The sequence below is a fragment of the Mesorhizobium sp. M0664 genome (assembly GCF_040320565.1).
GTDB lineage: Bacteria > Pseudomonadota > Alphaproteobacteria > Rhizobiales > Rhizobiaceae > Mesorhizobium.
Map to the genome: position 1 here is coordinate 1 of NZ_JAMYPW010000032.1, position 57671 is coordinate 57671.

The following is a 57671-nucleotide window of genomic DNA, read 5'->3' on the forward strand; positions in this document are numbered from 1 at the left end:
TGCAGACCATCGACAACCCGTTCGGCACGAGGTTGTCACCCATGTCTTAAGTACAATCTGTTACCCATGTCTCCGGGTTGGACAGGATTGCGATGGCTGGGGCGCCAGGATTCGAACCTGGGAATGTCGGTACCAAAAACCGATGCCTTACCACTTGGCGACGCCCCAACAGCCGGAGCGTGCCCGCTGTGCGCGCGGCCTTATAGGACGAGCCGGGAGAAAGCTCAATGCCGACATATCGACTATGCGCGACCGACCCACCGTTTTTGCAATCGTCACTTTGACCGGACCTATTCACTCAACATCGCCATTTCATTGCCGGCCGGATCGACGAAATGGAACCGCCTGCCGCTGCGGAATGAAAAGATCGGCTTGACGATTGTGCCGCCGGCATTCTCGACGGCGGTCAATGTTTCCTCCAGCCTTTCGGAATAGAGCACGGGCAGCGGCTTGGCCGGCGCATCTTGGCCATCCGCCTGAAAACCGCCGTCCAGCCCTTCGGCAAAAGCTGAATAGGTCGGCCCGTAATCAGAATGAGCATGAGAAGGCTGCGCTGTAGAAAGCTTTCACGCCGTCCAGCGTTCCGCTTGTCGCTGGCAGTTCCATATAATCTAGCTTTCCGGCCATTCTCATCGTTCTGCCATTCGTTCTCGTTATGTTCTACGGCAAAACTTTCCAAAAAGCAAGTCTTTTCGGCGCCGCTTTTCCTTAATCGATTGTAGGGGCCGGCCAGCTTGGCCGATGCCTTGCCTTTCGCACTGCAGCATCATATCGCTCGATTTGGCAAACCTTTCCAATCTCCTGCAAACCGGGGAGCAAGCATGACCAAATGGGTCTACACCTTTGGCGACGGTGCGGCGGAAGGCCGTGCCGGCGATCGCAATCTGCTCGGCGGCAAGGGCGCCAACCTTGCCGAAATGTGCAGCCTGGGCCTGCCGGTGCCGCCGGGCTTCACCATTACTACCGAGGTCTGCAACGCCTACTACGCCAACGGCCACGCGTATCCGGCCTCGCTGGAAGCGGACGTTGTGATCGCCCTCGACCATATCGGCCGGCTGACCGGGCGCCGTTTCGGCGATCCGTCGAAACTGCTTTTGGTGTCGGTTCGCTCCGGTGCCCGCGCCTCCATGCCCGGCATGATGGACACGGTGCTCAATCTCGGCCTCAACGATGAGACCGTCGAGGCACTTGCCGCCGATTCAGGCGATGCGCGGTTCGCCTATGACAGCTACCGCCGTTTCATCCAGATGTATTCCGATGTCGTCATGGGCCTCGACCATGAGGTCTTCGAGGAAATCCTCGAGGACCAGAAAGGCGGCCTCGGCCATGAGCTCGACACCGAGCTGACGGCGATCGAATGGCAAGGCGTGATCGCGCTTTACAAGGCCAAGGTCGAGGAGGAGCTCGGCAAGCCGTTTCCTCAGGATCCGAGCGAGCAGCTATGGGGCGCCATCGGTGCGGTGTTTTCCAGCTGGATGAACAACCGCGCGATCACCTATCGGCGCCTGCACGACATTCCCGAGAGCTGGGGCACGGCGGTCAATGTCCAGGCCATGGTCTTCGGCAATATGGGCGACACCTCGGCCACCGGCGTCGCGTTCACCCGCAACCCGTCGACCGGCGAAAAGCAGCTCTACGGCGAGTTCCTGGTCAACGCCCAGGGCGAGGACGTCGTTGCCGGTATCCGTACGCCGCAGAACATCACCGAGGCGGCGCGCATTGCCGCCGGTTCCGACAAGCCGTCGCTGCAGAAGCTGATGCCTGACGCCTTCCAGGCTTTCGTCAGCATCTCAGACCGCCTGGAAAAGCATTACCGCGACATGCAGGATCTCGAATTCACCATCGAGCGCGGCAAATTGTGGATGCTGCAGACCAGGTCCGGCAAGCGCACCGCCAAGGCGGCGCTGAAGATTGCCGTCGACATGGCCAGGGACGGATTGATTTCGAAGGAGGAGGCCGTCGCTCGCATCGATCCGGCCTCGCTCGACCAGTTGCTGCATCCGACGATCGATCCGAAGGCGGCGCGCGATATCATCGGCGTCGGCCTGCCGGCATCGCCAGGTGCTGCCACTGGCGAAATCGTGTTTTCCTCGAACGACGCCGAGGAGGCTAAGGCGCAAGGCCGCAAGGCGATCCTGGTGCGCATCGAGACCAGCCCCGAGGATATTCACGGCATGCATGCGGCGGAAGGCATCCTGACGACGCGCGGCGGCATGACCAGCCACGCCGCCGTTGTTGCGCGCGGCATGGGTAAGCCTTGCGTTTCGGGCGCAGGCTCGCTGCGCGTCGACTACAAGGCCGGCACGCTGATGGCGATGGGATCGACGTTCCGCAAGGGCGATATCATCACCATCGACGGCGGCAACGGCCAGGTGCTGAAAGGCGCGGTACCGATGCTGCAGCCCGAACTCTCGGGCGATTTCGCCGCCATCATGGAATGGGCCGACGGCGCGCGCCGCATGAAGGTGCGCACCAATGCCGAGACGCCGCTGGATGCGCGCATGGCGCGGTCCTTCGGCGCCGAAGGCATCGGTCTTTGCCGCACCGAACACATGTTCTTCGACGGCGATCGCATCATTGCCATGCGCGAGATGATCCTGGCCGATACGGAAAAGGACCGTCGAACGGCGCTGGCCAAGCTGTTGCCGATGCAGCGCTCGGATTTCCTCGAACTGTTCGAGATCATGGCCGGGCTGCCGGTCACGATCCGCCTGCTCGATCCGCCGCTGCACGAATTCCTGCCCAAGACCGAGGAGGAGGTGGCGGAGGTCGCCGCCGCCATGAATGTGTCGCCGGACAAGCTCCGGCGGCGCACCGAGGCGCTGCACGAGTTCAATCCGATGCTCGGCCATCGCGGTTGCCGGCTTGCCGTCTCTTATCCCGAGATCGCCGAGATGCAGGCGCGCGCCATTTTCGAGGCGGCCATCGAGGCCGGCAGGAAGGCCGGCGCGCTGGTGGTCCCCGAAATCATGGTGCCGCTGGTCGGGCTGGCGAAGGAGCTCGACTTCGTCAAGGCACATATCGATGCGGTCGCCAAAAGCGTGATGGAGGAGACCGGTGTCAGGATCGACTATCTGACCGGCACGATGATCGAACTGCCGCGTGCCGCGATCCGCGCCCAAATCATCGCCGAGGCAGCCGAATTCTTCTCCTTCGGCACCAACGATCTGACCCAGACCACGTTCGGTATCTCGCGCGACGACGCGGCCTCGTTCCTCGAGACCTACCGGCAAAAAGGCATCATCGAGCAGGATCCGTTCGTGTCGCTCGACATAGAGGGCGTCGGCGAACTGGTGCGGATGGCGGCCGAAAAGGGCAGGGCGACGCGGCCCGACATCAAGCTCGGTATTTGCGGCGAGCATGGCGGCGACCCGGCCTCGATCCATTTCTGCGAAAAGGTCGGCCTCGACTACGTCTCGTGCTCGCCATACCGGGTGCCGATCGCCAGGTTGGCTGCCGCGCAAGCGGCGGTGCAGGCTGCAAAGAACGGCCGCGGATAGGAGTTGGAGTCCACCGGCATCTGACCTTACCGATTTGTAACCAAATTCACGCGAACGTGCGTCTGTCGGCTCCAAATCCCGACATCGTTTCTGCCCAGTTTCCGGCCCCCGAACCCGCCCCGGTGCCAGAAACAGATGTTGCAGAACCCGCCCACGCACGTCCGCTCGATTCTCATCCTCCAGACGAAATTCATCGGCGATCTTGTCCTCGCCTCCGCGCTTGCCAGAAACCTGCGCCTCCAATATCCAAAGGCCAGGATCGTGTTCCTTTGCGAGGCGAACTTTGCCAGTTTCCTGTTGGCTCATGGCATCGCCTCGGACGTGGTGGCGTTCCGACGCGTACGGATGCGTGGCACCCCTGTGCAGCGTGGTCGCGAGCTTTACGGGACGGTGCGCGCTCTGCGCCGGTTCCGGTTTGACCTGACTATCGACCTGGCCGATTCCAAAACCTCACGCATCATCGTCAGGCTCGTCAACGCCAAGACCCGCGTCGGATATGATCCTCCCGAAAAACCGTTGCGCTGGCTAGAACGCCAGCCCGCCAACGTCCTGGCCAAGCCGTTTGGCTTTGGTGGCCAGCATTATCTCTACCGCTATCTTTCGCCGCTTGAGGCGCTTGGCGTGGAGTTGCGTGCGCCAGTCCCAACGATTGAGCCGCTGCCGCTGGAGACCGCCAGGGCATTGGCGCTTCTCGACCGGCATCATCTCCGGCGTAACGCCTTCATAGCCGTTCATGCAGGAGCGAGCTTCCGGGGGCGGCAATGGCAGCCGGAACGTTTTGCGCTGGCCATCGACGAGATCTCGCGGCAGACCGGGTTGGACTTCCTGCTTGTCGGCGGCCCCGATGAACGGGCATCGGCCGAGCGCATCGTCGCCAAGGCCGCTTCGCCGGTCGTCAACGTGGTCGGGGCGCTGTCACTGGCAACGCTGCTGGCGGTCCTCGGCCAGGCACGCCTGTTTCTGGGAAACGAGAGTGGCCCGATGCAGATGGCGGCGGCCGCGGGAACGCCGGTTGTCGGCCTGTTCGGCCTGACCGATCCGGCCGTCTGGGGGCCTGTCGGCGTGGCCAGTGTTACGCCGCGGCCGTCCATGCCTTGCGAGTGCATAGCCAGGGACCTGTGCCGCCGACCCGATCCGAGCAAGGCTTGCTGCGTCTGGCGACTTGAGGTCAAAGCGGTGGTCGACGCGGTGCTCGCGATCCTTTCACGTAAGGTTAAGGACGTGGAGCACGCGTTGTGACCTCGCGCTTGCCAAAGGTCAGGCCGGCGGTCAAATTGCCGCTGCCGACGCTTTTGCAGGGGCACCGTCCTGATTTCCGCCTTGATGCCGGTCTTGGGGTCGCCGCTTCAACTTTGATCCGGCCGACCTGGAAATAATCGATGCGCCCGTTCCAAAAGTATTTTTGCGCCGTTGCGATATCGCTGTGGGCTGTCTCTCCTGGCAACGCCCAGTTGCTCGTCGCACCGACGCTGCACATCAAGGCCGAGGCGGGCGGCGGCCGCGTCGCGCTGACGCTCGATGCGTGCGGCGGAAGGACCGACACACGGATTCTGTCGGCGCTGGTGGAAAACAAGATTCCTGCCACCATTTTCGTCACCGGCATCTGGCTGAAGCACAACGCCGCCGCCGTCGAGATCATGCGGGCGCATCCCGAACTGTTTGAATTGGAAAACCATGGCGGCCGCCATGTCCCGGCCGTCGACACGCCGCAAAAGATCTACGGCATTCGCAGTGCCGGCAGCCCGGAGGCTGTGCTGGCCGAGGTTGAATCGGGTGCTGCCGCTCTTGCCGTGACCGGCGAACCGGCGCCGAAATGGTTTCGCGGCGCAACCGCCGAATACAGCCCGTCGGCGATCGCGATGATACGCAAGCTTGGTTTCAAGATCGCCGGATTCTCGATCAATGGCGACGGCGGCTCATTGCTCGGCGCAAAAGAGACCGCCCGGCGCATTGCCGCGGCGAAGGACGGCGACGTCATCATCGCTCACATCAACCAGCCGACCCATGCGGCCGGCGAAGGCGTAGTGCAGGGACTTCTGGCGCTGAAGGCCAAGGGCCTCACCTTCGTGCGGCTCGACGATGCCGACGGCATCGGCGATGAAGGCACCACCGACTGATCAGTCGGGCGTGGCCTCGATGGTCACCTTGTTCGGATAGAACGCGCCGTGGTCGCGGATATCGGCCATCTCGTCGAACGGCCGCTCATAGGCCCACATCGCATCCTTGCCTGCATCGCCGGCGGGCAGCACGCTCCAATAGCTGGCATCGCCCTTATAGGGGCAATGGGTCGAGTGTTCGGTCTTGCCAAGCTGTTTGAAGTCGATGTCGCCGAACGGAATGTAGAAAACAGGCGGATAGGGAGGTTCGGTCAGCACCTTGACCTTGTCGGACGAGGCGATAACGACATCGCCGGCGCGCACCGTCACGGTACCCTTGTAAGGCTCGACGGTGATCACCTTGTCCGGATTGCGTTGAAAGCCGGGTGACGGATTTGCGATCTGGTCCATATCGGATCTCCTGCCTCTACCCCAAGATGTGTCTGGCAAGTGCCTTGCGCAAGACCTGCCAGCCACCGGCGGGCATCGCCCGCGGGCGGGAGTCTTGCGCTTTCCTCCGGTATCGCGCCTAAAATCAGGCGGCGGCCTGGAAAGCGTCCATCAGCCCGGCATAGGCGGCGGCAATCCCGGCCACCGGATTGGTGCTTTTCGAGGTGGTCTCGACCTTCAAAGCACCACCGTTAGTCGGCAAGGTGAGCAGCAGGAACTGGCGATTGCCGCCATCGCCGACCGATGCGGCGGCGACGTGCTGGGCTTCGCCCTCGTTCTCGACGCACATCTTGAACAAGAGCGTGCCGCCGACAGCTTCGAGGGCGCCGCCGACGACCTCGACGAATTCATCTTCGGAAACGGTTTTGGCGTCAGGCACCAGATCGGCCTGCGCCACATCGGCGGCCACCAGATCGGCCAGGCTTTCGGCAAGCGTATTTTCCAAGGCTTTGTCGTCGAGCTGCGCGTCCATGCGAACCTCTTTCATTCGCCAATCGCGCCCCGCCATTAATCAACGTTAACGCCGAGCATGGCCGGATTGTGGCGAATTCGGCCTCAATTGGCTCCATGCCCCGCTCCAGCCCGATCCTGGCTGGACAATCGGCCGGTTCGTCCCACAATGGCGCAAAAAATAACGGGAGGAACAAAATGCTCGGGCTGATGCAGGAATGGCCGCTGCTTTGTCACAAGCTGATCGACAACGCCGAGAGGCAGCACGGCAGCCGCGAGATCGTGTCGCGTTCGATCGAGGGGCCGATCGTGCGCAGCACATATGCCGAAATCCATGATCGTGCCCTGAAGGTCGCCGAGCGGCTCGAGCGTGACGGTTTCGGGCTTGGCGACCGCATCGCGACCCTGGCCTGGAACACCGCGCGCCACATCGAGGCCTGGTACGGCATCATGGGTGTCGGCGCCATCTATCACACGCTCAACCCGCGGCTCTTTCCCGAGCAGATCACCTGGATCATGAACAATGCCGGGGACAAGGCGATCTTCGTCGACCTGACCTTCCTGCCGCTGCTCGAAAAGATCGCCGGCGCGGTCAAGTCGCTGGAGCAGGTTATCGTGCTGACCGACAACGCGCATATGCCGGAGACTGCGCTGCCCAATGTGGTTGCGTACGAAGAATGGCTTGCTGAAGCCGACGGCAACTTCGCTTGGAAGACTTTCGACGAAAACACCGCCGCCGGTATGTGCTACACCTCGGGCACCACGGGCGATCCGAAAGGCGTCCTCTACAGCCATCGTTCGAACGTGCTGCACGCCATGATCGAAGCGATGCCCGACGCCATGGGCCTGTCGTCGCGCGATACCGTATTGCCGGTCGTGCCGATGTTTCACGCCAACGCCTGGGGCCTTGCCCAGAGCGCGCCGATGATCGGCGCCAAGCTGGTCATGCCCGGCTGCAAGATGGATGGCGCTTCGATCTACGAGCTGCTCGACACCGAGAAGGTGACCTTCAGCGCCGCCGTGCCGACGGTGTGGATGATGCTCCTCCAGCATCTGGAAGAAACTGGCAAGAAACTGCCCTATCTGCAGAAAGTCGTCATCGGCGGCGCGTCCTGTCCACGCGCGATCACGACGAAGTTCCAGGACAATTACGATGTCCAGGTCGTCCACGCCTGGGGCATGACCGAGATGTCGCCGCTCGGCACGCTGTGCACCTTGAAGCCGGATTACGCCGGGCTGAAGGGCGAGGCTCGCCTCGCCATCCAGCAGAAGCAGGGCTTTACGCCGTTCGGCATCGAAATGAAGATAACGGATGACGACGATAACGAGCTGCCATGGGACGGCAAGACCTTCGGCCGACTCAAAGTCCGCGGGCCGGCCGTCGCGCGCGCCTATTATGGCGGCATCGGATCCGAACAGTTTGATGAAGACGGCTGGTTCGATACCGGTGATATCGCGCATATCGACCCCGGCGGCTACATGCAGATCACCGATCGCGCCAAGGACGTGATCAAGTCGGGCGGCGAATGGATCTCGACCATCGAGCTCGAGAACCTCGCTGTCGGCCATCCCGACGTGGCGGAGGCCGCCGCCATCGGCATTCCGCATTCCAAATGGGGCGAGCGGCCTTTGCTCGTGATCGTACGCAAGCCGGGCAGGGAGCCGACCAAGACGGATATTCTCGCTTTCATGGACGGCAAGGTGGCGAAGTGGTGGATGCCGGACGACGTCGCTTTTGTCGGCGAAATCCCACACACCGCTGCCGGCAAGATCCAGAAGATTACCTTGCGCCAGCAGTTCCGGAATTATCACCTGCCGACGGATTGACCGGAGATGCGGCGTCTTTGCGCCTTCAAGCCGCCGCTGAAAGGCACTATGCCTGTGTTCGGGTTGGGGCAGCGCGGAAAACAATGACGGGAATTCCCGAGCGACAGACGTCGAGGGCTGCCAGCTGGTCGCGGCGCACCGGCGCGTTTTCGGCAGTCCTGCTGCTGACGGTACTCATCGGCCACCGATATGATCTCGTCGAGACGTCGGCATTCCTGTGGGTGCTCGCCATTGTCGCCTTGCTGGCCGCGTTTGCGCTTCTGTTCGCCGGGTTTGCCTTCGCGCGATTGTGGAATTTCGGTGATCGCGGCGGCTGTGACCTGACCGTCGGCGCCTTGCTGGCGGTTCTGGTGCTCATCCCTTACGGCGTCGCGGCCTATTGGGTGGCCACCTATCCGCCGCTACGCGACATCTCGACGGATCTGGACGACCCACCGGTGCTCGATATTTCCACCCGGACGAAGAATATGAACGAGCTTTTGCCGCCGACACCCGGCGAGCAGCGCCTGCAAATCGAAGCTTATCCGCTTGTTACCGGACGCAGCTACACCTTGCCTTTCGATCGCGTTCTGGAGGCGGTCAAAACGGTGCTCGATCGGCGCGGCTGGCAGCTCACGGCGCCGTTTCCAGACGCAGCAGGGCAAAGCGACGTGACGGTCGATGCGCTGGCCAAGGGCTTGCTGCTTGGTCTTCCCGCCGATGTTGCCATCCGCGTGACCGACGACGGCGATGCGGTCATCGTCGATATGCGCTCGGCCTCGCGTTACGGCCGCTACGACCTTGGCGACAATGCAGCGCGCATCACCGATTTCCTTTCCGAACTCGACCAGGAAGTCGCCGGCCAGGTGGGCGTGGCGCCGGCGGAATGATATCCGAAGTGTGCTAGGTTGCCGGCGAATAGATGCCGTCGATAGCCGGCTCGCCGTCGGTGTGGACCAGGCCGCGCGCCACCAGATCTTCCAGATGGGCAAGCACCGACAGGCCGGCCGCGCCATGGAGGCGCGGGTCGGTGTCTCGATAGATCGCCTCCACCATGTCCTTGATTGCCCGGTCGCCGCTGTTGATCCGCTCCAGAATTGCGCGTTCGCGCATTTTGCGATGCGTTTTCAATCCGCGCATGAAGCTGCGTGGCTCGGTCACCGGCCCACCATGACCGGGCAGCAGCAGCCGGTCGTCACGTTCGATCAGCCGATCGAGCGATGTCATGTACTCGGCCATGGCGCCATCCGGCGGTGCGACGATCGTGGTTGCCCACGCCATAACGTGATCGGCCGAGAAAAGGATGCCGGTTCCCTCCAGCGCGAAGGCCGCGTGATTGGCGGTATGGCCGGGCGTCAGCACCGTCCGGATCGCCCAGCCGTCACCGTCGATCATCATATCGTCCGGCAGCGCGATGTCAGGAACGAAGTCGGTGTCGGCGCTGGCATCGAGCGGATTGACCTCGCCGGTGCGCAACGGCCGCGCCGGGCGATGCCGGCCCTGCGCCAGAACCGCCGCACCGGTGTGCTGCTTCAGCCGCGCCGCCAGCGGCGAATGGTCGCGATGCGTGTGGCTGACGAAGATATGGCTGACCGGCCTGGTCCCGATCGCTTCGAGCAGCGTTTGAAGATGTGCCTCGTCATCAGGACCCGGATCGATCACCGCCAGCATCTCGCGCCCGACGATATAGCTGTTGGTTCCGTGAAAGGTGAACGGGCTTGGGTTCGGGGCCGTGACGCGTTGAATACCAGGCGCAACGATCACGCCCTTGCCATAGGACGGTTCGAAGCGTGTGTCGAATTTCAGCGCCATGCGAACGTCGCGACCTTTTTTGGGGTGAGGGCAAAACCGATTGCCGCATAGCACGGAAGCCAATATAGGAAAACGCAAGGCCGCGTTCGGCGGCAATCCGCAACGGGGAAGACCATGGCAACTGCAACGATGCGTCCGCTCATTTCTCTCGCTTTGCCCGAAAAAGGCACGGCCCGGCTGGCGGGACAGCTTTTGTTGGCGATCGCCGGAACGCTGCTGCTGATCTTGTCTGCCAAGACCAAGGTCATGCTCGGACCGGTCGATATCTCGATGCAGACGCTCGCCGTCTTGCTGATCGCTGCCGCCTTCGGCATGCGCCTCGGCGTCGCCACGCTGCTTCTCTACATGGCTGAGGGCGCGCTGGGGCTTCCGGTCTTCCAGAGCACGCCGGAAAAGGGCATCGGCATCGCCTACATGCTCGGTTCGACCGGCGGTTATCTTGCCGGCTTCGTCGTCATGGCGGCGATCGTCGGCTGGGCTGCCGACCGTGCCTGGGATCGCCATCCTATCAAGCTCTTCAATGCCATGCTGGTGGCCGAGATCGTCATGATGGCAATGGGCTTTGCCTGGCTGGCGCTGTTGATCGGCCCGGAAAAGTCGTGGCAGTTCGGGGTGGTGCCCTTTATCGTCGGTGATCTGATCAAGGTTGCGCTGGCCGCGAGCCTGGTGCCGGCTGTCTGGTCGCTGTTGAAGCGTTCGTGAAGCCGGTCGAGCGGTGTTTACCTGTTCTGCGCGACAGTGATTTTTCGCCGTAGTTGGTGTGGCCGTGCAGGATCTTTGTCGCTGGCGGATGGCTTCTAGCGCGACGCCATTCGTCACATTAGCTTCAAGTCGACGGACTAAGTACCAGAACCAACGGGCGATTCGTCACGACCAGCGTAACCAAGCACCTACGTATGGAAATAGATTGCTCGACATAGCATCTCAGCCAGCTGAAAAAGAAAGCGGCTCGGTGATTATTTAGGCACAGCTAAATTTCTGGGCAATGTGTAGGAAATTCTTAACCCAACCGCCTTGACTCTAGTGGCTTGGTTGCTTGCTGGTATCCACACACTGTCGTAACCGTTCACCTGAGATCATGCCGCCGACCGCCGAAGGAAGACACGTGAGTAGCGCGGAAAAAACAACGAGCAAGGCAACAACGCCGTCGCCTGAGCCGACCGCCGCGCCGGCAACTCGCTGGTATGCGGCAAGCGTCTTTCCCGGAAAGGAGCATGTCGCCGAACGGCACCTCCGGATCCAGGGATTCGAGCCCTTTGTGCCTCGCTGCGAGAAAACTGTGCGTCATGCCCGGCGTCTCGAAACCCGGTCGGCGGCCTATTTCCCGGGTTACATGTTCATCGCCCTTGACCTCGGACTGCAACGTTGGCGCTCGGTCAATGGAACATTCGGTGTGCGCTCCCTCGTCACACAAGGCGATCGGCCTTTGCCGGTCCCCTCGGGTCTGGTGGAGCGTTTCATTGCATTGACCGGGGAGGACGGGCTGCTTGATTTCAGTGGAGGCCTCGCAGCCGGTGCCTCGGTCCGAATCCTTTCAGGCCCTCTCGCGGATACAATCGGTCGCCTTGACCGGCTCGATCCAGCTGGACGAGCCCGGGTTCTGGTGGCCATCATGAATGGTGAAATCCCTGTCGACTTGGATGCCAGGGATCTCGTAGCAATCGCGTAGCCGCAAACATCAAGGCGGCGTCGCGATGTAAATTGTTGTAGGATGCGCTCTCGGGTTTCACCCGGGAGTGCGGTAGCCGTCGTTCGGTGGGGAATAGGCGCTGTCTGGCGAGATCATCTCATCGGCGCTGATTGAGAGTACGCGGTATGCGAATAACAATGATTGGTGCCGGCTATGTAGGGCTCGTCTCGGGCGCCTGCTTCGCCGACTTTGGCCATCAGGTCTGCTGCGTCGACCGGGATGCGGAAAAGCTCGCCATGCTCAAACTTGGCAAGATACCGATCTACGAGCCAGGGCTCGACGACCTCGTCACCACGAACACCGCGCAAGGTCGCTTGCGTTTCGACGACAATCTGGCCGATGCCGTTTCTCAATCGGATGTCGTTTTCATAGCCGTCGGCACGCCGTCACGGCGTGGCGATGGGCACGCCGATCTGTCCTTCGTTTACGACGCGGCCGCCGAAGTTGGCCGCGCGCTCAAAGGATTTACGGTCGTGGTGACGAAATCGACCGTCCCTGTCGGTACCGGCGATGAGGTGGAACGGATCATCCGCGAGCAAAATTCCGCCGCCGATTTTGCGGTGGTCTCCAATCCGGAATTTCTTCGCGAAGGATCTGCGATCGAAGACTTCAAGCGGCCTGACCGCATCATTGTCGGAACCGATGCCGAACGGGCCAAGGCTGTCATGGGCGAGATCTACCGTCCACTCTCGTTGAATGTCGCGCCGATATTCTATACGAGCCGGCGTACGGCTGAGCTTACCAAGTATGCTGGCAACGCGTTTCTGGCCATGAAGATCACCTTCATCAACGAAATTGCCGATCTCTGCGAGCGGTTGGGGGCCGATGTGCAGGACGTCGCGCGCGGCATCGGCATGGACAATCGCATCGGTGCAAAGTTTCTTCACGCGGGGCCGGGCTACGGCGGCTCCTGTTTCCCGAAAGATACGCTGGCACTGGTCAAGACCGCGCAGGACGCGGCAAGCCCGGTGCGGCTGATTGAAACGACGGTCTCGATAAACGACCAGCGCAAGCGGGCGATGGCGCGCAAGGTGGTCGAGGCCTGCGGCGGCTCTGTGCGCGGCAAGACTGTCGGTATCCTTGGCCTTACGTTCAAGCCGAACACCGACGATATGCGCGACGCCCCCTCATTGGCCATTATTCAGGCACTCAAGGATGCGGGCGCTTCGGTCAAGGCCTATGATCCGGTCGGCATGGAGCAGGCGCGCAAGATGATCGAGGGCATTGAATTCGGGGATAGCGCCTACGCGGTAGCCGATGGCTCGCATGCGATCGTCATTGTCACGGAGTGGAATGCGTTTCGGTCACTGGATCTGAAGCGGCTCCGTGCACTCATGGCGACGCCGGTGATGGTTGATCTGCGAAACGTCTACCGCGGCGAGGACGTCGTTAGGGAAGGCATAGCCTATTCGAGCGTCGGCCGAGAGCGGCATCCTGTCCAGTGAACGTCCGGCAACCTGGAGTTTGAATAGCCAGGGTTCTGCAGAGAACAATGGAAGCAGCCAGGGCGCATTCGGAAGAAACTTAGGCCCGACAGTCCGCAAGAGAGCGTTTTAACTTGAACATAGTCATGATGAATCGGCCGAGACAGCGGCACCTTGTGCACAGGGTCAGGTTTCAACTCCTGGGCGGTTTGGCGTTCGCAATCCTGCTTCCCGCGCTGATCCGGATTCTGGTTGACCCATCCCTTGCGTATTATACAAACCTGCAGATTACGATCTTTGCAGGCATCGTTGCTCATACAATAGGTTACTTCTCCTTTCGGCGCATAGGTAATTTCCCAGGCATTGCAGCTTCTGGTTACATATTTCCGACATTTGCATTGTCGTATGGGTTTGTTTATTTAGTTATTTTCTTAGCCAGAATTGAATATAGCGGCTTCCAAGCGGCCAGCAGCTTGACGTTGTCAATTCTCTGGTACTTTGTTTTGACCATCATAAGCCGGCGCCTTGACCCTTACAGTCTTGCGGTGGTTCCAGGCGGTGCCGTTGATCGTCTAGAGGAGATAGGCGGGGTGAACTGGCATTGGCTTGTTTCCCCTGACATGATCATTGAACGCGTCAACGGCGTCGTTGCCGATCTGCGCGCTGATCTGTCCGACGATTGGGAGCGCTACATAGCCGACCGGGCACTTGCGGGAGTTCCGGTCTACCATGTCAAGCAAATCACCGAATCGCTGACTGGCCGCGTCGAAATCGAGCATTTATCCGAAAACACGCTGGGCTCAATTAATCCCAACCAGGCCTATATCAAGATCAAACAGGCGATCGACTGGGTCGGTGCGCTGGTGGCGCTGATCGTGCTGACGCCTTTCCTCTTGTTGATCGCGCTGTTAATCAGGCTGGAATCTCCCGGACCCGCCATATTTCGTCAGGAGCGCCTCGGCTTCGGCGGAAAATCCTTTACGGTCTACAAGTTCCGGACGATGACCCTCAGTGAACCTGAGGCGGCAAACGTTCGCAGTCTTGCGGTCACCAAGCCGGGTGACAGCAGGGTTACCAGGCTCGGCCGCTTCCTTCGCAGAAGCAGAATTGACGAACTGCCGCAGCTGATAAATATCGTTCGTTCGGAAATGAGCTGGATCGGGCCTCGCCCTGAGGCGACAGTTTTGTCATCCCACTATTCGGTGGCGTTGCCATTCTACCGCTACCGAAATATCGTCCGTCCCGGAATTTCAGGGTGGGCTCAAGTGAATCAAGGATACGTCTCGGAGGACGACGACGAGACCGAGAAGCTGCACTATGACTTCTATTACATCAAGAATTTCTCGCCATGGCTTGATTTCGTTATCGTGTTGAGAACGCTGAAAACTCTGCTAAGTGGGTTCGGATCTCGATAGAGACCGTTCTGGATTTTGGCTACCATCGAAATTTATCTGTCGAACACTGCGCCGCGATATGTCTGGCGCTGAATTTTTTCTGAAGCTGCCGAAGGGTATGAAATGAGCCGAAAAACCGCGCTAATTACAGGCATCACCGGCCAGGATGGTGCCTATCTCGCCGACCTCCTGCTCGCCAAGGGATATGCAGTCCACGGCATCAAGCGGCGTTCGTCGTCTTTCAATACGGGCCGTATCGATCATCTCTATCAAGACCCGCATGAAACTGGCGTCAATTTTTCGTTGCACTATGGCGACATGACCGATGCGACGAACCTGATCCGCATAATCCAGGAAGTGCAGCCGGACGAGATCTACAATCTCGCGGCGCAATCGCATGTCCAGGTGAGCTTCGAGACCGCGGAATATACGGCGAATGCCGACGCGATCGGCACATTGCGCCTTCTGGAAGCCATCCGGCTGCTTGGGCTGACAGAAAAGACGCGTTTTTACCAGGCGTCGACTTCCGAGCTCTATGGCAAGGTGCAGGAAGTTCCACAGAAGGAAACGACGCCCTTTTACCCTCGTTCGCCCTATGCCGCCGCAAAGATCTATGGCTACTGGATTACGGTGAATTACCGTGAAGCCTATGGCATGCACGCTTCCAACGGAATTCTGTTCAACCACGAAAGCCCGTTGCGCGGCGAAACATTCGTGACTCGTAAGATCACCCGAGCTGCCGCGGCGATCAGCCTGGGCCTTCAGGACAAGCTCTATCTCGGCAACCTTTCCGCCGAGCGCGACTGGGGGCATGCGCGCGACTATGTCGAAGGCATGTGGAGGATCCTCCAGCAGGACGCGCCGGACGACTATGTGCTGGCCACAGGGTTCAAGAATTCCGTTCGGAAATTTGTTGAATTCGCCTTCGCCGAGGTTGGCGTCCGCATTCAGTGGAACGGTTCGGGCGTCGACGAAAAGGGCGTGGATACCAAGTCCGGCAGGATATTGGTCGAGGTTGATCCACGCTACTTCAGGCCGACCGAGGTCGACCTCCTGCTCGGTGATCCTTCGAAGGCAGAACGGGTCCTCGGCTGGAAGGCGACGACGTCGCTCGATGAGATGGTGCGCGAGATGGTTCAGTCCGACCTAAAGGTGGTGGCGCGCGAATACGAACATCGCCGGCTTGACGAAGAGCGCGATCGCAAAGCGGCCCGGTAGGCGCGAAAAGTTCCGCCGACATGAAGATTTCCGTTCTGACGGTCTGCTGGAATTCGGCGGCAACAATTCGTCATACGCTCGACAGTTTCTTTGCCCAGGATCATCAGGACAAGGAACTGATCGTCATCGACGGGGCATCGACCGACGAAACGCTCGCAATTGTTCACTCCTACGCCGGGCCAGGATTGAAGATCATTAGCGAGCCCGACCGCGGCATGTATGACGCACTGAACAAGGGCCTAGCACTTTGCACCGGCGAGGGGATCGGCGCCCTTAATGCCGACGATGCCTTTCATGACGCTTCCGTGCTCGGCAGGATCAGCGAGGCCCTTGCCGAGAACGACATTGTCCACGGCCACCTCGACTTCGTCGACAATCATCAGAGCAAGCGGGTGGTCCGCCGCTGGCGGGCAGAGCCAAGGCCTCATGATGGATTCCGGTCCGGCTGGATGCCTGCCCACCCAACCTTCTATGTGCGCCGTGCCGTTGCCGAAAAGAACGGGCCGTTCGATCTGGCGCTCAAGGTTTCCTCCGACTATGACTGGATGCTGAGAGCCGTCGAGCTGCACGGATTCAGGATAGCGACAATCGATCAGATTCTCGTCGATATGATGATCGGGGGGGCCAGCACAAGGAGCTTGCGTTCGCACATCGGGCACAACCTCGAAGCGCTGCGTGCCAGGCGCCGTTGGCTCGGATCAGGTCCCGTCGACTATGCGCTTATTGCGAAACCGATGCGGAAGATAGGGCAGTTCTTGTCGAAACCACATCGAAGCGACGATCTTTCCGCTTGAAGAGGCCGTGCGCCCCCTCGCGAATTGGCCGGTTTCTCGAACCGGATGAATGCGCAATTCTTGGCGGATGGACTACAGCATGTATATGGATCCTCAATCATGGACGGTCGTAAATTGAACAACCAGCAACGTCCCAAACTGCAGAACCTCAACGATGAATGACCCAAAGAGTATTTTAGAGCCAATCGGGGGCTATGTCCTCGATGTCGTCGCGAAGCTGCGCAACCGGCAGTTTGTTCCGCACTCGCTGACGAAACTGCACAATATGAAAACGTGCAGGGACATGACCGGCGCGACGACCGCGGTAGAGATAGGTTCCTATAAGGGCGTCACGACCAAACGCATGTCTTACCTCTTTGAGAAGGTAATTTCGGTCGAGATCGACGAAGAGCTGTACCATCAGGCCAGCAAGCGCTGCGCGGGGCGCAAAAATGTGGAGTTGATGCTGGGAGACGGCGCAAAGCTGCTTCCGGACATAGCCGCGGAAGTGCGGACCGCACTGATTTTTCTCGATGGTCATTTCAGTGGCGGCATAACCGGGCAAGGTGACGAACCGGAGCCGGTATTGAAGGAACTGGATCTCATCCAAGCAAACCTCGACCACTTCTGTGCGGTCATTGTCGACGATTTTCGGCTGTTTGGTGTCGAGCCGGGATGGCCGCGAAAAGCCGAAGTGATGCAGAAACTAGAAGACGTGTTGCCAGCATCCGAATGGGCTCACGGGGTCCTGAACGATCAGTTCCTTGCAGTCCGCAAAAGACCGGCGAAATGAGCGAGCGAGATCTGGCGCGTGCGCATCTGCACTATCTTCGCTGGTTCCTTATGCGGATGGGCACATCGCCGATGGCCGCGGCCGGGCGTCCGCCGACCATTGCCATGGTGTTCCTAATTGGCGATCTGGTATGTTTCGAAGTATCCTGACTGTCCTGTCGGGTTCAGTGATTGCGCAAATTATCGCGGTTGCTGTTCTTCCCGTCCTGACGCGGCTCTACGACGCCGAAGCGTTCGGCCGATATCAGATATATATTTCGATGTTGAACGTGGCGGTTATGTTCGTCGCGTTTCGCTACGAGGTCGCAATTCTGGGCGCGCGAACGGGGAGGGTGTTGGACAACCTGCTGAAATTGACGTTTCGGCTTTGTCTGGTGACTAGCCTGATCGCCTTTCCTGTCGCGGCTGCCGCTGATTTCTGGATGCCCAGCGGCCTGTCGTCGACATTGCACGGAACTATCTTTTTTCTACCCGTCGCGATGGTTGTCGCCGGAATCTACCAAATGCTTACCTACTTGCCGATTCGCGAGCGCAATTATGGTCTCAGCGCACGGTCCAAGATCCTGCAATCGCTGGGGTTCGCGATTGGCGCGCTTGGATGCGCGTTTTTGCCTTTGATCGGGTCTGGTCTTGTACTGGCTGATGCTTTTGGGAGGCTGGTTGGGAGCATCAACATCTTGTTCGAGAGCGGCAAGCTTTGGCGAAGGCTGGTCTCGCCGATTTCATTTTTGCAAATGAGATTTACCGCGATCCGATTCCAAAAATTTGGATTGTTCACCTTCCCGGGAACCCTTTTGTCAGCAGTTAGTGCTGCGGTTCCGCCGTTCGCCTTTCTTGCGTTGTTCAACCTCGAGATCGCGGGACAGTACGCCCTTATCGAGCGGTTTGTTCTGATGCCGGTAGGCATTGTGGCCGTTGCGGTGTCGCAGGTTTTCACAGGCGAATTTTCGACATTGTATCGGACGGACAAGCAAGGGTTGAACAAGGCATTTCGACGTTCGCTCCTACAGCTTCTTGCCATCGCTCTCTTGCCGACCGTACTCGGAACGATACTCTCGCCAAGCGTTGTTCCGCTTGTCTTCGGGGCGGATTGGGCTGTGGCGGGCAAGCTCTGCGCCATTGCCTTCCCAATCGCTTATGTGCGTTTCGTCGCCACGGCTCTGACCATGACAATGATCATCGTCGATCGCCAGTCGCTCCAGTTCGTTTGGGAAGCAAGCCGCTTCATTTTCACCTTGTGCATCTTCGGTTGGCTCGGTTGGGTAGGGGTCGACAATCCAATGACGGTTATGGTCTGGTACGCTTTGGCGACCGGTATCACCTATGCCCTCCAGCTTGCATTGGCCGATTACGCGACCAGGGCAGCCAACTTGCAGGCAACGGAAAGCAAAGGAATCATTTCATGAGGGTGAGCTTGGCATTCGCTGCGCAGCGAATATTCGGCATGTTCGGCTATCATTTGCGAAAGCTCGAGCACGGCGTGCGCATCGATGACTCGTTCGCGGAGCAACTGCGTCTGGCCGGCGATGCAGTCACCACCATCTTCGAGGTAGGCGCAGCGGACGGCCGTGATACCCGCACATACGCCGAGAGGTGCCCGAAGGCGATCGTTCACGCCTTCGAACCGCTGCCGGAAAACTTCGCCAAGCTCCATAGCATTGCCGAAACCGAGCCGCGCATCGTTCCGGTCAACATGGCGGTTTCTTCGAAAGTAGGGACTTCTGCGTTCCACATCGCTGCGCTCCCAGACGCCAGTTCCCTGTTTAAGCCGCGCAGCACTGGATCGACTTTTGACAAGTACACGGCAGAAATTGGTGTCGTGGATGTGCAAGTGGTTACTCTGGATAGCTATTGTGAGAAGGCAGTAATACCGAGCATAGATCTTCTCAAGATGGATGCGCAGGGAGGCGAGTTGGATATTTTGAAGGGGGCTGCAAATCTCCTTAAGAAGAAGGGAATAAGGGTCATCTACACGGAAGTAAATTTCATGAGAATGAATGAAGGCTCGTGCCTTTTTCATGAGGTCACGGGATATCTCGAGCAGGTGAATTACGGGCTACACGCCATTTATAACCAGCATCATAACCAGTTCGGCCGGCTGGCCTGGGCGGATGCGATATATCTGCCGAATATTGGATGATTTCCCGCATTCTCGGTAGGACGCAGACGCGCATGGCACATCTTTACGGCTATCCCGATATCGGCCGTTTCGGCCTCGGCCATAGTATGCTGGCCTGGGCGCGCTGCGAGGTGTGGTGCCGGGAGAACAATGCACGCATGCTCGGGCCGCGCTGGTTGCGCCCGCGGATCGGCCCCTATCTGCGCCGTGAGCGGGACAGGCGCGAATATTTCAAGCTCTTCACCAATGAGGGCTATCTGGGAGAGCCGTGGCGCACCGTGCTCCTTGCGTCGGCGCGCAAGGTTTCGGCGGATACAGCCGACCCTTTGGCATACACAGGCCACACGGTCGTCGTTTTCAAGAACACCGTTGCGTCCAACTTTGAGAAGCATTTCCATGAGGTCCGTGGCCACGGGCCGATGCTGTACGACGCGTTTCGCCGGATCACCCGCAAAAAGTACCTGCCGCAGGCGCTCGGGTCGCCCTTCGTGGCCGTCCATGTGCGGCTTGGCGATTTCACCCGCTTCGATCCGAACCGGGTCGAGGCGGGAACGCACAACAATCGGCTTCCGATCGAATGGTACTGTGACAGCCTTGTCGCCCTTCGCAGGGGGCTGGGCATGGACATGCCGGCTCGCGTCTTTTCTGACGGAAGCGATCCCGATCTCCTTCCATTGCTTGGTCTGCCGGACGTTCGCCGCGCCGACGATGCGGAATCGGTCACGCATATGCTTGAGATGGCTCAGGCCAGCGTGATCATTGGAGCCGGCTCGAACTTCAATCTGTGGGCTGCTTTTTTTGCGCAAGTGCCGCGGATAACCTACCCAGGCCAGGCGATCGTGACCGTTAACGACGATCCATCCCGCGAAATCAGCTTCCGTGCGAGTGGCTCGCTCCCTGACATGTTCGTGGAGCACGTCAAGAGACAGTTCTTGCCTGAGGCGGGCAGCTCGTGTGCTATCGCTCAAAGCAGTTAAGACCAGTCGTGGAAGGTGGTACGATGGTTCTCAAGAAGTTTATTGGCTGGAACAGGGACGCCGCTGCATGGCTCGAAAGTCGCTTTCCCAGGATCTTCGGCGCGCCGTCCTACAAGGCAGAGCTTGAGCATCGCATTGCCGACGACATTGCGCACCTGAAGCCGTCTGCGGTCCTCGAGGTCGGCGGAATTGACCGGCCGCTTCTGCGGCGCGGCCTCGGCTTTAGCTATATTGGTCTCGACATCGAGGAAAAGCCTGACTGCTATAGTGTTTATGATCGTTTCTTGGTGCAGTCGATCGAGCAGCCGGTCGATGTCGAAGCAGACATGCTCGTTTCCATCACGCTGATGGAGCATGTGCCGGACAATAGAGCGGCAGCGCGCTCAATGTTCTTCGTCCTGCGGCCAGGTGGTGTGATGCATCACTACATTCCGTCGAAATGGCATCCCTATTCGATAGCGCTGCGGATTGTTGGGCCGGCTGTTCAAAAGTGGCTTATCCCGCACCTTCGGCCCTCAGCAGTTGGCGTTACTGGCTATCCCGCCTTTTTCGATCACTGCTCTCCCTCTGACATGACAGGGCTGTTTCGCAACCAGGGTTTCGAGCAGGTCGATGTGATCTCATTCTACCGCGCCAGCGATTATTTTGCCTTCTTCCTGCCCGCCTACCTTTGCGTTGCCCTGTTCGAAAACCTCTGCGCTGCCCTGAACTGGAGCATCTTTTGTTCCGGCTTCGTCATCAGCGCTACAAAACCCACACGATAGCAGAACAATGCCATGCGACTTTTTCAAAATTCTGGACTGAATCCGACTTACCGGCCCCGCCTTGCGGATCTCGTCGGAAAGGGCCGCGGATTCGAGCAGCAAAAACAGGTTTTCCTGAACGACCGCTATGGGGCGGCGCATGTTCTTTTGCCGATACTCGGGCGCAGCCCAGAGGGCTTCTTCACCAATGGTGACGATGAATCGCTGCAACGGGCATGGGCCAGGGAGAACGGGCTGGGCGAAGACACTCGAATGGCCGACATTCTCCTTGCTCAGATCGAGCAGCACAAAGCCGATGTCTTTTATAATCTCGATCCATATCGCTACGATGCCTCCTTTATCAACCGTTTGCCGGGACACGTGAAACGAAAGATTGCGTGGCGCGCCGCGCCAGGCAAGATTGACTTTTCCGGCTACGATCTCGTCGTCTGCAACTTTCCTTCGATGCGGCGACTTTGGGAGGAACAGGGCGCAAAGACTGCCCACTTCTTTCCGGCGCACGACCCGGAGCTTGATGGGGTGGCCGCGAATCGGAACAGAGACATCGATGTGCTTTTCTTCGGCGGCTACAGTCGCCATCACCAGCGTCGGCGGCAGATCCTGGAAACGGTGGCTCACCTTTCCAAGCGCCACCACGTCGTCTTTCATTTGGACCTGTCGCGGTATACGCCGCTCGCCGAGACGCCGCTCGGCTGGTTCGGTCCCTTACGGGCTGTGCGTCGCCCGCCTGCTATCCGCAAGGTCAGTGCGCCTCCGGTATTTGGCCGCGCCATGTATGCTGAACTCGGAAGAGCCAAACTCGTCGTCAATGCCTCGATCGACATGGCAGGCCCAGACCGCGGCAATATGCGCTGTTTCGAGACGATGGGAGCTGGGGCCCTCCTGGTCTCCGATTCTGGTAACTATCCTTCACCGATGAGGGATGAGGAAACCATGATCGTCTATGAACGGCCGCAGGACGCGGCAAAAAAAATCCAACAGAAACTCGAGGACGGAAGCTGGGACAAGATTGGTTGGGCAGGTCACCGCGCGATTCGCGAAGAATACAGCAAGGAACGCCAATTTGCCCGCTTTCTCGAGTTGATCTAGAGGGGATGCGTTGGCATTCATCGGCAACCCTCTAATTATATTTGTTTTAGCCGCATCTCTGCGGCGCCGGTAATTGAGCTGCGCTGAAACGTTCAGATGGACAACTTGGCGATGCATTTCGCGCCTCCGATCATTTCCGGCCCCGATCGAGCGGCTCCTTCAGCTGGCCACCTCGAGGGCGGCTGGCAAGATTGCCGCCCCATTGGACCATCAACTTGCGCAACCGGCCCCTTCCCTTATCGCAATCCCCAGAAAGGATTGATTTCTTGGCGCAATCGAACGACGTGAAACCTGTTTGGGTGACCGGAGCCGGCGGGTTCATCGGGCTGCACCTCTCTCGATTTCTGGTCGAGCTAGGCCATCATGTCGTCGGCTTCGGCCGAAGAGAGGCTCCCGGTTTCGCCTCGGCCACTCGCGCCTCATTCCTGTCCGGCGGCGTGACCGCTGAAACCATGGGGGCGGCACTGGCCGCATACGGTCGCCCGGCAGCCGTCTATCATCTGGCGGGCGGCTCTACGGTCGGTCAGTCGATTGCCGAGCCGCTGAAGGATTTTGAACAAAGCGTCGTTTCCGCGGCCTGTGTTCTCGATTTGCTGCGTCGTCACGCACCGGATGCCCCGGTCGTTCTGGCATCCTCCGCTGCCGTCTATGGCGGCGGCCATTTCGGCCCGATCAGGGTCGATGCCAGGCTCGATCCCTATTCCCCTTATGGTCATCACAAGCGCATGGTGGAGGAACTGGGCCGGTCATATTGTGCCGCGTACGGGCAGGCGGTCTCGGTCGCCCGGCTTTTCTCCGTTTATGGCGGGGGGCTGCGCAAACAGTTGCTATGGGACCTCTGCGGCCGGCTCGCGGCAGGCGAGACCGAGATAGTGCTTGGTGGAACGGGAGCGGAAATGCGGGACTGGCACCATGTCTCGGATGTCGTGCGATTGCTGCATCGCGTGTTGCCCGCCGATGCACCGCGTTTCACGATCTACAATGGCGGTGCTGGCGCCGCTGCTTCTGTCAGGACGATTGCCGGCATGGTTTTGGAGGCCTGGGGAGGGAAACATCGCCTCTCGTTCTCAGGAGAATCCCGGCGCGGCGACCCAGTCAACTTGATCTCCGACCCGTCCGGCGTCCCGGACGGACTTCAGTTGCAGGTACCGCTCGGCCAAGGCATTGCCGGATATGTCGATTGGTACCGCGCCGAGATTCTCGGCGAGCCGGTCGGCCATTTGCGACGCTTCGCGCCTTGATCACCGTCGGCTTCACTCTCATTGGCCGCGGAACCTGGTCCGGCGGCGAGTCCTACTTGCGCAACATGTTGGGCATCATCGCCTCTGAGTTGGACGGCAAGGTACAGGCGAAGCTGTTTCTAACGCCGGAACAGCACGCGAGCGTTGGGGCATCTTTTGATCATATGTTGGCCGCGCCTGCCGTCGTTGACGACCGCGTTGTAGGCGCGGGGCTCGGCAAGCGAGGCCTGATCGCAGTCGCTGGCGGGACTGACCGCGCTTTTGCGGATCTCGTCGCCGGCCACGCTGTCGATCTTGTGTTCGAAGTCGCTCAGTGGTTCGGCAACCGGTTTCCGCTGCCCGTCATTTCATGGCTTCCGGACTTTCAGCACCGTCGCCTGACGCACTTGTTTTCGCGCCGCGCCTGGTGGCGCAGGGATCTCGGTTACCGCCTGCAGACGTCAGGCAACCGCACCATAATGCTCTCGAGCGAGGATGCACTCGCCGACTGCGAAACATTTTATCCTGCCTCGCGCGGCAAGACCGCCGTCGTGCGCTTCGCCATCCATCTCGATCCAGCCGCAGTCATGGCACGCGCCGAAGCCGCGCGCCGGGCGCACGATCTGCCCGAGCGCTTCTTTTTTCTGCCCAACCAGTTTTGGATCCACAAAAACCACAGTGTCGTCGTCGAGGCGTTGAAGCACATCGACCGGCTTGGCGCGTTGGACGGCTTGCCGCCGATAGTGCTTACTGGCCGCACGACCGACCCGCGCGATCCGACATGGTTCAAGCGCATGATGGATCTAGCCCAAACATATCGGGTTGAAGGTCATTTTCGACACCTTGGGTTGATTCCCTATGATGATGTCGTCGCACTCATCGGTGCTACTGACTGTCTTTTGAACCCTTCGCGTTTCGAGGGGTGGTCAACCACGGTCGAAGAGGCGAAGTCGCTGGGCGCGCCCATGTTGTTGTCAGACATTCGGCTGCATCGCGAGCAGGCTCCAGACGCGCTCTTCTTTGCGCCGGACAGTGCCGAAGCCTTAGCACAGCATCTGCTCGAAATCGGGCAGCGCCCGCGCCTTGTCCGCGACACTGTTGCCGTGCTGCAGCGTCGCCAACAGATTCGCCGCCGCGACTACGCGACGGCACTCCTTGCCTTGTTTGAAAAGACCAAAACCGTCGCGCGTTGATGGTTGAATGGCGCGTCTGGTTATGGCGGAGTGGCAACTTGTCGATCAGGAAGGTGGCGGTATTTGCCTTCATAGCGCTGGCGTTTGCGGGCGGTTTTCTTGTCATTATCGTCACCAAGGGAACCAATATTCACGCGCCGGCGCTGAAGCCGGTCGCGGCCATGACACCGTTCGAGGGCAAGCTTGTTGTCCAATCGATCGACGATTTGCGCGTCGGTGGTCGCAAGATCGTGCTGTGTGGCGTCGCATTTGCCATGCCCCAATCCATGCGCGCCGTGGTTACCGAGGCCGCGCGCCGGGAATATCAGGGGCTCGCTTTGAGGTGCAAGCCCGTAGGCTCGGGGACACCTTGTGACGGCAACGTTACGTCAACATTTCGTGGCGCTATCGTTGCGCAATGCCTCACCCCGGATGGCATGGATCTGGCTGCGAAGCTCGTCGAAATAGGCATGCTGTGCGGGCAGCCCGCCCAGGCAGGTTTAACCTACAAGTCTTGCGCACTAGGCTCGTAGCTCCCTTCGGACGGCCGAGTAGGCGGCATGAGAACATGGTCACTGCAGACGTGTGCAAGAATCGGAACAATGGTGGTGCGGTCATTACGAACGCCAAATTGGCTCGCTGGCAACCGACTCTATTGCGGCCGCCAGTAAAGATGGTACATTTCGATATTCAAAATGGTGTGTTCAATCAACCACACCGAAACCAAAATTTATCTCGCATATGCGAAATGGGTTGGAATTGACGCAGAAAGCTGTTACGCGCTTTTGAGTACCTTGGCGGTTGGGTGGGCCTCAGGTAACGTGGGACAGAAGGATTGATGCGGATGAACCTAGTGTTGAAAAGTGCGTTGGCCGGAGTTGTTGTGTTGGCCGGCTTCGCCCCGGTGTCGTCTTTCGCGCAGGATGGGTCGTGCACCTGTGCAACCGCTTATAACGGCGGAAATCCGATTGGATCGCTCGGCAGCGTCAATGGCGACGTGATGATCTCGCAGGTGGCTGGGTATGGCCCGGCGCAAGCGGGCGGCGCGCTTGATTTCGGCAGCCGCATTGTGGTCGGTGCCAAGGGATCGGCTTCGGTTAATGTTGGCAGCTGCAATTTGAGCGTGCCGGCCAATTCGACCCTCGATATCTCCCGTGCTGGGAACAAGATTTGCCTCAATGTTCTCGGTTCCGAGCACACCGCCCAGACGGGCAATTCGACGGGTACTTCTAATAACAATACGCCGCTCTTTATCTTTGGCGGTATGGCACTTGGGGCCGGTATTCTGGCTGCGACGGCGGACAAAGATCACGGTCACGCCGTTAGCGATTAAGCTGACCGAAAATAAGGCAGTGGCAGCAGGGGCGCGTGGCGCTTCTGCTGTTCGTCTGTTGGCGACAGGGCGGCGTTGGCCGCTGATGTGCTGTAGTCAGTATATTAGTCGAATCGCTTAAGCCCGCCGTGCGAATTTGCGAGGCCTACGGCCGGGAGGGGAAGGGCGGGATGCCAGTCTATCTAGGCATTATGGCCGAATCGCAATCTTCCGCTTCGCTGTTGTGTGTCAGTGCGAATTGCAGTCTCGACATTCCAGCGGCGGGCAAGGTCGATCCGAGGAAGGCGGCATGTGCGCAGCGCTGGACACATCGGGACTTGGCTTTGCGCCAACTCTGTCAACCTTGTTGAGTGGCGCTGTTGTCGGACTGTACGATGACAACTCTCTCCGCCAGTAGCCGGTGCCTGGCATCCATCGCATCGCGTGAACTTGACAAATGCGTCACTCGCTGTCTTGCGGATGACGCTTTTGTCTTTTTGGGGGATGATGTCGCTACGTTGCTTCCCTGCAGTCACAAACGCCCATGATCGATCTGCATTCCCATATCTTGCCCGGCCTCGACGACGGCTCACCTAGTCTTGCCGAATCGCTGGAGATGGCTCGACTGGCGGTCGCCGACGGGACGACCCACATGGCGTGCACGCCGCACGTAACGCCGGGCGTATACGAAAACGGAACACCGAATATTGTCCGGGCAGTTCAAGAGTTGCACCAGGCGCTGCGCAGCGCCGCCATACCGCTTGCCCTCTATGTCGGCGCCGACGTTCACATAGCACCGGATCTTCCCGAACAATTAGCCTCTGGCAGCGTGCCGACCTTAAACAGGTCCCGCTATTTTCTGTTCGAACCGCCTCATCATGTCCTGCCCCCACGAATGGAGGATCTTGCCATACGCCTCATAAGCGCTGGGTTCATCCCGATTCTTACGCATCCTGAGCGTTTGACCTGGATCAAAACGAATTACGACGTTATCGAGAGGCTGAATGCAGTGGGGTGCCTCATCCAGCTTACCGCAGACTCGATTGTTGGTGCTTTTGGGCGCACGGCGCTTTACTATTCGGAAAAGCTGATTGACGAGGGCAGGGTGGATATCATCGCATCGGATACGCATAGCGCAACTCGGCGGCGTCCCGGGCTTTCACAGGCGGTTGCTGCAGCTGCCAAGCGATGTGGGGAAGGCGAGGCCCGTAACATGGTGCTGAAACGTCCAGGCGAAATATTGGCGAATCGGCCCATCGAGCCGGTCGGAAAAGCACGTCCGAAAATAATAAGCGCGGGCAACGCCGGCCGCTTTGGAGGTTTGGGCCGCTTGTTTAAGGGCGGGACAGCGTAATGGCAATCTTTCGCTTTGCAGAAGGCCACGCAAACACGATATTCATCTTGCTTGCCTCACTTGCAATATCGGCATGCACGAGCACCTCGTCGACGACACCATCTTCATCGAGTTCGGTCGATGCGCTGCAATTGACCTCGTCATCGACGCCACTTTCGGGCGGTGGCGCGCTGAAGATAGTGAAGGATCTGCCTGCACCGCAAAACACCCAGAACGGCAGCGAGCAGCCTTTGTCTCCGAACGATGTGCTCGAGGTAAATGTGTTTCAGGTCGATAACTTAAACAGAACGGTTCAAGTCGACTCTGGGGGGCAGATTTCGCTCCCGCTTATCGGCACGATTACCGCGGCAGGGAAGACCGTCCGTCAGTTGGAGCAGGAGATCGAGACCGCCTACGGCGCCAAATACCTGCAGTCTCCCGACGTCACGATTTTCGTCAAAGAATCGATCGGACAGCGCATTACCGTCGACGGCGAAGTCAACAAGGCCGGTATTTATCCCGTGTCGAGCAATTCTTCTCTCATCGATGCGATTGCCCTTGCTGGAGGGTTCAATACCGTTGGGGATGCAAAAAAGGTTTTTGTCTATCGCAATATCGGCCCAAATACATTGGTTGCTAATTACAATGTTGAGGAGATTCGTGGTGGCAAAAGCCGCAATCCGCGCATTTATGGCGGCGACAAGATTGTGGTCTTCGCCTCGAAATCGAAAATTGCGATGAATAATCTCAAGGACGCGCTAGGCATAGCCTCGAGCGCCGCGCGAATTGCCGTCATTCCGGGGATCTAGCTCGCAGCCGGTCAGTCGAATAGGATCACTTCGCACCATGCTCGATCGCAACAGGCAGCATCAAATTGCAGGTCCGGGACACGGCCAAGCCTTGTCCGCCGACCTCTATTATGACGGCGGGCAAAACTATAGCCCATATGGTCGCGACCATTCCGAGCAGGAACAGGGCTTTAATCCGCTGAAGCTGCTCTATTACGTTGTCCAGTACCGTTGGCTGATCGTCATAATGACGGCAGCCGGACTTGTTGCCGGTATGATCATTACCATGATGCAAACGCCAAGATATCAGGCAACGACGCAGTTGGAAGTGCTGGTCCCTTCGGCCAAGGTATTCCAGGATATAGAGGTGGTTTCTGAAAACAGCGATGTGCGTGCCTTTTTGACGGCCCGTGAAAAGCTTAAAAGCCGTGCATTGGCGCAGCGTGTCGTGTTCCAGCTGGGCCTGAGCGAAAAACCGGATTTCCTGTTTCCTACCCCAGCGTTTTCGCCCAGCAATATCTTCTATCGGGCGTTCGGTATTTCCAAATCGCCGTCCTTTGAGGAGAAGACCCCAGAGGAGCGCGAGGAGATTGCAATCAAGCGCATTCTAGACGACCTCACAGTTAATTTGGTCACCAACACAAGCCTGCTGTCGATCACGTTCGTTGATCAAAAGCCAAAATATGCAAGTGATATAGCCAACCAGGTTGCGCAAAGCTTTATTGACCAACGCCTCGACCAGACCAGCGAAACATCCGATTTGGCACGACAGTTCATCCAGGAGCAGGTTTTGCAGGTGAAGCAGAAGCTTCAGAAATCAGAAGAAGAACTGGTCGCTTACGCAAAGGATGCCGGCATCACAATAACCGGCGACGACAAGTCGCTGATAGGATCGAACATCGAGGCTCTGAACACAGCGCTTGCGACGGCAATCCAGGACCGTCTCGATGCAGGACGGGTCGTGGACCAGATAGACAAGGGCAGGGGATCAAGCCTGGCCCCAGTCCTCGAAAGCGAAGGTCTGCAGAAGCTCAGCGACAAGCTGGCAGATTTGACCAGTCAATACCAGCAGAAGCTGGGCATCCTGAAACCCGGCTTCCCCGAAATGCAGCAGCTTCAGTCGCAGATTAAGGAGCTGCAACGTCTCTATAGCAATGGTGTCCTCGCTATAACGGATTCACTCCGGCTGAAATACCAGGAGGCGCAGAACAAAGAAGCCGATCTTAAGGCTAAACTTGCTGAGATGGAAAAACTGCAGGTTGTCTTCAACGACAAGAACATCAAATACACAATTCTAAAGCGCGAGGTCGATTCGAACCGATCACAATATGATAATCTCATTGCCAAGCTGAACGAGGTTGGTGTCAGCTCCGAGCTCAAGACGCAAAGTGCCGCAATTGTGGATTTTGCGGCAGTGCCAGAGCGCCCCTATTCGCCGCGCTTGACCATCAATCTTGCGATTTCGCTTGCGATTTTTATGGCTTTGAGCGCATCGGTCATTTATATCATTGAATTGCTAAACAACACCTTCACCAACCCCGAACAGGTGGAAAAAGAGTTGGGCTTGGCGATACTGGGTGTCTTGCCGCTCGTCGAGGACCGAGAATTCGTGGCCAGCATCGGCGATCAGAAATCCGGGCTCTCCGAGGCCTATCGTTCGCTTCGGACATCGTTGCAATTCTCCGGTGCGGAAGGCGCGCCACGATCGCTGGTTGTCACGAGTTCGGAGCCTTCGGAAGGCAAGTCGACCTCGTCATTCAAACTCGGGCAGGATTTTGCCGCGCTCGGCGCAAGGGTTCTCATCGTTGACGGCGATCTCCGTAAACCGAACCTTCACCGCCTGTTTGGGCTAGACAATACAATTGGGCTAAGCAATCTGCTTACAAACACCGTTCGCAAGGAGGATCTGGCGAGCATTTTCCGGGCGACGAAATATCCCAATGTGACCGTTCTGACGTCTGGAACGATCCCGCCAAACCCCGCGGACCTGCTCTCCTCACCGAAGATGGCTCTCATCATTACCAATCTCGGCAAGCGTTTCGATCTTGTGATCATTGACGCTCCGCCGGTGGTTGGCCTTTCAGATGCGCCTATTCTCAGCCGGCTCGCCGAGGGGACATTGATGGTCATCTCTACAAATCAGGTGACGCGCAAGGCAGCCAAGGCCGCGTTGAAGCGCCTGCGAGCCGCCGGCGCGAACGTGGTTGGCGCCGCAATGTCCAAGTTTGCGGTGAACAAATTCGATTATAATTATGCCTACAAATATATGAATTACCAGTACTACAACTACGGCACGGACACGAGTACTCCGAAGATTGAGGGCAAAGTCGATGATGGAGCAGGCCAGCCCGCTTATGCAAAATCTCCGGCGTTCGGTCGTTTGGTTCGTCGCATTCGGTCTGGTGTTGGTGACTTCCTCGATCGGGCTAAGTCGATTTCTTGAAACGGAAACGCCAGCCGTCTCTCTTGCGCTTGATCCGTTCAACGTTGATGCGTTGGTAGCTGAAATCACCAGAGACCTGAACGACACGAACAATGCTCCCGATCTTGATGCCTCGCTTGCGAGGGCCAGAGGCGCGCTCGCCTTCGATCTGGCGGACGCACGTCTCTACAGTCTGATCGGCGAGATAGAATACCGCCAGGGCGAAGAAGACGAAGCCTACCAGCTCTTTGATCAAGCCCGAAAACTGTCCAAGACAGAAATCCATGCGCTACAAAGATCCATTAGCCGCGCGGTGGAAACCGGTGACTTGTCAAGGGCCGTTGCTGAAATCGACATATTGTTACGACGATGGCCGGACCAGTTTTCCACTATCTCTGAAGGCATGCCGACAATTCTTTCAAGTCGTGACGGTTACCAAGCAGTGCTGACGGCCATCACGAAGGAGGCGCCCTGGAGAGGCAGTCTGTTCGTCGCTCTTAACAAAACCCCCCAGGGGCTCGATGTCGCGAACCGGCTGCTGCTCGATCTGATCGGATCACCGGCACCGCCGAAGTCGAGCGAACTGACCGATGTGATCGCCGGCTACCTCAGTCAAAAGCAATATGAGCAGGCATATCGGCTGTTTCTTTTCAGTCTTACTGACGAGGAACGGAAATTGGGCGGGTACATTTTCAACAGCACCTTTGAGCCGGAGCCAAGCGGCAAGCCTTTCGATTGGCAGGTCGGCAATCAGTCGGGCTTGGAAATTACATTCGCAGACTCCCAAAATGCTGTAGAGGGCGAGGGCGGGGCGACGGTCCGGTTCTTAAACACGCCGGTCAAGAACGCAGCTCTTCAGCAGTACATTGAACTGCCTCCGGGCAGTTATAAGATTTCCCTAATAGCCTCGGCACGTAACCTGAAGCTTCCAAAGGACTTGTTCTGGTCGATCAAATGCCTGGGGCCGGCCGGCGAGATTGCACGGTTCAATGTTCCAGAGGGCACATTCAACCGTCAAAAGTTGAGCCGGGATTTCTCGGTTGGACCGACTGGCTGCCCTATGCAAGTGTTGAAGCTGGATACCGCCGCCATTGCCGAGAGCTGGCGATTCCGCTACATCGGCACCTTGGTAATGCACAAATTGAGCATTGAGAGACTTGCATCTTGAACGACCGGCCGTCGGAATGGGATAAATATCTCCTCGGCACGGTCTTGTTTGTATCGCTGCTGATCGGCGGTGGTACTGCGAGCGGCCTTTACACGGACACGCTGATCGAGGTTGCGGCAACTATTTCGGCCGCGGCTGTCTTTTCGCAACCCCCGGGCCAGAGAATCCCGCGGTCTGTTCTGTGGCTGCTGGTCTTTGCTGTGGCGTTAGCGATTTTGCAAATCGTCCCACTGCCAGCGGCCATATTCCATGGACTGCGGCCGGACCTGCTGCTCGGAGATCCCTGGGTTGGAGAAAGTCGATTTCGCTTCATCAGCGTTGGGGTCGGCCGCACGGTCGAAAGTCTGCTCTACTTTTTGGCCGCAGCAGCGTTCTTTTTGGCCGTATTGCGTTTACGTGTCGAGCAGGTTAGCGCGCTCCTCCCGTTTTTCTTCATGGGTGTTATTTGCAATGGTTTGGCGGGAGCGATTCAATATTCGCTTTCCGACGACGTCGCTATTGTCGGGCTGATGCCTTTTACGATCAACGCCGGGCTTTTCGCCAATGTGAATCATTTTTCGGCGTTGCTTTTTGTGTCGATCCCTTTCGTCGTCTATTACGGCCTTTTCCGTGGACATCTTTTGTCCGGATCCTTCGGCCTGATCGCGCTTTTGCTGCTTCTTTTGGCCGCCGGGTCCCGCGCCGGTGTTTTGATCGGATTGGCGATCACCGTATTGTCCGTGATCTTTCTCTCGGCCCGTTCCAGGGCGGGGTTCAGCGTTCTCCTGATTTTTATCGGGCTTTCGATCTACACGGTAAGCGCCTGGAGCAAGATCGATGCAGAGGTGATCGATCCGGCGTTCGGACGAGGAGAATTTGCCCGAACGACAATCGAGGGGATCAAGGACAATTGGGCGACGGGTGTTGGATTCGGAAATTTTCAAAACGCTTATCAAATCTATGAAAGGGAGGGCATGATTTTCAAGGAATATGTGAATCATGCTCACAATGAATACCTTGAAATTGCCTTCGAAGGGGGAATTCCTGCTATCCTGCTTATGGTAGGCTATTTCGTACTGCTTTTCGCTGCACTTGCCAGGGTTCGCCGCGACCCACTTCAGAAGGCGGCATTCCTCTCGGTGTCTTTTCTTCTCATTCATTCGCTGGTCGATTATCCGCTGCGAACCGGGGCGCTGGCGATGACCTTTGCCTATATGAACGCCATCATCTTCCACAAAGGATTTGCCGAACGCCTGAGCCGCAAGAGCGAGATGATCGAGATCGATCACAACGGTGATAAGCTGTTTGTTCCCATCGGAACTTCGTCCTAGCGACCTCGTCGCCACGGCTGGCGTCTCCAGAACATGGCGGACCGCTGTGAGGCGAGCCGGCTACTGGCTCTCGGGTTCCGAGGCTCAGGCAACATTTTCCTGCCTCGACCAAGTGCAATCGCTTTCTGAGCAGAAATTTCCCGATTTTGCTGACCGTGTGGAAAATTCATTCCCGAACCATTCGGCCGCAAGCCTGTCTTGCATTGTTCTGGACCGGAACGATCTGCTAGAACGCCCGCACGAGAATAGATTGTCCGGAAGTGCAGTTTGAATCGGGCGGCTGAAGGTCGCCTCCGATGCAGGCCCTTCCGTGGATCGGTACGAAAGAACGCTCGCAGTCCATGAACATCTCACTTACGCACCTTCAGCGGCTTGAGGCCGAATCCATCCATATTTTTCGCGAGGTGGCCGCAGCCTTTGCCAAGCCGGTCATGCTCTATTCGGTTGGCAAGGATTCGTCCGTGCTCATGCACCTGGCGATGAAGGCATTCTATCCGGCCAAGCCGCCCTTTCCGTTTCTCCACGTCGACACGACCTGGAAATTCCGCGAGATGATCGCCTTTCGCGACCAGATGCAGCAAAAGCTCGGCTTCGACCTCCTGGTCCATGTCAATGAAGACGGTGTGCGCGACAACATCAACCCTTTCGACCACGGCTCCAACACGCACACGCATGTGATGAAAACGGTGGCGCTGCGGCAGGCACTCGACAAATACGGGTTTGACGCAGCCTTCGGCGGCGCCCGTCGCGACGAGGAGAAGTCGCGCGCCAAGGAGCGGATCTTTTCGTTCCGCAACGCCCAGCATGTCTGGGATCCGAAGAACCAGCGGCCGGAGATGTGGAAGATTTTCAACACCCGCGTCGCTGCCGGTGAATCGATCAGGGTGTTCCCGTTGTCGAACTGGACCGAGCTCGACATCTGGCAGTACATTCTCCAGGAAGACATCCCGATCGTGCCGCTGTATCTGGCCAAGGAGCGGCCGGTCGTCGAGCGCGATGGCATGCTTATCCTGAGGGATGATGAGCGCATGCAGCTGCGGCCCGGCGAAACAGTGGAGAACCGGATCGTGCGGTTCCGCACGCTCGGCTGCTATCCGCTGACCGGCGCGATCGACTCGGAGGCCGACACTCTGGAGGCGATAGTCGGCGAAATGCTCACGGCGCGCACTTCCGAGCGGCAAGGTCGCCTGATCGACCGCGACGAAGCCGGCTCGATGGAAAAGAAGAAGCGCGAGGGGTATTTCTGAGCATGCGCCACATCATGGCCAAGAGCCTCGCCGCAACCGACGGCGTCCGCGACTATCTGGCGGCGCAGGAGCGAAAGTCGCTGCTGCGCTTCCTGACCTGCGGCTCGGTCGACGACGGTAAGTCGACGCTGATCGGGCGCCTGCTTTCCGATACCAAGCAGATTTTCGAGGACCAGCTGGCCACGCTCGAGCGCGATTCGCGCAAGCACGGCACCACCGGCGACGACGTCGACTTCGCGCTGCTGGTCGACGGCCTCGAGGCCGAGCGCGAGCAAGGCATCACCATCGACGTCGCCTATCGCTTCTTCGCCACGCCAAAGCGCAAGTTCATCGTCGCCGACACGCCCGGCCACGAACAATACACGCGTAACATGGCGACGGGTGCATCGACCGCAGATCTCGCCATCGTACTGATCGATGCCCGCCAGGGCGTGTTGCGCCAGACCAGGCGGCATTCGATCATTGCCTCGCTGCTTGGCATCCGCCACATCGTGCTCGCCGTCAACAAGATCGATCTTGTCGGTTTCGACGAGGCGGTTTTTGAACGGATCGTCACGGATTACGGGCAATTCTCACGCGATCTTGGTTTCCAGTCGATCATGCCAATTCCGATGTCGGCCCGCTACGGCGACAACGTTACCGGCCGTTCCGATAGGACAGACTGGTTTTCCGGCCCGACGCTGATCGAACATCTCGAAACCGTGTCGGTTGACGAGGCCGCGGTCGAATTGCCGTTCCGGTTTCCCGTCCAATATGTGAACCGTCCCAATCTCGATTTCCGCGGCTTCGCCGGCACCATAGCGTCCGGATCGGTTGCGCCGGGCGACGAGGTGGTCGTCGCGAAATCCGGCAAGTCCTCCCGTGTCAGGCGCATCGTCTCGCATGGCGGCGACCTTCAGCAGGCTATCGCCGGTCAGGCCATCACTCTTGTCCTCGACGACGAGGTGGAAGTCTCGCGCGGCAATATGCTGGTGTCGCCGGCGGCGCGGCCGCAGGTCGCCGACCAGTTCGCCGCCAACATCGTCTGGTTCGACGAACATGCGCTGCTGCCCGGCCGCTCCTACATCCTGCGCACCGAGACCGACCAGACCAGCGCCACCGTCACCGACCTGAAATACCGCGTCAACGTCAACGACTTTGCCCATGAGGCGGCCAAGTCGCTTGAAATGAACGAAGTCGGCATCTGCAACATTTCGACGCGCTCGCCGATCGCCTTCGATCCGTTTGCCGAGAACCGCACCACCGGCGCCTTCATCCTGATCGACCGCATCACCAATGCCACGGTCGGCGCCGGCATGATCCTGCATTCGCTGCGCCGCGCCGAAAACATCCACTGGCAGTCGCTCGATGTCGGCAAGCGCGCCCGCGCCGATATGAAGAACCAGCGGCCGGCCGTGTTCTGGTTCACCGGCCTTTCGGGCTCGGGCAAGTCGACCATCGCCAATCTGTTCGAAAAAAAGCTCTTCGCCACTGGGCGCCATACCTACATTCTGGATGGCGACAACGTCCGTCACGGCCTCAACCGCGATCTCGGTTTCACCGACGCCGATCGTGTCGAAAACATTCGCCGCGTCGCCGAAGTGGCACGCCTGATGGCCGACGCCGGGCTGATCGTCATCGTGTCATTCATCTCGCCGTTCAGCGCCGAGCGGCGCATGGCGCGCGAATTGATGGCCGACGGCGAATTCGTCGAGGTGTTTGTCGATACCCCCTTCGAGGAATGCGCCAGGCGCGATCCGAAGGGTCTCTATGCGCGGGCGTTGAACGGCGAGATCAAGAATTTCACCGGCGTCGATTCACCATATGAGGTGCCGGAAAAGCCCGAAATCCATCTCAAGACCCTCGGCAGATCGGCCGAGGAGATGGTGGACGCCCTGGAACACTGGCTGAACGAGCGGGACATTGCCGAAGACCAATATGACAGCGGCGGCGGTATCTGACGACGAAGCGATGCTCGCCGTCTTCGAGCACCTTGCTTTGGCGGCAGGGCGAGAGGTGATGCGCGTCTTTCGTGCCGGCTGTGCGGTCGACAGCAAGTTGGACAGTTCACCGGTGACGGAGGCTGACCGCGAGAGCGAAAAGATCATCCTTGCCGGGCTGCGCGCCGCATTTCCCGAGATTCCGTGCGTGGCCGAGGAAGAAGCCTCTGCCGGCATCATGGCACCGGATCTCGGCGACGCCTTTTTCCTGATCGATCCGCTCGACGGCACCAAGGAGTTCGTCAACCGCAGGACCGATTTCACTGTCAACATCGCGCTGGTTCGCCATGGCGTGCCTGAGATCGGCGTTGTCTTCGCGCCTTGCACCGGCCGCTTCTTTTCCGGCCGGCCGGGCAAAGCCGAAACGATCGAGATCAATGAGGACTATGAAATCGTCGATCGCCAGCCGATTTCGGCAAGGGCCGGTATGGTGCCGCTGACCGTCGTTGCCAGCCGCTCCCACAACACGCCGGAAACCGACGCCTATATCCGCGCGCTTGGCGCCGCCGAGATCGTCTCGGTCGGCTCGTCGTTGAAATTCTGCCTCGTCGCCGGCGCCGAGGCGGACGTCTATCCACGCTTCGGCCGCACCATGGAATGGGATACTGCCGCAGGTGACGCGGTGCTACGCGCGGCCGGCGGCATGACGCGCACGCTGGATGGTGAGCCGCTCGTCTACGGCAAGCGCAACCAGAGTGACGACGAGGATTTCGCCAACCCGCATTTTATCGCCAGCGGCAAGGCTGCTCAATCCCCATAGACCTTGGTTGCGCAAACCAAAGGACCGCGTCAGACCTGACCGGCGTTCTTCGGATGCACGACCTATCGCCTCCGGTAAGCGCAGTTCTAGGCCGGTGTGAAAGCGCAGGTGTGACGCTGTGACAGTAACTGCTGGCCGCGATTAGAGCTTCTCGGATGATCGAATAGGGAAATTGGCTGTCGGAATGTGCAGCGTGACGCGATCCGCGATGCGCTTGCCCACAGTAGCGATGATCGCCACCAAGGATGGCGTCGGGAACTTCGCGCTCTCAATCCGAATTGTGTTGCTCGGGCCGTTCGGCGATAAAGAGAGTATCGGGAAGAAGCCCAAGACGCTCGCGATCGGCGGCAGGTATACGGTCTGAATGTATTCGAGCGACCGTAAAACCCACGTCCTCGATACGCTCCTTGATATCGGGTCCGTAGGCTCGCACGTGATCTGATCCGCCGAAGCGCTCGTCGCGCTCGCTCCGTGACATGGATGGCGTCGCTTCGAGCGTTTGACGATAGATAAGCGGTACTTGGATCCAAACCTGTCCTTGAGGCTTAAGGGATGACCAAATTTGCCGAAAAGCATGCCGATCGTCAGGTACGTGCTCCATGACATGACACAAGACGACAATATCGAGATCGCTGATGCCGTTCATGTTCATTAGGTCAACCTGCACGGTATCGGGGCCGTACCGTCCGGGCTCGATATCGCCTTTAATGAGGTTGCCCGCCTGAGATAGTCTCTTTGAAAGCCCCTTCTCGCTCGGCGCAATCTGGAGAATTCTAAGCGGGCCCGCCGGAAGCCGGAGAAGCTTACGGTCTAGAGCACAAATCAAAAACCGCTCACGATCCAGGGCATGACAAAGCGGGCAAATAAGCGTGTATCGCCCGAAACGGTAAAAAGCCGCCACACCGCGATCGCAGGCATTGCAGTGATGAGCCTTCCTCGTCGGGAGGAGTGTCAGGGTGAGGGCTCTCAGCCAATCTCCGTACGAATCAAGTTTGCGTGTGACCCGCCGCGTTGTGATACGATCAGCATAGCTGCGAAAAAGAGATAGAAGTCGGCTTCCTCGAGCGTTGTTCCACGATGCTTTCAGCATGTCGGCCTTCTAAGGTTTTTGACCCGAGGACCGATAATTAGCGCCCCCTGATATAACGTCGAGTCAGCGGAGCAGCAGGAGATTCGCCCCGTCATGGCATCGACCGTGATATCGAGCAGACCGGCCATCTCAGCCAGCGACTCGTCGAGCCCCGGTCAAGTCCAGACCCAAGCCGATCTCCAATCCCAACACAGGATCGGCAACCTCACAGATCGCGGCCACTCCCGAAAGGTATCCGGAAACGCCGCTTACCGATCACATATGCTCGGGGTCTGTAAACAACAGGGTTACCGTCCCCATCCAGCCTGCGGCAAGCGAGGCGCAGCCACCAACTCGGTCGGTTGGCGTGGCCGATTCCGTTGGTGCCCCTTCCGGTCGACGCTCCCCGGACCTTCACACGGTGTGCCATATACCGATACACTTGAACGGCTATACGAGCGAGTGATGGCGTTCCACATCAAAAATCCCGAGACCGACGCACTGGCCCGCCGGCTCGCCGCAGTTAAGAGGACTGGTCTGACAGAGGCCGTCCATGCCGCGCTCAAGCATGAGCTTGAGCGCGAACAGGCTAGAGCGTCCCTCGTAGAGATCGGCGTCAGGTTCTGCCGTGATCTGCGAGCCCGGGGCAAGCCTGATCACGGCAGGCCCGCCGACAAGGCGTTTCGCGACAGCCTGTACGAGAATGACTGATGTTCACCGACGCCTCGGCCCTGACGGCGCTGATGACCAACGAGGATGATGCGCGAACCTCCTGGCCGGGACCCGGCGCGCCTGAACGGTGTTGAACCGGACTTTACTTGGCTGGCCACGGTCCAGATTGGATCACGTTCAAGAACCTAAAGTGCGGCGGGCTTGCTTCGGATGGTTAAGGCCAGGAGCGCCTCCGAAAGTCGTTTCTTCGCCCGCTCCACCCCGTTCTCGTCGATTGCCTCAACATCGAGGAACAAGTCGAGACCAGTCGCATGCTCGCTGATGACCTGAGGGCGCTGGGCGAGTTCACCCAGGAGGCCCTCAACTTCGTAGGGGACAACCTCCCGGCTGATCCCCTTCATGGCTATCGGTGCCAATGGACGCGCCCGGACAAGGTCGCGCACCAGCGCGTAAGTCTCATAGCTAAGGCAGATGCCGCCGGGCTCGGCAATCGACTGCAGCCGGGCCGCCAAGTTCGCCTCGGCTCCAATGATCGTGTAGTCCATCCGATCATCGGAACCGAAGTTCCCAACATTGCAATAGCCCGTGTTGATGCCCATGCGAGCTCGGAAGGGCCGTTCAACTCCGCGGTCATGCCACACCCTGTTCAACTGCTCCACCCGACGCTGCATGTCGACAGCCATGCGCAAGCAGGCTCTCGCGTCTTCCTCGACGCCTTGCGTCTCGGGGTCTCCGAAGAACACAAGAAGCGCGTCGCCGATGAACTTATCGACGGTGCCGCCGTGTTTGAGTGCGATCGTCGACATCTCGGTGAAGTACTCGTTGAGGAGAAGCGTCAGGTCCTCGGGCTGGAGCCGTTCCACGATCGCGGTGAAATCCTTGACGTCGGAGAAAAAGATCGTGAGTTTCTTGCGCTCGGTCGCGATGGTGACGTCCTTCTGGCCGCTGAAGATGCTTTTGTAGATTTGAGGCGAAAGGTATTTGGCGATCTTCAATGAAATCGCGGCCAGGAAGTCGTTTGCCTCCGAAAGCTCCTTGTTGATGCCCTGAACCAACGCGGACTGCCGACGCTGCAGGAGAATGAACGTCAGGCCCGCCGCCGCCGCGAAACCGAAATATAGGAGCAGATACTTGAAGGTTAGCACGTTCGCAGCGATAGGCTGATTGACTGATATCTCCTGGATCCCTCGGACATCCCCTACCTTCCAGTCCGTCTTGGGGCTGTCCGGGTGTGAGTTATGGCAGGTCACGCAGACTTGTCCCATTATGACAGGGGCCGCGGCGCGGACCTGCCGGTCAAACAGTGAACCCGAGACCTCGATGATCGGCTCCTTCGGGTTGGCGCGCAAAGCCAAGATTGCATTCCGCTCGAACGCATCGAGCTGGTGGGGCGCGCGACCTTTGAAAGGCAGATCCGAGACGAACCGATATTTGACCGAGCCGTCGTGAGCGCTGATGCGCTTGCCGAGTTCGATCGAGAGGGTTGCTGGAATAGGGATCGCGCCTGGCACGTCCCGGTAGTTGTGCGTCGCGGTCACAACGCCGTTAGCTTGCAGCACGCGTCCCACGACGTCGCTGCCGTAGAATCCGCGCATTTCGTCGATGATGCGGCTGATTTCGCTGGCTTGCCTGCGCAGCATCCGTTCCGATAGGTCTCGGAGGTCGAGCCAGGCTGCGACGGGCAGACCGACAAGGCCGATGACCACTGCCGCCACCAGGAGCGGTCCCATGGTGCGCTGCTGACGCGCAATCTGTTCACCCAGTCCAGCCATTGTGCAAGCGCCCGGCCGTCTTAGTATGTGAACTATAGCTCATTCCCGGCACGGTACCAGAGTCAGTCTTGGCTCGATGAAAACACGTCAGCCCTGCAATGTCGGAACGACCTTGAGCGGTTGTTGCGAAGCCCCGACCGCTCACAGCGGATTTCGCATTCTGGCGCTGGACGGGCGGTGAATCAGGGAAGTAGATGTCGCAACGTCGGTTGTGGCCCGGAATGCGCTCCGCGATACCGCTCAGGGTCAAAAAATTCACCTCTGGCAAGGTTGGGACTTCTGCGGCCGGAGAGCGCGTCGGAAAAGAAAGCGTCCCGCGAAACGTCTCCGCGCGTCGGTCGCGCTATGGAATGGGACACCGCGGCGGGGTGACGCGCGCTGCCGGCAGCATGACGCGCACCTGAATGGTGCGCCGCTCGACTGCGGTAAGCGCAACCTGAGCGAAGACGAGGATTTCGCCAATTCGCATTTCATTGCCAGCGGCAGCGCTGCCACGGCCCCTTAGGCATCATGATGACTCCAATCCCGTCCCGGCTCGTCGCCCCCGTTGACGCCGTCGCGGATGCGACGCCTGAGTGAGGCACTTGTTTTCAGGCGAACGCTCGTGGCAGGGAGTAACCATCCGGTGTGGATCGTGGCAGCAGCTTTCGCGTGTTAAACTGCTTGCATGGAGATCGACACCGACAAGATCGACGATGCCGTTATGGGCCTGCTTTGGCTGACGCTGCATGAAGAGAGGCGCGCCTGGAAGGGGTTGGATTGGAATGCTCTGGATCGCTTGCACGAGAAGGGGCTGATCGCGAGTCCGGCAAACAAGGCGAAGTCGGTGGTTCTGACAGATGAAGGACTGCGGCGTGCTGAGGAGCTATTCCGAACCCTGTTCACTCGCCCGGCGCCCTGAGCCAGAAGAGCGCTGGACGGGCGCCTGCGAGCTGATAGCGCACATGGCTGAATTTCGACACTGGCGCCGCTCTGAGGGCAGGCGGGACGGCCAGTGCTCTCGCCGTGACGGCCCAATTGGTATTCGTCACCTACGCCAACGGGCGCATCCATTCTGTCAAGGCAGTGGCAGAGAACACCGCAGCCGCGGCCCTCAATATCAACGGCATTGTCGCGAGGTCCATCCGCAAGATGCTTTCTGCCGGCGAATCGGCGTTGCCCGGGCGAGTTGCAGGCAGGCAGCGGGTCTGCGCCCGCTGCTGGCACATGGGATGTTGAAGAGGCAGATTACCACAAGCAATGTGTCATCATGGCTGCGGATTTCCGAAGGCAGGTTTCTCAAGCACGAGCACATGACTGCCAAGAGGTGATGTGTGAGTGCTCTTGACCTGGAACCCCTCGTCAGAAAGCGTTTCGATGAATTCGCCATCTGTTCCAGGCGGAACGCGGGCGACAACGTTCGAGGTGCGCCTCACAATATTGGAAAGCACCCTTCGCGCCTTGCCCGGGCCGATGTTGCGTTGCATGTGCTGATAGACGGCCAGCAGCAGGACGATATCGTATTTCGGTAGAAGGATATTGCCGAGGCGCCGGCTGCCAAGATTCAGGCGATCGAACCGGGCATGCACCGGGGAGCCGCTCAACAACATCTTTGCAGTCTCGATATGCGGCTTGGCAATGTCGATCCCGTGGATCGAGCTGGGTTTCAGCTTGGATATCTCATAGGCGACAACACCCATATTGCAGCCAACATCGAGAATGGATTTTCCGGCGTAGTCGACCTTTGCGGAGAATAGCCCGTCAAGTCTGTCGTCCCACGTTCCGGCAAAACCCCTTTTGAATCTTGACCACCACAAATCATCAGCTCCTTTGAGAAGAGCCCCCTTGAGCGCCTCCTACCACGAGAGAATTAACGGTCGATACCCGTTCAACTGGAATTGATGACATTGACGAACCAAGGCAGGGACGTGTGCGGCCGCCTCACAACCCCATCACCTTGAGTGCCGCGGGAACCGCATAGCGGCTGCCGTCATAGCGCAGCCGGTAGGTACGCTTCACAGGCTTGCCAGGATGGGACTGGCATTCGCCATTCTGATCGGGGGACGGATTATCGGTATTCGTCCGCTCAACCGCGGTGATATCGTGATAGCCCTGATGGCTCGCCGGGCTCATCGCCAGGCTGATCTGGCTTGAATGAAAGTATCCGGCGCAACTACCATCGCTATCGCCGCTATGGCCGGCCACCACGAGGCCGTCGAGCACCACGCGTAGCGTATCGCCGGTGATAGCGTAGAGCCGCAGGTCGGTTTCGGTGAAGGGAGCGGTCAGCGAATGGTGTGCCAGTTCGATGCTCAGGCCGAAGGCGGTTATCCCAGGGGCCAGTGCATAGCGGCCGGTGTCGAAGTCCACCTTCTCGATGACAATCGCGTCATCGGTCATCAGACCGGGCTGGAGCAGGCGCTGGCGCACCCGCAGGCTCTTTCTATCGACGACCAGAAGCTCGATATCGCCGACATGCAGGTGGTCGCAGTTAGCCCTGTCAATCAGCGGCACTGCGACCAACAGCAGGTCGACATGGGCGGGCCAAATCTTGCAGACCAGGCCAAATGGCGCTTCGCTCTCCGGGAGCGTTGAGGTGATGCTGGTATGAGGTTCAAGCGTGAACGAGGTGCCGTCGGCGCTCTTTCGGGCCTTGGGGTAGGCCTGCTGCACCAGCGCGGCGGCATCGCCGCAATCGCTCGCCGCTGCCTTGGCGGGCGACAGGCTGGCGAGGGCGGCGCCGAGCAACAGGACAGGCAACACTATTCGCATGGAGTTTCTCGCCTCGCAGGGCCGGGTTAGGCCAGTGGCTTTCTACGCGAGGTTGGTGGCGGCGCACAGGGTGTAGGGAAGTGACGGATAGCTCCACCCGCTGCGTCGGGGCCATAGGTATCCTGGAAAGTTGTAAAGTCCGAGCTCACACTTACGGACGGTGATCATGAGAACGCCGCCCGAGCGGCCAATTTTTGCCAATGCTGTTCGAGCTACCTGAAACAGATACTGACAATGTGGTCTCGATTGCCTTGTCGCGCTCCGATTAGATAAAGAAACGCTCCGACAAGAAAACTCTACAAAACCGGACCTCGCCGATCCGTCAAGCGCACCCTGTAGGGTGTACATTCCAAAATTAACTCGGCATGACCTCCGTTTCTGACCCCCTGAGCCGGGCGCGTTCGCTGTCGGCGCGGTATTGAAGCAGAACCAATGCCTCGCCTGCTTCGGCTTTCCGAAACCCCAGCGTGTCTTTACTTGAGACTTGGCAGCGTGGCACGTTCAATCGGAACCGTTCTGCCTTCAATGTACAGCCAGTCCAATCATCCGGCGGGCTTGTAACGCCGGCAGCCTTTTTGGCAGCTGCAAGCGCCGCATTCATGTCGAGTTCTTCGAGGACAACCAGGTCGTTTATCCAGCCGCTTGCCCGGACCGCCAGTGCTAGGTCCATCCCATCGGCCTGGTCCGGAACCTCAGCATTGATGACAATATCATAGGCGCCGCGAGTAAACATCATACCGGATACCTTGCCACCAACGCTTTCCAAAACCGCCTTGATTGCAGCTTCTCGGTCTGCGCCTTGTATCAATCCCTTGTAGGCATGGGGCGGACAGTTTCCCAGGATTGTCACTTTCATGGGTATTCCTCCCGATCTTGTACTAGTTTCGTTATTGGTCGTTTGACCAACACGGAGCTATGGCGGACACTTGGGTCAGCCGTAACCCTGCATCGCAACGCTTTTGCTCGTATCTAAAGCTGGCAGCGGGAAAGGTTCGATCTGCCCTCCGGTCTTGTCCAGATACTGCATCAAGGCCGTCACGAGGTGGTAGAAAATGCTCGCGGGCACCTCCGTCGCCAGTGACCTTCCGCGCTCGTCAATCCTGTCGATCCACAAGCCTAGCGGTGCGGGATCGATATGCCATTTGAAGAGGCGGGCGACACGAGCTTCGATCTCAGGTTTCAGATCAGGCCCGTCGATGCAGTCCAGCGCGACGGCCGCCTTGACGGCTTCGCATTGCGGCCAGCTGCGGGAGAGCCGGTCGAAGGGAATTCCCTGCCGCGACACAGCTGCATAAGCCAGGCCCGTGGCCCGGTTCAATCCGCTGGCGATCGCCGACGAATAGAGCTTCCTGGCGTAGGCTGCCAAGTCTTTCTGCCCGCTTGCCCGCGCGAACTCGACGAGGAGCGAAGCCCATTCGAAATGGTGCCCTGGTTCGGTCCACTGTCCCTCGTCTCCCGGCAACGGTAGCCAATTGACGTCGAAGTGTTCCCCAAGCGTCCAGCTCTCCTGGTCGAAAAAATGGCACCGGAAGAGATCGACGACGCGTGCCGCCCGTCGGAGATATGCACGCTCGCCGGTGACGTCATGCCAAGCCAGGAAGGATTCCAGCATGTGCATGTGCGGGTTCGAGTACCGCACCCCCTTCCAACCGGGGGTCTCGAGGAAGCCGGTCAGGCTGACGTCCTCGAGATGGGTGTCGATGAAATGGAACGTCTCTTGTGCCAGCGGCAGGGCATCCTGATGGCCGCATCGGTGAGCATGGGCAAGCGCCAGGAGCACGCAGGAATGGTCGTAGGCGTCCTCCGTCGGGTCAGCCACGCTGCCATCGGTATTAAGGGTGCGCACCCAGCCACCGCGTTCGGTGCGGCCGTGTTTGGCGATGAACTCGATGCCGTGGTCGATGAGCTTGTCGGCCGGTCCAACCCAGCCGCGTTCTTTGGCCACCGCGAACGCGTAAATCTGGCGAGCCATCGTCCGCATGCGCTTGGGTTTGTCCAACGGCCTTGCATCGAAACCGAGCGCCTCGTGGAAGCCGCCATACGCATCGTCGACACCTGCAGTGGACCACAGCGGCAGGGTTTCGTTGAAGAGCCAGTGCTCGACCCGCTTGCGCCATGACCCGCTGACGATGACCCGGTCTTCCGACGGCGTGAACTTCGTCTCGAGTCGTCCGCTCTTCTCGAGTTGTTCGACGACTTTCTTGACATTCTGGCTGTGGCTGACAGGAGCGATGAAAACCGCGTCCGGTGTCGTCACCACCGCCACATTTTTCATTCCGACGACTGTCAGCAGTCTGCCCTGGCTCCGGAGATAGGAGTTGCCGCAATCCATGGCGACAACGTCGCCCATTACGACATTGCCGTCGCGGTCCGTCGGGCTGGCTTCGAGCAGCGATTGCCACGATCCGAGGTCGTTCCAGCGGAAGGAAGCCGTAACCATGGCGATGCCACGTGCATGCTCCATGACGGCGTAGTCAATCGACGTCGACGGGACAGCCGAGTAGAGGCCCTGGGGCAGGTAGATGCCCGAGACGTCGGTCCGTGCAGTCTTATGGGCCCGTTCCGCGGTGTCCCAGATGTCCGGCCGGAAGTCGAGAAATGCCTTCCGCATCGTGTCGGCACGAAACAGGAAGATGCCGGCGTTCCAGTAGAACCTTCCCGACGACACATAGTTGCGGGCCGTCTCGGCATTGGGCTTTTCGACAAAGTGTGAAACGGTGGCCACTCCGTCACCAGTTGCCGCAACCTCGATGTAACCGTACCCGGTTTCGGGATGCGTCGGCTTGATGCCGAATACGACAATGCTGCCTGAATCGGCGGCAGGCATGCCCACCTCGACGGTTTCCCAGAATTGCGTTTCGGTCGATATCTGATGGTCGGAGGGGACCACGAGCACAAGCGCGTCCTCGCCATATTCGGAGATCGTGTGCAAGGTGGCTATGGCCACCGCAGCGGCGGTATTGCGGCCGACGGGTTCGAAAATCGGGCTGCCGCCGTTCAGGCCGAGCGGACCGATGTCCGAGATAACGCGGTCGGCATGCCGTTCGGAGGCTATCAGATAGATCGGCGTCTCGCCGTCCGACCGCGCCTTGAGGCGTCGGACAGTCTTCGCGAGCATGGAGCCGTCGCCCGAAAGGTCGTGGAATTGCTTGGGATTGTCTTCGCGCGAGAGCGGCCACAGCCGTGACCCGACGCCCCCGCTCATGACAAAACTGACGATCCGTTCGGTCATGAAAACAAGCCTCGTGCTCAAAAGGTCCGATTGTAGGCGCCGACTTCGGGGCTGCGGCGCAGCACGGCATCAACAGCCTCGAACATCTCGCGACGTCGTTCCGGCGAGACAGGGCTTTCCACGACGACAACAATTTCCGCCTTGTTCGACGAGGCCCTGACCAGACCCCACGTGCCGTCTTGGGCAACGACACGCAGCCCATTCATGGTGACGAGATTGGCCAGCGGCTGGCCAGCGAACTCGATCCCGTCCGCCCTCATTTTGGTGAATTCCTCGGCAACTATCGCGACCACGCCGTATTTTACCTCCTCTGGGCAGTGGGGCGACATTGTCGGGGTGCTGAAGGTCAGCGGCAGATCTCGGTAAAGGTCCGCGAGTGTCTTGCCCAAGCTGCGGACGAGCATCTCGCAAACGGCTCTCGCCGTGACGAGCCCGTCGTCCTAGCCGCGCTCGATCGGCGGGTTGAAGAAGAAATGCTCCGACTTGTCGAAGGCAGCTATGGCATCGACGAGGTTGGCAACGCGCCTCTTGATGGCAGCTACGGAAGTAGTGACCAGTGATGGTGTCGGGAACTACACCTATTCGGCCGATCAAGGTGCGAAGCGCCATGCCGATCGCCTGCACGCCCACCAGGTTGAGTTCGGGCTTTTTCTCCCGGTCTGGATGGCCGAACCACCAGCGCGCGTCGTATTCCCGAAAGCCAGTGGCTTTGATGAGAGCACTGCTTTCAAAGACGAATGTGTCCGGCCTGGCTTGGCCGACTATGTCCAGGGTCACGGTTTTGATCCGCTATTGCACGCAACAGTCCTAGCACGCTGCCGGGCGCAGGCCCCTTCAGGAATTGGAGTAGTCCTAAAACGCTGGTTCGCGCCGCCTCATCCAATAGGAGTATGCCCGCCGATGGCCGAAAGGAGGTCTCGTGCAAGCATGGCCATTTGCATTCTCCAAGATGCGTTCTGCTCGGGCGCAAACGACAAGGATGGGTGCAAGGTGCCGCTGACCGCATTCAGGTTTCCCTTCCCCGACAATGTCGAAGAAAGGTGTTTCGAACGCCTGGCTCGGCGTCTTGAAGACATTCTAGTGGGAATCGAGAGCTATCCGCCGAACTCCGCCCGTTCGGAGAAAGGATGATGGACGGTGCCGCGTTCGTCTTTGGGGGGCGATGGGAACACGGCGAAACCCCGACTGCATGTACACGACCATCAATACCGCGGAACGGTCCGCGGACGGCAGGTCTGTCTGGGACAGCAGATGTCATTCGCCGACAGGACCAGAGTTTTTCGCGCCGATATCGACGACTATGATCTCCGGCGACACACCGAAGCGCACCGGCAGCCACGATACGCCCAAACCCCCGGATACGATCATGTGCCGCCCACCCTCGACGACATGCCCATAGGCGAAGCGCTGTCCGTAGGCTGAATTGATGATGGGGGGGCCGATGAATGGCAATCGCACCTGTCCACCATGTGTATGGCCGCATAACGTCAGGCTGACACGGTCAGGGACAGTAATGAAGATGTCCGGTTCATGCGCAAGGAGCAAGATCGGATTGCCGTCGTCGGGTATTGCGGCCATTGTTCCAGGCAGATCGTCGACGCCCTTGTAAACGCCGCGAGAAAACTGCATGGCCCACTGGTCGCCAAGACCCGCGAGCCAGAATGCTGGGCCATCCTGCTGACGGATGAGCGTGGCGGTGTTCTCGAGGACCGGAATGCCATTGTCGACGAGGGCTGCGCGGACGCTATCGACACCGTGCCACCAGTCGTGGTTGCCGAGAATGGCGTGGCAGCCGAGTGGCGCGGAAAGTTTCGAAAGTGAATTGCCCCAAACAGTGTCGGGCACGATCCCTGTGGCATAGTGCGGCAGCACGCCCATCACATAGTCGCCAAGGAGAAGGAGGATATCGGGCTGCAGGCTATTCGCAACACCGACGATCTCGTCGATCCTGGAAACCGGCATCCAAGGCTCGCAGGCGTGGATGTCAGCGACCACGACGATACGCAGGGGCTTGGCAGTGGTCGGCCAGCGCGGCGGAAGGAGCTTGTAGTGAGTGACACGCAGTTGAAACCGAGGCTCAATCGCGATGGCATAACTCGCCAGACCAAATGCCGCGAGCGACACGGCGCCAAAGAGCTTCAGGAATGAGCGCCGCGACGTCAGCACTTGTATTTCCCAGCAGAACGAGGTCTGTTTTAGAGATCGGCACGAATTCAGCTGCGGCAGCCTGAGCCCCTCAACCGCGTGAGAGGCTTCGCGCGGTCAATAGTTTCCCAAATCGGCGTCACCTGCAAGCATTGGTCTTTATTGCGCAGGGGAGGAGCTCGGGCTAGGACCCGTGAACTGCTCCGATTGGTCAATGATCTCGGGCGGATAGTGTAGTTCCATTCCGGGTAAATGCGTCGCGTTGGATGGCGAGCGCCTCCATCTCGACATCGTTCACTTGCTCTCTTTTTCGTCGGTCACGGAATCGACCGCGCGCCTGGCTACGCGATCGAGGAGGGCGCCGTCCGCGTCAGGTTGGCGTGCTGCGGCAGAACCAGGGGTGTTCGATGTTGCTCCAGGTCGATGTGCCCGTCGGATGGTGATGCAACATGGAGCGCGAGGCCTGTCTCGCGAGCGAGTTGTTGCAGTTCGACCTTCCACAACCGGCTTTGGTCATCCAGCTTCGAGCCGACCGCTTCCCGCCTTTGACGTATCGCATGCTTCGGCTGCGCCTCGACAAGATTGCGGCGCTCTTGAGTTGAAACCGGAGGGCAAACTTTCTCTGCAAACCGGCTTCTTACCGCTCTCGCAGTGTTTCCTGCTTGTATTGCATCATTGGCGAGAGAAAGTAGCTGACGATGCTGCGTGTGCCAGTCTGGGATGTTCATTCGGACCCAAAGCTTGGTAACTCCAGTCTCCTCGGTTCGGTCCGAATGGCAACTACAGAAAGCTCACAACTAGAGCCTGCTCCATCCCGATGGCATCGGGATGGAGCCCATCTCTTTTGCTTGAGCAGATCTTCTCCGAAAACCGGGCTCCCGCCTTTTGCTACGCTGACTTCGGTTCGGGATCATGGCTTTGAGGTGCTGTTTATCCAGTCCTTGTTTGGCCACGGCAGCCCCGCGTTCCTTCAGGTCACATAGAATGAGGCTGCGCCAAGCGAGAGATGTGGAGAAAGGGTGGCGAACTGTATTTGAGATGCGCCGCCGGCCCCGTCACTGTCGAAAGAGAGCGCCCCGGTTTCACTGTTGTAGATGATATGATCGGAACTGTCATGCGCGGCTGCACCAACAAAGAAAGCTTTGGATGGAAGCCCTCCCGGCTGAAGCCCGGCAAAAACGGTATCGCTGAGATGGAACGTGTCCTGGGAGCGCTTGAAGTCGGTGATCTTATCGACATTGCCGGCTCCAAGAGCAGTATTGAACGAGAAGGCATCGTGGCCTCCGTAACCGGTCAAGACGTCGGCGCCGAGCCCGCCGTTGATGACATTGTTGCCGGCATTGCCCTGGATGGTCTGGCCGAACTCGTTGCCGGTGAGGGTTATCGCCTTCGTGTCGGACGGGTTGTTGGTGGCGAGATGCTCGATCTCCGAGCCGGCCGAAAGCGCATAGCTCACCGAGGCGATCACACTGTCGTTGCCGCCGCCCACTGCCTCGACTACCTTCTCGTTGGCATTATCGACATAGTAGGTGTCGTTGCCGCCATAGCCGATCATCGTGTGGCCGCTGGTTCCGTGGAATACATCGGCGCCGCTGGTTCCGTATAAAGTGCCATCGCTGGTGCCGTCGGAAGAAGGGACCGTCCCGGTCCCAGACCCAGTCTCGGTCCCGGTCGAGCCAGTGGTTGAGGGAGTGACGTTCGCACCCGTGACGGTGTCGCCGCTGCCTGCCTTTTGATAGAGCTGAACCTCATCGATCTGCATCTGCATCGACGAAGGGGTCGAACTGTCCAGAGTCGTATGCCATCCGCTGGCGTTCGAATTCGCGACCCCATTGTTCATGATCAATTGCATCGGTTCATTCGGGATCTCGGCCTGTGCGCTGGTCACTTGCGCCATCTGTTTCCCGTCGAGATACCAGGTGATCGACTGACCGGGATCCCAGTTGATGCCGTACGTGTGGAAGCCCGCCGTGAGGTCGATGCCGCTGTCGACCAGGCCGCCGCTGACCGTCCCTGACGGCGAGTGGATGTGCCCGGAGAACATCTGGTTTGCCGGCCCCGACCCGCTATATCCACCCTCCTGCATATCGATCTCAAAATTGTCGCCGCTGCTGCCGGCGCCTTGGCCGGGCATCAGCCAGAGGGCTGGCCATGCGCCGTCGCCACTCGGCGCCTTCATGCTGATCTGAAGATAGCCGCCATTGAATTCGAAGTTGCCATAGCTGCTGACTACGCCGGACGTGATCGGAAATGTTTGTGTCGTCCCCTGATTTATGCCGCTGATGGGCTGCTTGACCGCCGTCAGATCCAACTGCCCGTTGCTCACGGACACTTGGCTCGGCTTATCATAATCGGCTTCATACGGCCCGCCCGGGGTGCTTCCTCCTGATCCATCGCTATTCCATGGCCAGCCATTGGCGGCATTGCTGGTGATGTAGGAATGCCAAGTGCTGTCGAGCGCCGTACCGGAGAAGTTTTCCTCGAAGACGAGGTCGCTAGAGGCAAAGCCTGCGGGTGCGGAAAGAGCCATTCAGTGATCCTTATTTGGCGTTGAAAACAGGGAATTCCACTGCCGCGCATCGCCAGGCGCGCGACATGTCGCATGCTCGCAGTTGGACACCGCGAACGGATTTCAAAGTAGCGGAGCTTTGGAAGTCCTCGCGCGCGACTTATCGTCGAGCGAGCTTAAGTTGAACTCGCCATCGAAGGAGAGTTTGTCGACGGGAATACTCATCAGGCCATTCCTTGAAAACGGTGTCGCTGCCGACGCACGCAAGGTGTTCAACGGTTTGAGCCGCAGCCGGATTGAAGTCGAGCGCAGCTCTTCCAGCACCTCAAGCCTGCCGCTTAGTAAAAACAATGGTTAATCCTTAGTTCATTGCGTATTTTTGTTGTCATTTCACCCGCGCTATAAGTAACACGCAGGGATCTCGACCTTCTTGCTTATCCACACACCGTCTTGTACCCACATGAATGGATCATTCGTGGACGATGTACGCGAGCCTACTACCGTTTGCGGCGAGAATGAGGCTGGGCGATAACTTATTAACACCTTCTAATATAGGCGGTGCGGCTTGTCGAAATGGCGGAACGTGGCACTAAGGCGTGAGGGCGCTTCGTCGCCGCGCGGGGCCCCGCGGATTGTCAAATTTGAGCTGCGCAACCGGTCGCCAAAGCTCCAGCTTGTGGCCGTCTGCTAACCGCCTGGCGTGCTCTTTCGCCGCGTCGTGGCCTGTGCAAGCAAGGTGACCCCGCCCGCAAGCTGGCGGTGTTCGTCCAGACCGTAGACACGATAATTCGGCATCGCTTGTCCCGACCGGCGACGACATTCCAACGGTCAGCCTCGCTGTGGAACGCCGAAATTTGATTCCCTATGGGTCACATGCGATGGGTCGCGCGCCGGGTGAGGGTGCACGAAAATCGCCGGACGATGCGCTTTGGACTGGCAGATTGACGCTCTCGATATCGCCAGCGCCGGCGGTCAACAAGGCATCTGCGAGATTTTCCTGTCGGCCAAACCGTTTGCCTGCAATGCCTGCTCGGCGCCGGCTAGGCTCTCCAGCCTCGGACCCGTGATAGCAGATGCTGTGACAAGGCCTCGGCGGCCCCGCCGAGGCGCGTCGTGGCATAGGCGAACGCAGTAAGGGCAAAGCCCGCCATGATCGCCCCGGCCCGGCGGGCGGCGCCGACCTTGCCCCGCATGGCCGCCGTCAGGTCGTTCGCCACGGCGCGCGGCAGCACCTCCCGGACGTAGCGCCCTTCGGCTCCGAGGCCGTCTTTGGACCCTGCGAGACCCCTCAACACTGCCTTGGCGGTGCCCTCGACGAGGCAGCGGTGGACGAAGTATTTCCACGTGGTGCGCTGGACCGGAACAGCGTGCAACACACGCGCCGCTGTCCGATACGCCCAATAGCCTCCAGGGTATAGGCTGGCGGCCCGGATGCAGAATTCCGTCTCCTCGCAGCTCTCAGCCTTACCGCCGATCCTTGCTCGGCCGCTGACGGAGAACCCGAGCTTGCGGCGCCCGAGATCCGGCGCGAAGCCACCGGCGCGCCGCAGCACGTCGGCGCGCACCGACATGTTGGCCCCGATCGGGTTGCGGATGCGCCCGTCCCGCACGTGCATGCCGGCGTAGGTGCAGCCCACCACCCAGTGGAATTCGGCGGGAAACCAGGAGGGCGGCGGCACTTGCCACAGCGGCTCAACCGGGCCGCCGGCGCCCAACACGGCTGGATCCCGATAAGCCTCCAACAGCTCCTCCAGCCAGTGCGGGTCGGCGATGGCGTCATCATCGAGGAAGGCGATCACCGGGGACGTGCTGTATTCCGCCCCTGTCATGCGCCCGCCCGACAAGCCCGGTTGCCTGGCATTGGCGAGGACGGTCACGCCGGCAATCTCGCGCGCGGCGCGCTCTAACAAGGCCTCGTTGTTGTCCACGACCACGACGATTTCACGCGCGGCAGGCGTTTGGGTGCGGACGGACCCGACCGCACGCTTCAACTCTTCCCAGCGGTCAAGAGTGTGCGCGCAGATCACGACGGAGGCTTCGGTCATGGGGCTTCCCGGACGGCTTCTGAGGCCGGGCGGGTCTCGCGGGTCGGCGCCGCCCGGGCCGTTGCGGCTTTGAGGATGTTCCAAATCACGCTTCCGTCATTGCGGATATCGAACTGGTCGTGTTCGTCGGCGGGGTAGCCTCCGCTGTCCTGCCGCGACGCCAGCCGCCACACGATCCAGCCAGCGCACCGGGGATCGCGGGCGAGCGTATCGAGCCATATGGCGTAAGCATCGGCGGAGTCCCGATTAGAGCGGGCATAGCCGAATTCCTCCAGAAGGACCGGCTTATTGGCTCGGGCCGCCAGTTGGCAAAATTCGGTAATCTGGTCGTCAAATTGCTGGACTGTGAGGTTGTAGTAGAGCGGGTAGCCGTGCCAGGTCCCGAAATCGAGAGTTGGGATCGTCAAATCGGACAGCTTCTCGGAAACGTTGGCGTGCCCTGAGCTGACAAGGTGATTGGAATCGAGGGACTTCACGTAGGCCGACATTTCGGCAGTCCAGGCCAGCCGCAAAGCCTCTGGGCGTGCATTACCTTCGTTCATCAGCTCCCAGGCCATAATCGTTGGATCGTCCCGGTAGGCAAGTCCGGTTAGCAGGTTGACGCGCTGCACGACGTGGCGGACCCAGGTCCTGTAATCCCGTTTCGTCCGGGGGTCATCGAAGAAAAACGTGGACTGGTCTTGGCTCCCATACCAAGCCCGCATCTGCTGGGCGCCACCCGTGTAGGCCCAGAAATCCAGGAAGGCGATGATGAGCCTGAGGCGTCGCTTGCCGGCTTCGGCGACGAGGAAATCAATCTTCTGCATGCCGTTCGCGCCATCATTGATCGCCATTCCGTTCTCGCCAGGGTCCCAAGAGAGCAGGTACATTCCTCTCACCGCGAGATCACTGGCATCGGCCTCAAGCCGCCAGTTCCAGATCGTAGCAGTGCTTCCGTCGAGCGATCCGATCACTGGCTGGAGGAAGATACGAACCACGTTGGCCCCCATGGCCACCGCGTCATCGAGAACGCGGATGACTTCGTCCTGCGACCCGAAAGTGACATAGTGGTTGTTCACGCCGGCCACAAAAAATGGCTTGCCATCGACCGTAAACGCGGTGCCGGAAGTCCTGATGAAGGACGCTGGCGGCAAGTTGTCCGCCGCGCTCACGGCTGCCGGAATAAACAGCAACGCGAACACCAGCACACGCAGTCCGGCGTTGCGCAGCCCATATTTCACTCGTTGCCAGTCGACGATCATCCGGGACTGTGGCTCTCGCCTGGCGCCGAGTGCAACAGCCCCGAAGGATTACCTCCTCTGACCTCGCACGGCCCGTCGTTGTTCGGGCATAGTGTGCTTAGCCCATTCCGGTCGCTCGAGTATGGACCTGTGCTGTCAGACATCGCTCCCAACCAAGGATTCGGCTCCTCGAATTGGCGAGTCCCCGCGGCGGTAACGAGTAGGAAATTTTCTCGCGCTGTGGCTCTTTATCTGCCTCGCCTGGCTCGCGGGGCCGCGGCGGAGAGTTGGCTAGGCGCCTCGATCGGGGGGGTGGTTTTCGTCAAAGCTGTGGTCTTGTTTAATCCGCCGCGAGAATCACAATGCGCATTTGCTTGAGTGTCGATCCGTCGCGGCCGCTACGCTGGCATCTGTGGCTGGCGGAGGCGCTTGCTGAAGTGCCCGGCAACGATGTCTCCTGCGCTTTCGCGGCCGGCTACCGTCCGCTGCCGTTGATCTTCCGTCTGCTGCTCGAACTCGAAAGACTAGTCTATGGCTTAGGCGCCAACGGCGCCACCGACCCCGTCGAGGCGGCGCTGCGGTCCCTGCCGCCCCCTCCGGCCGACGAAGTGGACGTGGTGATCGATTTGAGCGGAGAGGAGCCCCTCCCGTCAGGGCGGCGCGTGCTGACGCCGCTCTTCAACGGTGTACCCGGCGAGATCGGAATCATGGCGGCCTTGGCGAACGATCAGGACCTTCTCGTTGACCTGCACGACACGGCGCGCCCGTCGCAGCCGTGGATGGCGCGTCCGGCCAGTGTTGACCGTGAAGTATTTGCAGCGAGCCTCGATAGCGTCCTCTCCTGCGCTGTGGCGCTGATCCTAAAAGCCTTGCGCGAGGAAACCGGTTCAGCTGCGTTCGGTGTCCCCGGCCCACGCACGGCCTCGCCTTCGCTCGGCGCATTTCCGGCCCTTGCAAAAGCGACACGCACAGTGACATCAAAGGCAATCAGATTCTTGGACATGCTGGCAAGAGGCGGCAGGACGTGGGCGATTGGCTGGCGCTTCGATGAATCGGCCAGCCTGCTCGACAAAGGCGAAGCAGCCTTCCGGGTGCTCACCGGAAAGGCCGACAGCTACCTTGCCGACCCGTTCCCATTCCGGCACCAGGGGCAGGATTTCATCTTTGTCGAAAAGTACCTCTACTCGAAGAACCGGGGGTGCATTGCGGTCGTGGCAGTGGACCGGAACGGGACCGCCGGCGCACCCCAGATCGTCGTGGAGGAACCGCATCACCTCTCGTACCCGTTTGTGTTCGAGCAGGACGGACAGATCTGGATGATCCCCGAATCGGCGGCGGCCAGGAATGTCTGTCTCTACAGGGCAGTGGAATTCCCGTACCGGTGGACACGGGAGGCCTGCCTCATCGAGGGCATCGAGGGCTACGACACCACGCCGCTCTGCCACAAGGGTGGTTTCTTGTTTTTCGTCAGCCTCAGGGTGTGGAGGTCCACGTCCTGGGATGTCCTCAGCCTCTACCGTGCCGAGAGCCTGACCGGGTCTTGGACGCCTTATGCCGCAAACCCCGTCCTGATCGATGCCACGCTCAGCCGCCCCGCAGGCGCCGTCATCCGACACGGCGGACGGACGCTACGCCCGGTCCAAGACTGCTCGCGCGGCTATGGGGGCGCGGTGACGTTCTGCCGGATCGATGCGCTCGGAGAGTTGGAATTTGCCCAGACACCGGTCGGTCGCATTAGGTCCGGAGCCTTCGGATGCCACACCTACAACCGGCGGTCCGGCCTGGAGGCGATCGATTTGTTCGGTCATATCGGGGGTCTGCGAGAGGTCACGACCTCGTATCGGTTGCTTGTATCCGATGCGCCGGTCTCGGAACCGCATGGGCAGCCCCTCTCCTGGCCGGTCTCGCGTCCGGTTTAGCCACCCACTGCCAACTGGTCTAGCAAAAGGTACCCCCGCGAAGGCCCGGGCGCGCTCGACCCTTCTCGGGCACAGAGAAAGTAGTACCTCGGAAGACGGCCGAGTGAAGCAGCGAACCGACCTGCACGTCGCAGCTTCTGGCCAGTGGCAATGTCGGCGTTGTTGGACGTTCATTCATCGGGCCGGCCGACCTTCACTGCCTTCTGCATCGCCCACTCGGGCGAACTTGACGCTTGTGAGCTAAGTGCAGGCTGTCGGGTCGATGAATGTCCTCGCTGGCGTTGAAGGTGGCCCCTGAGGTCCAAACGGGTTTGGCAACGCTGCCAACACAGCTGCTGAAGGTCACCGGTGCTGCTGCCCTGTTATCCGCGGTGGTGGTACGCGATGGAAATAACCTGAAGGGATAACCACAAAGAGTTAATCACCTATTTGTGCTTTATAACCATATATTGTTCTTTCTATTGCTGAGGCTAATTAATAGACTTCACATTGATGAGACTAAAAGTCGGGGGTAAATTCTTTTTTGTCTCGCAATATTCTTTCATTTCATCTTCGTTCAATTATTTCGGGGAGTCCGCATATGCTTAGGATAAGCACATCCAGGGATGTGGCTGCCATTGAAGCGGGCACTTACGGCCTGTCGCTGGCGGCGCATTCGCATGCGCGCCGCGTGGAGCACCGGAATTTGGATTTCATCCGTCCCTCCGCCGCGAACGACTTCGGTCCTCTGTGCCGCTTTGTATCCGGGACCCGTCCTCTCGTCCGAGACTGGTCGGCAGTCCTGGCTCGCTTCCAACCTTCGCTACAGGTTCGACGGCTCGACCGCACGGTGCTGGCATGAATGCCCCTGTCTCCAGCATCGTCGCCCACGGCACTGCTGTGTCGGCGGCTGATCCAATCAGTGTCGCGCTGCGGCGGTCGCTGACTCTGCCACGAGTGAGCTTTATCGTCCCGACGCTCAACGAAGCCGAAAACCTCCCTTGGCTTCTGCCGCGCATCCCCAACTGGGCGCATGAGGTCATTATCGTGGATGGTCGTTCGACGGACGACACAGTCGCGGTTGCGCGCCGCCTGCGCGAGGACGTGAAGGTTGTCATGGAGCCCCGGCGGGGCAAGGGTGCTGCACTGCAAGCGGGATTCCTGGCCGCCACAGGCGAAATCATCGTCATGCTGGACGCCGACGGCTCCATGGTGCCGGAAGAGGCGATCGTCTTTGTCAGTGCGCTGATGGCCGGCGCGGATCTCGTCAAGGGTTCACGCTTTATCCAGGGC

General features: G+C 59.3%; 49 protein-coding genes, 1 tRNA gene and 2 pseudogenes (1 of these 52 running past the window's edge). 35 read left to right on the forward strand and 17 right to left on the reverse strand.

Features of this window, described 5'->3' with window-relative positions; translation table 11 throughout:
* Positions 1-93: 93 nt before the first annotated feature.
* Together NKI39_RS23475 and NKI39_RS23480 are read right to left on the reverse strand one after the other, a co-directional pair.
* A tRNA-Gln gene (locus NKI39_RS23475) sits at positions 94-168 on the reverse strand.
* Positions 169-290: 122 nt separating this feature from the next.
* Positions 291-633: pseudogene (locus tag NKI39_RS23480) on the reverse strand (VOC family protein).
* Between the two features lie 188 nt (positions 634-821).
* Between NKI39_RS23480 and ppdK the strand changes: the two are divergent.
* The 3 genes from ppdK to NKI39_RS23495 all read left to right on the forward strand — a co-directional run bounded on the left by ppdK (position 822) and on the right by NKI39_RS23495 (position 5617).
* The gene (ppdK, locus tag NKI39_RS23485; protein WP_352834715.1) at positions 822-3500 is read left to right on the forward strand and encodes a pyruvate, phosphate dikinase; all 2679 of its coding nucleotides are present in this window, start codon (positions 822-824) and stop codon (positions 3498-3500) included.
* A 135-nt stretch (positions 3501-3635) separates the two neighbouring features.
* On the forward strand, positions 3636-4739 hold the full coding sequence (locus tag NKI39_RS23490; RefSeq protein ID WP_352834718.1) for a glycosyltransferase family 9 protein: 1104 nt from the start codon (positions 3636-3638) through the stop codon (positions 4737-4739).
* Between the two features lie 140 nt (positions 4740-4879).
* Positions 4880-5617 (forward strand): polysaccharide deacetylase family protein, encoded by a 738-nt coding sequence (locus NKI39_RS23495; RefSeq protein WP_352834721.1) that lies wholly within the window; start codon positions 4880-4882, stop codon positions 5615-5617.
* Here NKI39_RS23495 and NKI39_RS23500 read toward each other — a convergent pair whose 3' ends face one another.
* Both NKI39_RS23500 and NKI39_RS23505 read right to left on the reverse strand, forming a co-directional pair.
* On the reverse strand, positions 5618-6007 hold the full coding sequence (locus NKI39_RS23500; RefSeq protein WP_352834723.1) for a DUF427 domain-containing protein: 390 nt from the start codon (positions 6005-6007) through the stop codon (positions 5618-5620).
* 124 nt (positions 6008-6131) lie between these two features.
* Positions 6132-6518 (reverse strand): hypothetical protein, encoded by a 387-nt coding sequence (locus tag NKI39_RS23505; protein ID WP_352503741.1) that lies wholly within the window; start codon positions 6516-6518, stop codon positions 6132-6134.
* Positions 6519-6694: 176 nt separating this feature from the next.
* On the opposite strand from NKI39_RS23505, the gene NKI39_RS23510 reads away from it, so the two are divergent.
* On the forward strand, positions 6695-8323 hold the full coding sequence (locus NKI39_RS23510) for a fatty-acid--CoA ligase (protein WP_352834726.1): 1629 nt from the start codon (positions 6695-6697) through the stop codon (positions 8321-8323).
* Positions 8324-8406: 83 nt separating this feature from the next.
* Positions 8407-9192 carry a DUF1499 domain-containing protein gene (locus NKI39_RS23515; RefSeq protein ID WP_352834729.1) on the forward strand — a complete coding sequence of 262 codons (786 nt, stop codon included), beginning with the start codon at positions 8407-8409 and terminating at the stop codon, positions 9190-9192.
* Between the two features lie 13 nt (positions 9193-9205).
* Here the strand turns inward: NKI39_RS23515 and NKI39_RS23520 are convergent, their stop codons facing one another.
* The gene (locus NKI39_RS23520) at positions 9206-10114 is read right to left on the reverse strand and encodes an MBL fold metallo-hydrolase (RefSeq protein ID WP_352834732.1); all 909 of its coding nucleotides are present in this window, start codon (positions 10112-10114) and stop codon (positions 9206-9208) included.
* Positions 10115-10228: 114 nt separating this feature from the next.
* Between NKI39_RS23520 and NKI39_RS23525 the strand changes: the two genes are divergently transcribed.
* The 24 genes from NKI39_RS23525 to cysQ all read left to right on the forward strand — a co-directional run bounded on the left by NKI39_RS23525 (position 10229) and on the right by cysQ (position 37065).
* Positions 10229-10816, forward strand: coding sequence for a biotin transporter BioY (locus tag NKI39_RS23525; protein ID WP_352834735.1), 588 nt, complete (start codon positions 10229-10231; stop codon positions 10814-10816).
* A gap of 403 nt (positions 10817-11219) precedes the next feature.
* Complete coding sequence (gene nusG / locus NKI39_RS23530; protein WP_352834738.1) at positions 11220-11783, forward strand: transcription termination/antitermination protein NusG; 564 nt, start codon at positions 11220-11222, stop codon at positions 11781-11783.
* Between the two features lie 146 nt (positions 11784-11929).
* Entirely contained in the window at positions 11930-13249 is a 1320-nt protein-coding gene (locus NKI39_RS23535) for a UDP-glucose dehydrogenase family protein (RefSeq protein ID WP_352834741.1), read from the forward strand.
* A 113-nt stretch (positions 13250-13362) separates the two neighbouring features.
* Complete coding sequence (locus tag NKI39_RS23540; protein WP_352834743.1) at positions 13363-14643, forward strand: sugar transferase; 1281 nt, start codon at positions 13363-13365, stop codon at positions 14641-14643.
* Positions 14644-14745: 102 nt separating this feature from the next.
* Positions 14746-15840, forward strand: a complete 1095-nt coding sequence (gmd, locus tag NKI39_RS23545) for a GDP-mannose 4,6-dehydratase (protein ID WP_352834745.1) — start codon at positions 14746-14748, stop codon at positions 15838-15840.
* Positions 15841-15860: 20 nt separating this feature from the next.
* On the forward strand, positions 15861-16634 hold the full coding sequence (locus tag NKI39_RS23550) for a glycosyltransferase family 2 protein (protein ID WP_352834747.1): 774 nt from the start codon (positions 15861-15863) through the stop codon (positions 16632-16634).
* 154 nt (positions 16635-16788) lie between these two features.
* On the forward strand, positions 16789-17406 hold the full coding sequence (locus NKI39_RS23555; RefSeq protein ID WP_352834749.1) for an rRNA adenine N-6-methyltransferase family protein: 618 nt from the start codon (positions 16789-16791) through the stop codon (positions 17404-17406).
* 130 nt (positions 17407-17536) lie between these two features.
* Positions 17537-18811, forward strand: a complete 1275-nt coding sequence (locus tag NKI39_RS23560; protein ID WP_352834752.1) for a lipopolysaccharide biosynthesis protein — start codon at positions 17537-17539, stop codon at positions 18809-18811.
* A complete protein-coding gene (locus tag NKI39_RS23565) occupies positions 18808-19545 on the forward strand; it encodes an FkbM family methyltransferase (RefSeq protein ID WP_352834755.1) in 738 nt (245 codons plus the stop codon). Before NKI39_RS23560 ends, NKI39_RS23565 begins: the two co-directional genes overlap by 4 nt.
* A 32-nt stretch (positions 19546-19577) precedes the next feature.
* Positions 19578-20501 carry a hypothetical protein gene (locus tag NKI39_RS23570; protein ID WP_352834757.1) on the forward strand — a complete coding sequence of 308 codons (924 nt, stop codon included), beginning with the start codon at positions 19578-19580 and terminating at the stop codon, positions 20499-20501.
* Positions 20502-20509: 8 nt separating this feature from the next.
* Entirely contained in the window at positions 20510-21265 is a 756-nt protein-coding gene (locus tag NKI39_RS23575; RefSeq protein WP_352834760.1) for a methyltransferase domain-containing protein, read from the forward strand.
* A gap of 12 nt (positions 21266-21277) precedes the next feature.
* Positions 21278-22354, forward strand: coding sequence for a glycosyltransferase family protein (locus tag NKI39_RS23580; protein WP_352834762.1), 1077 nt, complete (start codon positions 21278-21280; stop codon positions 22352-22354).
* A gap of 266 nt (positions 22355-22620) precedes the next feature.
* A complete protein-coding gene (locus tag NKI39_RS23585; protein ID WP_352834765.1) occupies positions 22621-23595 on the forward strand; it encodes an NAD-dependent epimerase/dehydratase family protein in 975 nt (324 codons plus the stop codon).
* On the forward strand, positions 23592-24767 hold the full coding sequence (locus NKI39_RS23590; protein ID WP_352834768.1) for a glycosyltransferase: 1176 nt from the start codon (positions 23592-23594) through the stop codon (positions 24765-24767). Before NKI39_RS23585 ends, NKI39_RS23590 begins: the two co-directional genes overlap by 4 nt.
* 38 nt (positions 24768-24805) lie before the next feature.
* Complete coding sequence (locus NKI39_RS23595) at positions 24806-25279, forward strand: hypothetical protein (RefSeq protein WP_352834771.1); 474 nt, start codon at positions 24806-24808, stop codon at positions 25277-25279.
* 311 nt (positions 25280-25590) lie between these two features.
* Positions 25591-26079: a hypothetical protein gene (locus NKI39_RS23600; RefSeq protein WP_352834774.1), complete on the forward strand. Its 489-nt coding sequence runs from the start codon at positions 25591-25593 to the stop codon at positions 26077-26079.
* Positions 26080-26602: 523 nt separating this feature from the next.
* Positions 26603-27412, forward strand: coding sequence for a tyrosine-protein phosphatase (locus NKI39_RS23605; RefSeq protein WP_352834777.1), 810 nt, complete (start codon positions 26603-26605; stop codon positions 27410-27412).
* Complete coding sequence (locus NKI39_RS23610; protein ID WP_352834779.1) at positions 27412-28200, forward strand: polysaccharide biosynthesis/export family protein; 789 nt, start codon at positions 27412-27414, stop codon at positions 28198-28200. Before NKI39_RS23605 ends, NKI39_RS23610 begins: the two co-directional genes overlap by 1 nt.
* A gap of 37 nt (positions 28201-28237) precedes the next feature.
* The gene (locus tag NKI39_RS23615; RefSeq protein ID WP_352834781.1) at positions 28238-30622 is read left to right on the forward strand and encodes a GumC family protein; all 2385 of its coding nucleotides are present in this window, start codon (positions 28238-28240) and stop codon (positions 30620-30622) included.
* Positions 30510-31769, forward strand: coding sequence for a tetratricopeptide repeat protein (locus tag NKI39_RS23620; RefSeq protein WP_352834784.1), 1260 nt, complete (start codon positions 30510-30512; stop codon positions 31767-31769). The genes NKI39_RS23615 and NKI39_RS23620 overlap by 113 nt, the downstream gene beginning before the upstream one ends.
* Positions 31766-33079: an O-antigen ligase family protein gene (locus NKI39_RS23625; protein ID WP_352834787.1), complete on the forward strand. Its 1314-nt coding sequence runs from the start codon at positions 31766-31768 to the stop codon at positions 33077-33079. The genes NKI39_RS23620 and NKI39_RS23625 overlap by 4 nt, the downstream gene beginning before the upstream one ends.
* 341 nt (positions 33080-33420) lie before the next feature.
* On the forward strand, positions 33421-34326 hold the full coding sequence (gene cysD / locus NKI39_RS23630) for a sulfate adenylyltransferase subunit CysD (protein WP_352834789.1): 906 nt from the start codon (positions 33421-33423) through the stop codon (positions 34324-34326).
* 2 nt (positions 34327-34328) lie between these two features.
* Complete coding sequence (gene cysN, locus NKI39_RS23635) at positions 34329-36266, forward strand: sulfate adenylyltransferase subunit CysN (RefSeq protein WP_352834792.1); 1938 nt, start codon at positions 34329-34331, stop codon at positions 36264-36266.
* A 10-nt stretch (positions 36267-36276) separates the two neighbouring features.
* Positions 36277-37065 (forward strand): 3'(2'),5'-bisphosphate nucleotidase CysQ, encoded by a 789-nt coding sequence (gene cysQ, locus NKI39_RS23640; RefSeq protein WP_352616610.1) that lies wholly within the window; start codon positions 36277-36279, stop codon positions 37063-37065.
* Between the two features lie 268 nt (positions 37066-37333).
* Here cysQ and NKI39_RS23645 read toward each other — a convergent pair whose 3' ends face one another.
* On the reverse strand, positions 37334-38155 hold the full coding sequence (locus NKI39_RS23645) for a methyltransferase domain-containing protein (RefSeq protein ID WP_352834795.1): 822 nt from the start codon (positions 38153-38155) through the stop codon (positions 37334-37336).
* Positions 38156-38599: 444 nt separating this feature from the next.
* Here NKI39_RS23645 and NKI39_RS23650 point away from each other — a divergent pair, with 444 nt between their 5' ends.
* Positions 38600-38845, forward strand: coding sequence for a type II toxin-antitoxin system VapB family antitoxin (locus NKI39_RS23650; protein WP_352834798.1), 246 nt, complete (start codon positions 38600-38602; stop codon positions 38843-38845).
* 146 nt (positions 38846-38991) lie between these two features.
* Here NKI39_RS23650 and NKI39_RS23655 read toward each other — a convergent pair whose 3' ends face one another.
* Positions 38992-40578, reverse strand: a complete 1587-nt coding sequence (locus tag NKI39_RS23655; RefSeq protein WP_352834800.1) for an adenylate/guanylate cyclase domain-containing protein — start codon at positions 40576-40578, stop codon at positions 38992-38994.
* 667 nt (positions 40579-41245) lie between these two features.
* Here NKI39_RS23655 and NKI39_RS23660 point away from each other — a divergent pair.
* A complete protein-coding gene (locus NKI39_RS23660) occupies positions 41246-41479 on the forward strand; it encodes a DUF6429 family protein (RefSeq protein ID WP_352834803.1) in 234 nt (77 codons plus the stop codon).
* Between the two features lie 346 nt (positions 41480-41825).
* Here the strand turns inward: NKI39_RS23660 and NKI39_RS23665 are convergent, their stop codons facing one another.
* From NKI39_RS23665 to NKI39_RS23685, 5 genes and pseudogenes are all read right to left on the reverse strand, one after another.
* Positions 41826-42374, reverse strand: coding sequence for a class I SAM-dependent methyltransferase (locus NKI39_RS23665; protein WP_156948240.1), 549 nt, complete (start codon positions 42372-42374; stop codon positions 41826-41828).
* 124 nt (positions 42375-42498) lie between these two features.
* On the reverse strand, positions 42499-43320 hold the full coding sequence (locus NKI39_RS23670; protein ID WP_352834806.1) for a PA3715 family protein: 822 nt from the start codon (positions 43318-43320) through the stop codon (positions 42499-42501).
* Between the two features lie 364 nt (positions 43321-43684).
* A complete protein-coding gene (locus tag NKI39_RS23675) occupies positions 43685-44185 on the reverse strand; it encodes a GYD domain-containing protein (protein WP_352834808.1) in 501 nt (166 codons plus the stop codon).
* Positions 44186-44260: 75 nt separating this feature from the next.
* On the reverse strand, positions 44261-46561 hold the full coding sequence (locus tag NKI39_RS23680; protein ID WP_352834809.1) for a mannose-1-phosphate guanylyltransferase/mannose-6-phosphate isomerase: 2301 nt from the start codon (positions 46559-46561) through the stop codon (positions 44261-44263).
* A gap of 17 nt (positions 46562-46578) precedes the next feature.
* Positions 46579-47109 (reverse strand): annotated as a pseudogene (locus tag NKI39_RS23685) (phosphomannomutase/phosphoglucomutase); the annotation flags it as partial.
* Between NKI39_RS23685 and NKI39_RS23690 the strand changes: the two are divergent.
* The gene (locus NKI39_RS23690) at positions 47093-47692 is read left to right on the forward strand and encodes a hypothetical protein (protein WP_352834812.1); all 600 of its coding nucleotides are present in this window, start codon (positions 47093-47095) and stop codon (positions 47690-47692) included. The pseudogene NKI39_RS23685 and the gene NKI39_RS23690 overlap by 17 nt on opposite strands.
* A 123-nt stretch (positions 47693-47815) precedes the next feature.
* Here NKI39_RS23690 and NKI39_RS23695 read toward each other — a convergent pair whose 3' ends face one another.
* Positions 47816-48724 carry a metallophosphoesterase gene (locus NKI39_RS23695; RefSeq protein WP_352834848.1) on the reverse strand — a complete coding sequence of 303 codons (909 nt, stop codon included), beginning with the start codon at positions 48722-48724 and terminating at the stop codon, positions 47816-47818.
* Positions 48725-49155: 431 nt separating this feature from the next.
* Here NKI39_RS23695 and NKI39_RS23700 point away from each other — a divergent pair, with 431 nt between their 5' ends.
* Positions 49156-49308: a hypothetical protein gene (locus NKI39_RS23700; protein ID WP_352834815.1), complete on the forward strand. Its 153-nt coding sequence runs from the start codon at positions 49156-49158 to the stop codon at positions 49306-49308.
* A gap of 368 nt (positions 49309-49676) precedes the next feature.
* On the opposite strand, the gene NKI39_RS23705 is transcribed toward NKI39_RS23700, so the two are convergent.
* The 4 genes from NKI39_RS23705 to NKI39_RS23720 all read right to left on the reverse strand — a co-directional run bounded on the left by NKI39_RS23705 (position 49677) and on the right by NKI39_RS23720 (position 54501).
* Positions 49677-51236 carry a family 16 glycosylhydrolase gene (locus NKI39_RS23705; RefSeq protein WP_352616543.1) on the reverse strand — a complete coding sequence of 520 codons (1560 nt, stop codon included), beginning with the start codon at positions 51234-51236 and terminating at the stop codon, positions 49677-49679.
* A gap of 102 nt (positions 51237-51338) precedes the next feature.
* Positions 51339-51566 (reverse strand): hypothetical protein, encoded by a 228-nt coding sequence (locus NKI39_RS23710; protein ID WP_352834818.1) that lies wholly within the window; start codon positions 51564-51566, stop codon positions 51339-51341.
* Positions 51567-52255: 689 nt separating this feature from the next.
* Positions 52256-53260, reverse strand: a complete 1005-nt coding sequence (locus NKI39_RS23715) for a glycosyltransferase family 2 protein (protein WP_352834821.1) — start codon at positions 53258-53260, stop codon at positions 52256-52258.
* The gene (locus NKI39_RS23720; RefSeq protein WP_352834824.1) at positions 53257-54501 is read right to left on the reverse strand and encodes a glycoside hydrolase 5 family protein; all 1245 of its coding nucleotides are present in this window, start codon (positions 54499-54501) and stop codon (positions 53257-53259) included. The genes NKI39_RS23715 and NKI39_RS23720 overlap by 4 nt, the downstream gene beginning before the upstream one ends.
* A gap of 341 nt (positions 54502-54842) precedes the next feature.
* Here NKI39_RS23720 and NKI39_RS23725 point away from each other — a divergent pair, with 341 nt between their 5' ends.
* Both NKI39_RS23725 and NKI39_RS23730 read left to right on the forward strand, forming a co-directional pair.
* Positions 54843-56399, forward strand: coding sequence for a glucosamine inositolphosphorylceramide transferase family protein (locus NKI39_RS23725; RefSeq protein ID WP_352834827.1), 1557 nt, complete (start codon positions 54843-54845; stop codon positions 56397-56399).
* Between the two features lie 879 nt (positions 56400-57278).
* Positions 57279-57671, forward strand: partial view of a glycosyltransferase family 2 protein gene (locus NKI39_RS23730; protein ID WP_352834830.1) — the 5' portion only. 372 nt of this gene lie beyond the right edge of the window; only the first 393 of its 765 coding nucleotides appear in the window; its start codon is at positions 57279-57281; its stop codon lies off the right edge, out of view.

Excerpts from the sequence above, each read along its gene's own strand:
- NKI39_RS23505 (WP_352503741.1), bottom strand. The coding sequence starts at position 6,518 with ATGGACGCGCAGCTCGACGACAAAGCCTTGGAAAATACGCTTGCCGAA.
- NKI39_RS23565 (WP_352834755.1), top strand. The coding sequence starts at position 18,808 with ATGAGGGTGAGCTTGGCATTCGCTGCGCAGCGAATATTCGGCATGTTC.
- NKI39_RS23645 (WP_352834795.1), bottom strand. The coding sequence starts at position 38,155 with ATGCTGAAAGCATCGTGGAACAACGCTCGAGGAAGCCGACTTCTATCT.
- NKI39_RS23550 (WP_352834747.1), top strand. The coding sequence starts at position 15,861 with ATGAAGATTTCCGTTCTGACGGTCTGCTGGAATTCGGCGGCAACAATT.
- NKI39_RS23520 (WP_352834732.1), bottom strand. The coding sequence starts at position 10,114 with ATGGCGCTGAAATTCGACACACGCTTCGAACCGTCCTATGGCAAGGGC.
- NKI39_RS23580 (WP_352834762.1), top strand. The coding sequence starts at position 21,278 with ATGCGACTTTTTCAAAATTCTGGACTGAATCCGACTTACCGGCCCCGC.
- NKI39_RS23535 (WP_352834741.1), top strand. The coding sequence starts at position 11,930 with ATGCGAATAACAATGATTGGTGCCGGCTATGTAGGGCTCGTCTCGGGC.
- NKI39_RS23555 (WP_352834749.1), top strand. The coding sequence starts at position 16,789 with ATGAATGACCCAAAGAGTATTTTAGAGCCAATCGGGGGCTATGTCCTC.
- NKI39_RS23495 (WP_352834721.1), top strand. The coding sequence starts at position 4,880 with ATGCGCCCGTTCCAAAAGTATTTTTGCGCCGTTGCGATATCGCTGTGG.
- NKI39_RS23680 (WP_352834809.1), bottom strand. The coding sequence starts at position 46,561 with ATGACCGAACGGATCGTCAGTTTTGTCATGAGCGGGGGCGTCGGGTCA.
- NKI39_RS23560 (WP_352834752.1), top strand. The coding sequence starts at position 17,537 with ATGTTTCGAAGTATCCTGACTGTCCTGTCGGGTTCAGTGATTGCGCAA.
- NKI39_RS23700 (WP_352834815.1), top strand. The coding sequence starts at position 49,156 with ATGGAGCGCGAGGCCTGTCTCGCGAGCGAGTTGTTGCAGTTCGACCTT.
- NKI39_RS23620 (WP_352834784.1), top strand. The coding sequence starts at position 30,510 with ATGATGGAGCAGGCCAGCCCGCTTATGCAAAATCTCCGGCGTTCGGTC.
- NKI39_RS23515 (WP_352834729.1), top strand. The coding sequence starts at position 8,407 with ATGACGGGAATTCCCGAGCGACAGACGTCGAGGGCTGCCAGCTGGTCG.
- NKI39_RS23720 (WP_352834824.1), bottom strand. The coding sequence starts at position 54,501 with ATGATCGTCGACTGGCAACGAGTGAAATATGGGCTGCGCAACGCCGGA.
- NKI39_RS23675 (WP_352834808.1), bottom strand. The coding sequence starts at position 44,185 with ATGAAAGTGACAATCCTGGGAAACTGTCCGCCCCATGCCTACAAGGGA.
- NKI39_RS23690 (WP_352834812.1), top strand. The coding sequence starts at position 47,093 with ATGGCAGCTACGGAAGTAGTGACCAGTGATGGTGTCGGGAACTACACC.
- NKI39_RS23570 (WP_352834757.1), top strand. The coding sequence starts at position 19,578 with ATGGCACATCTTTACGGCTATCCCGATATCGGCCGTTTCGGCCTCGGC.
- NKI39_RS23605 (WP_352834777.1), top strand. The coding sequence starts at position 26,603 with ATGATCGATCTGCATTCCCATATCTTGCCCGGCCTCGACGACGGCTCA.
- NKI39_RS23525 (WP_352834735.1), top strand. The coding sequence starts at position 10,229 with ATGGCAACTGCAACGATGCGTCCGCTCATTTCTCTCGCTTTGCCCGAA.
- NKI39_RS23650 (WP_352834798.1), top strand. The coding sequence starts at position 38,600 with ATGGCGTTCCACATCAAAAATCCCGAGACCGACGCACTGGCCCGCCGG.
- NKI39_RS23725 (WP_352834827.1), top strand. The coding sequence starts at position 54,843 with ATGCGCATTTGCTTGAGTGTCGATCCGTCGCGGCCGCTACGCTGGCAT.
- cysQ (WP_352616610.1), top strand. The coding sequence starts at position 36,277 with ATGCTCGCCGTCTTCGAGCACCTTGCTTTGGCGGCAGGGCGAGAGGTG.
- NKI39_RS23715 (WP_352834821.1), bottom strand. The coding sequence starts at position 53,260 with ATGACCGAAGCCTCCGTCGTGATCTGCGCGCACACTCTTGACCGCTGG.
- NKI39_RS23600 (WP_352834774.1), top strand. The coding sequence starts at position 25,591 with ATGAACCTAGTGTTGAAAAGTGCGTTGGCCGGAGTTGTTGTGTTGGCC.
- NKI39_RS23510 (WP_352834726.1), top strand. The coding sequence starts at position 6,695 with ATGCTCGGGCTGATGCAGGAATGGCCGCTGCTTTGTCACAAGCTGATC.
- NKI39_RS23610 (WP_352834779.1), top strand. The coding sequence starts at position 27,412 with ATGGCAATCTTTCGCTTTGCAGAAGGCCACGCAAACACGATATTCATC.
- NKI39_RS23660 (WP_352834803.1), top strand. The coding sequence starts at position 41,246 with ATGGAGATCGACACCGACAAGATCGACGATGCCGTTATGGGCCTGCTT.
- NKI39_RS23500 (WP_352834723.1), bottom strand. The coding sequence starts at position 6,007 with ATGGACCAGATCGCAAATCCGTCACCCGGCTTTCAACGCAATCCGGAC.
- cysN (WP_352834792.1), top strand. The coding sequence starts at position 34,329 with ATGCGCCACATCATGGCCAAGAGCCTCGCCGCAACCGACGGCGTCCGC.
- NKI39_RS23490 (WP_352834718.1), top strand. The coding sequence starts at position 3,636 with ATGTTGCAGAACCCGCCCACGCACGTCCGCTCGATTCTCATCCTCCAG.
- NKI39_RS23655 (WP_352834800.1), bottom strand. The coding sequence starts at position 40,578 with ATGGCTGGACTGGGTGAACAGATTGCGCGTCAGCAGCGCACCATGGGA.
- NKI39_RS23615 (WP_352834781.1), top strand. The coding sequence starts at position 28,238 with ATGCTCGATCGCAACAGGCAGCATCAAATTGCAGGTCCGGGACACGGC.
- ppdK (WP_352834715.1), top strand. The coding sequence starts at position 822 with ATGACCAAATGGGTCTACACCTTTGGCGACGGTGCGGCGGAAGGCCGT.
- cysD (WP_352834789.1), top strand. The coding sequence starts at position 33,421 with ATGAACATCTCACTTACGCACCTTCAGCGGCTTGAGGCCGAATCCATC.
- gmd (WP_352834745.1), top strand. The coding sequence starts at position 14,746 with ATGAGCCGAAAAACCGCGCTAATTACAGGCATCACCGGCCAGGATGGT.
- NKI39_RS23705 (WP_352616543.1), bottom strand. The coding sequence starts at position 51,236 with ATGGCTCTTTCCGCACCCGCAGGCTTTGCCTCTAGCGACCTCGTCTTC.